This window comes from Pseudoflavonifractor sp. 524-17, assembly GCF_009935845.1.
Taxonomy (GTDB): Bacteria; Bacillota; Clostridia; order Oscillospirales; family Oscillospiraceae; genus Pseudoflavonifractor_A.
The window spans coordinates 1-57,055 of the sequence record NZ_QWEK01000021.1 but is presented as its reverse complement, the minus strand read 5'-3'; the positions used below and the strand labels follow the sequence as shown (position 1 = coordinate 57,055).

48 protein-coding genes, 1 tRNA gene, 1 pseudogene, 1 riboswitch and 1 other annotated feature (1 of these 52 cut by a window edge) are annotated in these 57,055 nt (G+C 61.1%); of the genes and pseudogenes, 20 read left to right on the top strand and 30 right to left on the bottom strand.

Translation table 11 applies throughout. The annotated features are described in order from the left end of the window. Positions 1 to 682, top strand: the 3' end of a protein-coding gene (locus tag D1159_RS09395; RefSeq protein ID WP_161845416.1) for a prolyl oligopeptidase family serine peptidase. It extends 1,340 nt beyond the left edge of the window; only the last 682 of its 2,022 coding nucleotides appear in the window; its start codon lies off the left edge, out of view; it ends in the stop codon at positions 680 to 682. Between the two features lie 155 nt (positions 683 to 837). Further along, complete coding sequence (locus tag D1159_RS09390; RefSeq protein WP_161845415.1) at positions 838 to 1,290, top strand: helix-turn-helix transcriptional regulator; 453 nt, start codon at positions 838 to 840, stop codon at positions 1,288 to 1,290. On the opposite strand, the gene D1159_RS09385 is transcribed toward D1159_RS09390, so the two are convergent. The 6 genes from D1159_RS09385 to D1159_RS09360 form a co-directional block, all read right to left on the bottom strand. Next, positions 1,287 to 1,934, bottom strand: coding sequence for an ECF transporter S component (locus D1159_RS09385; protein ID WP_161845414.1), 648 nt, complete (start codon positions 1,932 to 1,934; stop codon positions 1,287 to 1,289). The two genes, D1159_RS09390 and D1159_RS09385, sit on opposite strands and share 4 nt — an antisense overlap. Positions 1,935 to 2,087: 153 nt before the next feature. Continuing rightward, positions 2,088 to 2,204, bottom strand: a riboswitch (FMN riboswitch). 554 nt (positions 2,205 to 2,758) lie between these two features. After that, entirely contained in the window at positions 2,759 to 4,582 is a 1,824-nt protein-coding gene (recQ, locus tag D1159_RS09380; RefSeq protein ID WP_161845413.1) for a DNA helicase RecQ, read from the bottom strand. Positions 4,583 to 4,933: 351 nt separating this feature from the next. After that, a complete protein-coding gene (locus D1159_RS09375; RefSeq protein WP_161845412.1) occupies positions 4,934 to 5,524 on the bottom strand; it encodes a hypothetical protein in 591 nt (196 codons plus the stop codon). 32 nt (positions 5,525 to 5,556) lie between these two features. Next, positions 5,557 to 7,671, bottom strand: coding sequence for a hypothetical protein (locus D1159_RS09370; protein ID WP_161845411.1), 2,115 nt, complete (start codon positions 7,669 to 7,671; stop codon positions 5,557 to 5,559). A gap of 80 nt (positions 7,672 to 7,751) precedes the next feature. After that, entirely contained in the window at positions 7,752 to 8,684 is a 933-nt protein-coding gene (locus D1159_RS09365; RefSeq protein WP_161845410.1) for an SPFH domain-containing protein, read from the bottom strand. A gap of 26 nt (positions 8,685 to 8,710) precedes the next feature. Beyond that, entirely contained in the window at positions 8,711 to 9,172 is a 462-nt protein-coding gene (locus D1159_RS09360) for an NfeD family protein (protein WP_161845409.1), read from the bottom strand. A gap of 272 nt (positions 9,173 to 9,444) precedes the next feature. On the opposite strand from D1159_RS09360, the gene D1159_RS09355 reads away from it, so the two are divergent. The 8 genes from D1159_RS09355 to D1159_RS09320 all read left to right on the top strand — a co-directional run bounded on the left by D1159_RS09355 (position 9,445) and on the right by D1159_RS09320 (position 16,660). Then, the gene (locus D1159_RS09355; RefSeq protein WP_161845408.1) at positions 9,445 to 10,590 is read left to right on the top strand and encodes a class I SAM-dependent RNA methyltransferase; all 1,146 of its coding nucleotides are present in this window, start codon (positions 9,445 to 9,447) and stop codon (positions 10,588 to 10,590) included. Positions 10,591 to 10,619: 29 nt separating this feature from the next. Continuing rightward, a complete protein-coding gene (locus D1159_RS09350; protein WP_161845407.1) occupies positions 10,620 to 11,762 on the top strand; it encodes an S-layer homology domain-containing protein in 1,143 nt (380 codons plus the stop codon). A 116-nt stretch (positions 11,763 to 11,878) separates the two neighbouring features. Beyond that, a complete protein-coding gene (locus D1159_RS09345; protein WP_161845406.1) occupies positions 11,879 to 12,820 on the top strand; it encodes a diacylglycerol kinase family protein in 942 nt (313 codons plus the stop codon). 119 nt (positions 12,821 to 12,939) lie between these two features. Beyond that, on the top strand, positions 12,940 to 13,224 hold the full coding sequence (locus tag D1159_RS09340; protein ID WP_161845405.1) for a co-chaperone GroES: 285 nt from the start codon (positions 12,940 to 12,942) through the stop codon (positions 13,222 to 13,224). A 72-nt stretch (positions 13,225 to 13,296) separates the two neighbouring features. Next, positions 13,297 to 14,928, top strand: a complete 1,632-nt coding sequence (gene groL, locus D1159_RS09335; protein WP_161845404.1) for a chaperonin GroEL — start codon at positions 13,297 to 13,299, stop codon at positions 14,926 to 14,928. 201 nt (positions 14,929 to 15,129) lie between these two features. Beyond that, complete coding sequence (locus tag D1159_RS09330) at positions 15,130 to 15,777, top strand: 3'-5' exonuclease (RefSeq protein WP_161845403.1); 648 nt, start codon at positions 15,130 to 15,132, stop codon at positions 15,775 to 15,777. A 70-nt stretch (positions 15,778 to 15,847) separates the two neighbouring features. Then, positions 15,848 to 16,465 carry a uridine kinase gene (gene udk / locus D1159_RS09325; protein WP_161845402.1) on the top strand — a complete coding sequence of 206 codons (618 nt, stop codon included), beginning with the start codon at positions 15,848 to 15,850 and terminating at the stop codon, positions 16,463 to 16,465. Positions 16,466 to 16,576: 111 nt separating this feature from the next. Continuing rightward, positions 16,577 to 16,660 (top strand) — tRNA-Leu (locus D1159_RS09320). Between the two features lie 199 nt (positions 16,661 to 16,859). Here D1159_RS09320 and D1159_RS09315 read toward each other — a convergent pair. Beyond that, positions 16,860 to 17,864 (bottom strand): Stealth CR1 domain-containing protein, encoded by a 1,005-nt coding sequence (locus D1159_RS09315; protein WP_161845439.1) that lies wholly within the window; start codon positions 17,862 to 17,864, stop codon positions 16,860 to 16,862. A 115-nt stretch (positions 17,865 to 17,979) separates the two neighbouring features. Here D1159_RS09315 and D1159_RS09310 point away from each other — a divergent pair. Further along, positions 17,980 to 18,300 (top strand): annotated as a pseudogene (locus D1159_RS09310) (IS110 family transposase); the annotation flags it as partial. 542 nt (positions 18,301 to 18,842) lie between these two features. On the opposite strand, the gene D1159_RS09305 reads toward D1159_RS09310, so the two are convergent. The 5 genes from D1159_RS09305 to D1159_RS09285 all read right to left on the bottom strand — a co-directional run bounded on the left by D1159_RS09305 (position 18,843) and on the right by D1159_RS09285 (position 26,953). Continuing rightward, positions 18,843 to 20,015 (bottom strand): VWA domain-containing protein, encoded by a 1,173-nt coding sequence (locus tag D1159_RS09305; protein ID WP_161845401.1) that lies wholly within the window; start codon positions 20,013 to 20,015, stop codon positions 18,843 to 18,845. 13 nt (positions 20,016 to 20,028) lie between these two features. Then, positions 20,029 to 22,326 carry a DUF5682 family protein gene (locus tag D1159_RS09300; protein ID WP_161845400.1) on the bottom strand — a complete coding sequence of 766 codons (2,298 nt, stop codon included), beginning with the start codon at positions 22,324 to 22,326 and terminating at the stop codon, positions 20,029 to 20,031. Continuing rightward, a complete protein-coding gene (locus D1159_RS09295; RefSeq protein WP_161845399.1) occupies positions 22,326 to 23,417 on the bottom strand; it encodes an AAA family ATPase in 1,092 nt (363 codons plus the stop codon). The genes D1159_RS09300 and D1159_RS09295 overlap by 1 nt, the downstream gene beginning before the upstream one ends. A gap of 99 nt (positions 23,418 to 23,516) precedes the next feature. Continuing rightward, positions 23,517 to 25,475, bottom strand: a complete 1,959-nt coding sequence (locus D1159_RS09290; protein WP_161845398.1) for a HEAT repeat domain-containing protein — start codon at positions 25,473 to 25,475, stop codon at positions 23,517 to 23,519. 26 nt (positions 25,476 to 25,501) lie between these two features. Next, the gene (locus tag D1159_RS09285; RefSeq protein WP_161845397.1) at positions 25,502 to 26,953 is read right to left on the bottom strand and encodes an SWIM zinc finger family protein; all 1,452 of its coding nucleotides are present in this window, start codon (positions 26,951 to 26,953) and stop codon (positions 25,502 to 25,504) included. 349 nt (positions 26,954 to 27,302) lie between these two features. Further along, positions 27,303 to 27,541, top strand: a binding site (T-box leader). A 61-nt stretch (positions 27,542 to 27,602) separates the two neighbouring features. Here D1159_RS09285 and leuA point away from each other — a divergent pair. Next, positions 27,603 to 29,300: a 2-isopropylmalate synthase gene (gene leuA, locus D1159_RS09280; RefSeq protein WP_161845396.1), complete on the top strand. Its 1,698-nt coding sequence runs from the start codon at positions 27,603 to 27,605 to the stop codon at positions 29,298 to 29,300. Between the two features lie 230 nt (positions 29,301 to 29,530). On the opposite strand, the gene D1159_RS09275 is transcribed toward leuA, so the two are convergent. From D1159_RS09275 to D1159_RS09255, 5 genes are all read right to left on the bottom strand, one after another. Then, positions 29,531 to 30,325: an ABC transporter ATP-binding protein gene (locus D1159_RS09275; protein WP_161845395.1), complete on the bottom strand. Its 795-nt coding sequence runs from the start codon at positions 30,323 to 30,325 to the stop codon at positions 29,531 to 29,533. Continuing rightward, on the bottom strand, positions 30,318 to 31,268 hold the full coding sequence (locus D1159_RS09270) for an ABC transporter permease (protein ID WP_161845394.1): 951 nt from the start codon (positions 31,266 to 31,268) through the stop codon (positions 30,318 to 30,320). Before D1159_RS09270 ends, D1159_RS09275 begins: the two co-directional genes overlap by 8 nt. 177 nt (positions 31,269 to 31,445) lie before the next feature. After that, a complete protein-coding gene (locus D1159_RS09265) occupies positions 31,446 to 32,459 on the bottom strand; it encodes an ABC transporter substrate-binding protein (RefSeq protein ID WP_161845393.1) in 1,014 nt (337 codons plus the stop codon). A 427-nt stretch (positions 32,460 to 32,886) separates the two neighbouring features. Then, a complete protein-coding gene (locus D1159_RS09260) occupies positions 32,887 to 33,342 on the bottom strand; it encodes a hypothetical protein (RefSeq protein WP_161845392.1) in 456 nt (151 codons plus the stop codon). Between the two features lie 42 nt (positions 33,343 to 33,384). Further along, a complete protein-coding gene (locus tag D1159_RS09255) occupies positions 33,385 to 33,651 on the bottom strand; it encodes a hypothetical protein (RefSeq protein WP_161845391.1) in 267 nt (88 codons plus the stop codon). Between the two features lie 294 nt (positions 33,652 to 33,945). Between D1159_RS09255 and D1159_RS09250 the strand changes: the two genes are divergently transcribed. The 3 genes from D1159_RS09250 (at position 33,946) to D1159_RS09240 (ending at position 35,606) form a co-directional block, all read left to right on the top strand. Then, positions 33,946 to 34,374 carry a GNAT family N-acetyltransferase gene (locus tag D1159_RS09250; protein ID WP_161845390.1) on the top strand — a complete coding sequence of 143 codons (429 nt, stop codon included), beginning with the start codon at positions 33,946 to 33,948 and terminating at the stop codon, positions 34,372 to 34,374. 177 nt (positions 34,375 to 34,551) lie between these two features. Next, complete coding sequence (gene udp, locus D1159_RS09245; protein WP_161845389.1) at positions 34,552 to 35,316, top strand: uridine phosphorylase; 765 nt, start codon at positions 34,552 to 34,554, stop codon at positions 35,314 to 35,316. 17 nt (positions 35,317 to 35,333) lie between these two features. Beyond that, complete coding sequence (locus D1159_RS09240; RefSeq protein WP_161845388.1) at positions 35,334 to 35,606, top strand: hypothetical protein; 273 nt, start codon at positions 35,334 to 35,336, stop codon at positions 35,604 to 35,606. A gap of 54 nt (positions 35,607 to 35,660) precedes the next feature. Here D1159_RS09240 and secG read toward each other — a convergent pair whose 3' ends face one another. Together secG and thrS are read right to left on the bottom strand one after the other, a co-directional pair. Beyond that, positions 35,661 to 35,891 carry a preprotein translocase subunit SecG gene (gene secG / locus D1159_RS09235; RefSeq protein WP_161845387.1) on the bottom strand — a complete coding sequence of 77 codons (231 nt, stop codon included), beginning with the start codon at positions 35,889 to 35,891 and terminating at the stop codon, positions 35,661 to 35,663. 139 nt (positions 35,892 to 36,030) lie between these two features. Then, positions 36,031 to 37,791 (bottom strand): threonine--tRNA ligase, encoded by a 1,761-nt coding sequence (gene thrS / locus D1159_RS09230; RefSeq protein ID WP_161845386.1) that lies wholly within the window; start codon positions 37,789 to 37,791, stop codon positions 36,031 to 36,033. A 604-nt stretch (positions 37,792 to 38,395) separates the two neighbouring features. On the opposite strand from thrS, the gene raiA reads away from it, so the two are divergent. After that, positions 38,396 to 38,938 (top strand): ribosome-associated translation inhibitor RaiA, encoded by a 543-nt coding sequence (gene raiA, locus D1159_RS09225; protein WP_161845385.1) that lies wholly within the window; start codon positions 38,396 to 38,398, stop codon positions 38,936 to 38,938. Between the two features lie 52 nt (positions 38,939 to 38,990). Here the strand turns inward: raiA and D1159_RS09220 are convergent, their stop codons facing one another. The 4 genes from D1159_RS09220 to D1159_RS09205 form a co-directional block, all read right to left on the bottom strand. After that, positions 38,991 to 39,887, bottom strand: a complete 897-nt coding sequence (locus D1159_RS09220; RefSeq protein WP_161845384.1) for a hypothetical protein — start codon at positions 39,885 to 39,887, stop codon at positions 38,991 to 38,993. A gap of 11 nt (positions 39,888 to 39,898) precedes the next feature. Then, positions 39,899 to 40,366 (bottom strand): RNA polymerase sigma factor, encoded by a 468-nt coding sequence (locus D1159_RS09215; protein WP_161845383.1) that lies wholly within the window; start codon positions 40,364 to 40,366, stop codon positions 39,899 to 39,901. A gap of 67 nt (positions 40,367 to 40,433) precedes the next feature. After that, on the bottom strand, positions 40,434 to 41,648 hold the full coding sequence (locus D1159_RS09210) for a HAMP domain-containing sensor histidine kinase (RefSeq protein ID WP_161845382.1): 1,215 nt from the start codon (positions 41,646 to 41,648) through the stop codon (positions 40,434 to 40,436). Beyond that, positions 41,645 to 42,319 carry a response regulator transcription factor gene (locus tag D1159_RS09205; RefSeq protein WP_161845438.1) on the bottom strand — a complete coding sequence of 225 codons (675 nt, stop codon included), beginning with the start codon at positions 42,317 to 42,319 and terminating at the stop codon, positions 41,645 to 41,647. Before D1159_RS09205 ends, D1159_RS09210 begins: the two co-directional genes overlap by 4 nt. Positions 42,320 to 42,672: 353 nt before the next feature. Between D1159_RS09205 and D1159_RS09200 the strand changes: the two genes are divergently transcribed. Both D1159_RS09200 and D1159_RS09195 read left to right on the top strand, forming a co-directional pair. After that, a complete protein-coding gene (locus D1159_RS09200) occupies positions 42,673 to 43,872 on the top strand; it encodes an ATP-binding protein (protein ID WP_161845381.1) in 1,200 nt (399 codons plus the stop codon). 48 nt (positions 43,873 to 43,920) lie between these two features. After that, entirely contained in the window at positions 43,921 to 46,296 is a 2,376-nt protein-coding gene (locus D1159_RS09195; RefSeq protein ID WP_161845380.1) for a clostripain-related cysteine peptidase, read from the top strand. Between the two features lie 73 nt (positions 46,297 to 46,369). Here the strand turns inward: D1159_RS09195 and uvrA are convergent, their stop codons facing one another. Further along, positions 46,370 to 49,198 (bottom strand): excinuclease ABC subunit UvrA, encoded by a 2,829-nt coding sequence (uvrA, locus tag D1159_RS09190; RefSeq protein WP_161845379.1) that lies wholly within the window; start codon positions 49,196 to 49,198, stop codon positions 46,370 to 46,372. Positions 49,199 to 49,316: 118 nt separating this feature from the next. Further along, complete coding sequence (locus D1159_RS09185; protein ID WP_243152207.1) at positions 49,317 to 49,574, bottom strand: helix-turn-helix transcriptional regulator; 258 nt, start codon at positions 49,572 to 49,574, stop codon at positions 49,317 to 49,319. 80 nt (positions 49,575 to 49,654) lie between these two features. Here D1159_RS09185 and D1159_RS09180 point away from each other — a divergent pair, with 80 nt between their 5' ends. Next, positions 49,655 to 49,966 carry a hypothetical protein gene (locus D1159_RS09180; protein ID WP_161845378.1) on the top strand — a complete coding sequence of 104 codons (312 nt, stop codon included), beginning with the start codon at positions 49,655 to 49,657 and terminating at the stop codon, positions 49,964 to 49,966. Here D1159_RS09180 and D1159_RS09175 read toward each other — a convergent pair. The 5 genes from D1159_RS09175 to pyrE all read right to left on the bottom strand — a co-directional run bounded on the left by D1159_RS09175 (position 49,923) and on the right by pyrE (position 56,210). Beyond that, entirely contained in the window at positions 49,923 to 50,249 is a 327-nt protein-coding gene (locus D1159_RS09175; RefSeq protein ID WP_161845377.1) for a TfoX/Sxy family protein, read from the bottom strand. The genes D1159_RS09180 and D1159_RS09175 overlap by 44 nt on opposite strands. Positions 50,250 to 50,363: 114 nt before the next feature. Beyond that, complete coding sequence (uvrB, locus tag D1159_RS09170) at positions 50,364 to 52,328, bottom strand: excinuclease ABC subunit UvrB (protein ID WP_161845376.1); 1,965 nt, start codon at positions 52,326 to 52,328, stop codon at positions 50,364 to 50,366. A gap of 133 nt (positions 52,329 to 52,461) precedes the next feature. Further along, positions 52,462 to 54,708 carry an AAA family ATPase gene (locus tag D1159_RS09165; RefSeq protein ID WP_161845375.1) on the bottom strand — a complete coding sequence of 749 codons (2,247 nt, stop codon included), beginning with the start codon at positions 54,706 to 54,708 and terminating at the stop codon, positions 52,462 to 52,464. 98 nt (positions 54,709 to 54,806) lie between these two features. Then, positions 54,807 to 55,484, bottom strand: a complete 678-nt coding sequence (locus D1159_RS09160; RefSeq protein ID WP_161845374.1) for a JAB domain-containing protein — start codon at positions 55,482 to 55,484, stop codon at positions 54,807 to 54,809. Between the two features lie 51 nt (positions 55,485 to 55,535). Continuing rightward, positions 55,536 to 56,210, bottom strand: a complete 675-nt coding sequence (pyrE, locus tag D1159_RS09155) for an orotate phosphoribosyltransferase (RefSeq protein ID WP_161845373.1) — start codon at positions 56,208 to 56,210, stop codon at positions 55,536 to 55,538. A gap of 410 nt (positions 56,211 to 56,620) precedes the next feature. On the opposite strand from pyrE, the gene D1159_RS09150 reads away from it, so the two are divergent. Further along, positions 56,621 to 57,016 (top strand): adenylate kinase, encoded by a 396-nt coding sequence (locus D1159_RS09150; RefSeq protein ID WP_161845372.1) that lies wholly within the window; start codon positions 56,621 to 56,623, stop codon positions 57,014 to 57,016. Positions 57,017 to 57,055 lie beyond the last annotated feature (39 nt).

Sequence of the window (57,055 nt, the reverse complement as noted above, 5' to 3'; positions counted from 1 at the left end):
CGACAAGACCTATACCTACTGCCCCCGGCCCGCCCGCAGCGATGACGAGGCCGTCATGACCGTCCACGAGCTGAAGAGCGGGGACGGCAATGTCTACACCATCCTCACCTCCGTGTCCGAGATGGGCCACAGCGCCTATCCCGACTCCGCCCAGCGCATGTGGGCCTTCTTCCGGCAGTTCAGCCGGAACAGCGACGGCTCCCTCAATGTCAATCCCCTGCCCCTGGCCGCTGACGTGCCCTCCGATAGTTGGTATGCCGGGGCGGTCCGCCACGTGCTGGACAACGGCATGATGAACGCCAACGGCGCCTTCTCCCCCAGCGCCCCCCTGACCGCCGGGGATCTGGCTCAGGCCCTGTATGTCCGGGCCGGCTCCCCCGCAGAGGGCTTTGACGCCTGGACCCAGGCCAACGGCATCCCCACCGGCTCCGCCGCTGTCACCCGGGAAGAGCTGGCCAAGGCCATCCGCGCCTGCGCCGCCTGCAAGGGCAAGACTGGGGCGGCCCCGGCGGCGCCAGGCGGCTTCCAGGACGGAGCCAGTGCCTCTCAGGACGCGCTGTGGGCCGTTTCCAACGGGATCTTCTCCGGCAAGAACGGCGGCCGGCTGGACACCTCCGCCCAGGCCACCCGTGCCGAGGGCGCCCAGGCCCTGACTCAGCTCAGCCTCTTCCTGGCCCGATAACCGAGCAGACAGCGGTCCCCGCCGGGGACCGCTGTCTGCTGCTGTGTTAACATTGGGCGCGAAACTGCAAGGAAGCGTAGGTGGATTTTCTCCCCGCCATGCCTTATGATTAGACAGTCCGAAGAAACGCCGCGGGCAGGAAAGGAGAAGACGCTATGAATTTAGGAAGCAGTTTGTTTCAAGCCAGGAAGAAGTGCGGGCTCTCCCAGGAGGCGGTGGCCGAAAAGCTGGGCGTAAGCCGGCAGACCATCTCCAAGTGGGAGACGGGCGAAACCCTCCCCGACATCCGCCAGTCCAAAAGGCTGGCGCTGCTCTACCACCTGTCCCTGGACGAGCTTATCCGCTTCGATCTGGATGTAAAAGAGGTGGAGGAGGCCATCCAGCGCACCAGCGGGGAGTTGGAGCGGAAAATTGACTGGAACCAGGCCTGGGGAAAGAAATACCCTATCTTGCTCACCTACCAAAACCAGGTGGATACCCAGCCCTACGCCGACCAGCTGGACGCCATGCTGGAGCGGTTAAAGACAGAATACGCCTATTCGGAGCTGGACGCCTTTCTGGTACTCAAGGACATTCTGGCCCAGCTGTGGCGGGCGCGAGCCCGTTAGCGCACGCCCAAAAGGGTGAGCGCAAGCAGTACGCACGCCGTAAGGATCAGCAGCGATACCAGCAAAATGCCGGTTGTCTGCCGGGACGTCCCGTCCGCTGGCTTCGCCTGTATTAAATGGGAGCGCCTCAGCGCGGTGACGGCGGGCCGGTACAGCAGCGCGGTGAACGCCGCGTTCAGCCCCCCTTTGACCAGGTTAAAGGGAAGGAATACCGGCAGCAGCAGCTCCGCGACGGCCTGCCTTGGATAACCCATGTAGATAGGCGTAATCAGATAGTTCCACAGCAGCATTACCGCAACCATGCACCCCCATCCACACAGCAGGCCAAGGGCGGCGCCCGGCAGCGTCCGCCGTCTCTGATAGAACAGCGAGGCGGTACACGCGAAGGAACAGCTTGAGATGACGTTCATCAGAAGCCCCCAGACGCCGGTCTCACTGACGGTGATGAATTCCGCGAAGGAAGCTGCCAGCGCGACGGTGAGGGCGGTAAGCGGCCCCAGCAGGAAACCGCTCAGGGCGATTACGATGTCCTTGGGGTCGTACTTCAAAAAGAGGACCAGCGGGACCCGTCCCACTGTGGCCGCCGCATAGGCAAGGGCGCAGAGCATACCTGTGGTTGTCATCTTTCTCACATTGCTGTTCATAAAAAAACCTCCCAAAAAAGAGCCCCTGAACGCGCAAAAACGCCGTTCAGGGGCTGCTGATTTCGGTATCGGTGTATTGAACATGTCAACAGAGCGGCTTGGAGAATTGACAGAAAAAAGTGCAAAAAACCAGGGAGATTCCCGACTGTTTCAACACACCTTCTTCTAATCCAGACTATACTGTCGGTTTTGGAGTTGCACCAAATCAGTGCTTTCGCACGCGCGGACTTTACCGCCGATCGGGAATTTCACCCTGCCCTGAAGACATTTTACGATTCAGTTGTGTGAGACAGTATATCAAATAGATGGGGCACTGTCAACCGCCCGATTACAGCGCCTGCCGCTTCACCGCTTCCAGACTGTGTTGGTGATTTCGAACAAAAAGAGGTGATTCAGTCTGCAAAGCCAGTTCCTTTTGACGGAAAGATGGGAGCCGCCTGGAAAGCAGGGGAAAGAAGTCAGAATTATGTATACAAAAACCAGGGAGGCGCGATAGGGTAAACTGCCGTTCAGCGCCTGTGGAAAAACAGGTGGATAAGTTGAAAAACCGCTGTACAGATTGGGAAAAGTGGGTGTGGAAAAAGTGGTGGAGAATGTTGATAACGCTTTGTAGATAAAGCGCAGCATAAAAATTATGTAAATTAAACGCGAATTTTCGCGGGTTTCGCACAGCCCAACCGCAAGACAGAAAAAAGCAAAAAATCCGGGAAAAGCTGGGGAAATGGCGACGGAATATTGGAACATAGAAATGGATAAAAATGGGGAACAACATGCGGCGCTCTGTCAAAACAGAAGATAATACAGCGGGTTATAGGACTGGGTGATCAGCTGGGACGGGAAGACAGTTGGATGATTTGGAGGAAGTCCTGGCCGTACTGGTCCAGCTTCCGGCTGCCTACGCCGGAGATATGGGCCATCTCTGCCAAGGTAGCGGGCTTTTGAGCGGCCATCTCCCGCAGGGTGCGGTCGGTGAAGATAACATAGGCGGGCAGGCTCTTCTGCCTGGCCAGCTGGGCGCGCAGCTCCCGCAGCCGCTGGAAGAGGGCCTCGTCCAACGGCGCGCCGGAGGGGACCTGTCTGCCTGCGGCGGCGGGGCGGGACGGGGCAATCCGGCGGCGCATGGTCACCTGTCCGCCGGAGACCGCCTCTTTGGCCCGGGGGCCGAGGGAGAGGACCGGGTAGTCCCCCTGGCTGGAGACAAGGTACCGCTCCTCCACCAAAAGGCGAATCTGCTCGCGCACCTCCCGGACGGGCTGGCCGGAAAGACAGCCGAAGGTCCGCTTCCGATCCAGGCTCCAGCGGAGCACCCGGTCGCTCTCCTTGCCGCAGAGGAGGTCGGCGATGGTACTGGCGCCGAAGCGGCCGCTGCACTCGTCCACAGCGTCCAAAATGGCCCGGGCCGCCCGGGTGATGTCCACCTCCTCCCAGCCCGCCTTGCAGTTGGAGCAGCTGCCGCAGTCGGCGGGGAGATCTTCGCCGAAATAGTGGAGAATAAAACGGCGCAGGCAGCCGGTGGTGGTGGAATAGGCGGCCATGATTTTAAGACGCTCAAACTGGCGCTGGCGCAGGGCGGCAACGGTCTTCTCATCCACTCCCTCAGGGCTCTCCCCCTGTTCGATGAGGAAGCGGCCGGTGATCACGTCCTTGCCGCTGTAGAGGAGGATACAGTCGGCGCTGCCGCCGTCCCGCCCGCCCCGGCCCGCCTCCTGGTAGTAGCCCTCCAGGTCCAGGGGCATGTTGTAGTGGACCACATAGCGCACGTTGGACTTGTCAATCCCCATGCCGAAAGCGTTGGTGGCCACCATGACGAGAGCGGTATCCTGGGCAAATGCCTCCTGATTGCACTGCCGTTCCTCTGCGGACAGGCCGGCGTGATAGCGGGTGGCGGAGATATCTTGGGCCTGAAGATAGGCGCACACCTCCTCCACCGCCTTCCGGGTGGAGCAGTAGACGATGCCGCTGTCTGTGGGACGGCGGCGGAGGATAGAGAGCAGCTCCGCCTTTTTGCTCTGGGGGTGGCGGACCTCAAAGTAGAGGTTTTTCCGGTCAAAGCCGGTGGTGGTAAGCACCGGCTGGTCCAACTGGAGCTTTTGGAGGATATCCTCCCGCACCTCCGGCGTGGCGGTGGCGGTAAAGGCCCCCAGCGGGGGCCGCTGGGGGAGGGTGTCCAGAAAGGCTGGAATTTTGAGGTAGCTGGGGCGGAAGTCGGTCCCCCACTGGGAGACGCAGTGCGCCTCGTCCACCGCCACCAGAGAGAGCTGTGTGTGACGGGCGAAGCGGAGAAAGCGGGGACTCTCCAGCCGTTCCGGGGCCACGTAGATAATCTTGTACCGGCCCTGCCAGGCCCGCTCCAGAGCCAGGTCAAACTGCCGCTCCGTAAGGGAGCGGTTGAGATAGGCCGCGGGAACCCCCGCCTGGATCAGGCTGCGCACCTGGTCCTTCATCAGTGAGATAAGAGGGGAGATGACCAGCGCCACGCCAGGCAGCATCAGCGCGGGGAGCTGGAAGCACAGGGATTTTCCCGCCCCGGTGGGCATGATGGACAGCACATCCCGCCCATCCAGAAGGGCGTCCACAGCCCGCTCCTGCCCGGGAAGAAAGCCGTCGTAGCCGAAATAAGCGTTCAGAAGGTCCATTTTGTAGGACATGGAACTCTCTCCTTTCACCGTTCATCAGCGGCGGTGAAACCGCGTGTGCAAGGTGCGGCTGGCCCTGTCCGGGAGCCGGCCGGCGAAGCAGACCGCCAACCGGGCATGGATGATGCTCCGCTCAGGGAAGGGCCGCCCAGACGGGATCGCCCTTCCCTGTACGGCGATTGGACCCAGAGGCCGTGAATAGACGTTTTGAGGTCCCGCCGTGGAACGAATCGCCGTCACTGGCATATGCACCCTCTTCAGATTCCGTTATCATTCAGGTACACTGGAAGCAGGACACGAAAGGCCACCTCACCCGGCGCTCTCTCCACGTGGTCCAAGGTTCCCGCTGGATGGACCATTTCCTTATTTTCCAGTAAATATGCCAGTCATCAATTTTTCCCGCAGTCCTCTGGTTGACTGGACCTCAAAGCTGCCATGCGCCAAATCAAAGCACGCCAGCTTTCTGTCGGCGTCAATGTAGACGTAGTGGTACGAGATCGGCGCTCTGTTTTCATCGCATAAGGCCTCCAGCAGCGGCTCCATTTCGTAGTCCGCCAGCGTGTGCCGGTCAGAGTAGAGGAACAGATCATAGCGCCCCAGAAAGGCATATCCGGCGTTCAGCTTCTGTAATTTTTTGCGGAAGGGTTCGGTAAAACCGGCGGCGGGGAGGGGGTGAATTACAAAGGTCTGCCACAAATGATATTCAATGCCGCACTTCGCGCACAGGTCAAGAACGCGGTCCGACGGCGCCTGATAGGGCTTGCTCATGGCAATCTCTGTCACAAGGCGCTCAAAGATCTCGCCATTCACAGACGTGACCTCAATGCCGGATGCCCCGTCCGCTGTCTGGAGGTCCGGCCTGTCCCGCAGAAGCAGCGTCCCATACCGGCCGCCATACAGCGCTTCCAGAATACATTTTGCATATACCTCATACGGACTGATATGTTTGGACACGGTGCATCCCCTCCTGTCGCGTCACGTTTCTTTCATGATACCCCAATCCCATTTCCTGGCGTCTCCGGCCAGGTAGGCACCACCATGTCCGGGTGGGTCTGGTGAATGAGGTCCGCCAGGGCGGACATCTCCCCATGGGTGGGCTGGCGCACCTTCTCGAAAAAATAGACCGTGATGCCATCGTGCTCCAGCGGGAAGGTCTCGTCCAGCCGCCGGTAGGCCCCGGCGATGGCCTCTCCCTCCAGCAGGCAGCGGGCGGGGGCCCACACCACCTGCTGGTTTTCCTCCCCAAGGTGGAGCTGGATGGGATCGGCCACCGCCAGAATATCGCAGGCATACAGCGCGCTGCCAAAGCCATCCCGCTGGTCCACCGCAGGCAGGTTAATCAGATAATCCCGATCCACCTCAGACACCCGGTCCAGGTTCAGGGAGTCCTCCGCATTGACCAGGGCGCTGAGATTGAGCCGGAAGGAGGAGGACAGCAGGCCCACCCGCTTTCCCTGCGCCCCAAACTGGTCCAGCCGCCGCACCAGAGCCACCAGATCCATAGCGCCCGGCTGCCGGGGCGGGGCGTAGGAAAAGGTGGGGAAGGGACTGAGGGGGGAGTAGTCCAAAATATTCCCCGACTGCACCCGGGGCAGGGCGGGGCTTAAAACCACCGGCAGCACCATCGCGGCCGCCGCGCCCCGGCCCAGCTTCCCCCGATCCGCCAGCCGGTCAAAGCCGGTGATCAGCAGGCAGGCCAGGGCGGGGACGTAGAGGAGCAGATGCTGCTGTCCGTGGGTCTGCACCCTTGTGAAGAGCCAGAAGCACACCAGGGGCTCCAGCAGGAGGAAGACCCCCTTGGCCCGGTCCCCGGGGCGCAGGCACAGCCAGATTCCTATGGTACAGGCGGCCAGCAGCAGCACAATCCCATAATAGCGGGCCAGCAGGCGCAGGTCGATGTCCACCCCCAGGTCATAGGCGGCGTACATGGCCCCATAGTTGGCCAGAAGGCGTTTTGACACAAAGGTCTGGAGGAAAAAGAGCAGAGGAAAGGCAAAGCCGCACAGATAGCCCAGCACCGGGGCCGGGGAGCGGCGGAAGGCGGCGCAGTCCACCGCCAGACACAGCAGGAAAGCCAGGGCGTAAAAGGCATACCACCGCCGCAGCACCACCGCCAGCGCCGCCAGCAGCCCCACCAGCAAAAAGCGGGAGAAACGGCCCTTCCCCGGCTCTTTCAGCCACAGCAGCAGCGCCGCCAGGGCCACCCCCGCCCCGGCGACGTCCACAAATCCGGTGACTGAGGTGTAAAAGAGGGAGGGCAGGGCCAGCATCCCGGCCAGCGCCAGCCACACCCTTCGGGGGCGCAGGCTCCTGGCGTACCCCCACATCAGAACCAGCAGTGGGAAGAGGCAGAAATTCCCAATTGACATGAGGTACACCAGCCGGGAGGGGCCGGAGAGCAGGGCGAAGGGGACGCACAAAAGGCCGATGGTGTAGTTGTAGTCGCTGGTAAAGATGGACTGGTACACTGAGGCCAGCGCCGCCGCCGGGCCCTGATCCCGGAAGGTCTCCGCCAGGGTGTAGGTGCTGCGCCAGTAGATGGCGGCGTCCCAGCTGTACACCGTGCGGCTCCCTTTGGCATAGGCAAAGACCAGCAGGTTTATTCCAAGCCATAGAAGCAGCACCGTCAGCCCGTCCCTTGGGGTGAGCCCCCGCAGCCAGCCGGCCGCCCCCCGGCGGCACTCCCACAGAGCGCAGGCGGCGTGGAGGACAAACACCCCCAGCAGAATGCCGCCCCCTGTGACCGCCGCCCAGGCCATCACAGGCTTGACCGCCACCCCGCCCCCCTCCAGGGCCCAGTCCAGGGTCAGCCCCCGCAGCCGCAGGGAGGACAAAACGCACAAAGCGTACACCGCCCAGGTCCACCGGGAGCCCCCAAAGGCGTACCGGGCCAGATGCTTCTGCACCGCCGGGGCCAGCGCCGCCCCCGCCAGGGCCAGCAGGGGGATCAGACAGAGCAGCACGCCCAAAGGCACGGCCAGTCCCCGGGCCTGGAACAGAAAGGCTTTCAGCCGCAGGGCCGCAAACAGCCCCATCAGTCCCCCGGCCCCGGCGCACCACAGCCGGTATAGCCAGCTCCCGGTCCTTCTCCCCTGTCTCATCCAGCCTCCACCTCTTCTGTCTGACTTGTTACACAACAAGCCGCGCCCCGAAACCCGCGGCGCGGCTTGCAGATATACGCTTACGAACGTTTTGCCGTTTTGGAAGGCTCCTCGGGACGGACGCTGTCAAAGACGCCTTTGGCACTGGCGCACAGGCCCGCCAGCCCCTGAATCTCGCTGGGGATGATAATCTTGGTTGCTTTTCCGTCGGCGGCGGCCTGGAATGCCTCCAGCGCCTTGATCTTCACTACCTGGTCGTTGGGATTGGCCTCGTTGAGCAGCTTGATGGCGTCCGCCAGGGCCTGCTGTACCTTAAGAATGGCCTCCGCCTGACCCTCGGCCTCCAGAATGGCGGCCTGCTTGGCGGCGTCCGCCCGGAGAATGGCGGCCTGCTTCTCACCCTCGGCCACCAGGATCTGAGACTCCTTCTGGCCCTGGGCCTGGAGGATGGCCTCCCGCCGCTCCCGCTCGGCCCGCATCTGCTTCTCCATGGACTCCTGGATGTCCCGGGGCGGGATGATGTTTTTCAGCTCCACCCGGTTGACCTTGATGCCCCAGGGGTCGGTGGCCTCGTCCAGGATGGCACGCATCTGGGTGTTGATGTGGTCCCGGCTGGTGAGCGACTGATCCAGCTCCAGATCGCCGATCATATTGCGCAGGGTGGTGGCGGTCAGGTTCTCAATGGCGCTCATGGGGTGCTCTACCCCGTAGGTGTACAGCTTGGGATCGGTGATCTGGAAATAGATGACCGTGTCAATCTGCATGGTTACGTTGTCCTTGGTGATCACCGGCTGGGGGGCGAAATCCACCACCTGCTCCTTCAGAGAGACCACCTTGACCACCCGCTCAATAAACGGGATTTTAAAGTGGGGCCCCTCATTCCATACGGTGTGGAATACGCCCAGACGGACAATCACATAGGCTTTGGACTGCTGGACAAATTTTACATTCAATACCAGAATCAGCAGGATCAGAACGCCTAAGGCGCTGAACACAATGGGCATGACTGGCATGATTGACTCCCCCTTTTCTCAAATTTTTAAAATGGTGATTTTGCCGCCGGCACCTGAACCGGCGCGACAAACAGCTTGACGCCCTCAATGCGCAGGACCTTCACCCGCTCCCCCGCGGGGATGGGGGCGCCGTCCTCGCTGCGGGCGGTCCAGGTCATCCCTTTCACCTGCACCGCCCCCTGGGCCGCCAGATTGTCAACGGCCTGGGTAACCACCGCCTCCATTCCAATGACCTGATCGGCGTTGGTGGGCTGCCGGCCCCGCCGGCCCAGCATCCGCTGGCACAGGGGCCGCAGCGCGGCCAGGCACAGGGCAGATACCGCCAGAAATACCGCCATCTGCGTCCAGAAATTATCCGTCGCCAGCGCGGTGAGCATGGCGCACAGGGCACCGGCGGCAAACCAGATGGACACCAGTCCCGCGGTAGCGGCTTCCACCGCCACAAAGACCACAATCCCGGCAAACCAGACAATACTCCACGGCAGCATGGCACGTTCCCTCCTAAAATTTTATATTTGCGGCAAGCGGAAAAAGAACCGCCTTTGGTGCGTTTGGATCTGTTTCCAACAGACTCTGGTGTTATTGTAGCATAGTCGTCCCAAAAAATCCAGTGCATTCCCTGGGAAAGCGCCAATTTCATCTAAAGAATCCGTTTTTTATGGCGGCGTCCACAAAATATGGTTTGCCTATTTCTACAAAATCCGATATACTAAAACGGATCTCGCAAATAATAATTGAAGAGCGATTGGAGTATCAGTATATGTCAAATCTGCTCCTTGCCATTCCTGTTTTGTTCGGCCTGGAGGGGTTGGCGGCGGAGGAACTGCGCCGCCTCGCCCTGAACGACGTCCGGGCGGAGAATGGCCGGGTTTTCTGCGCCGCCGCCCCCGCCGATCTTCCCCGGGTCAACCTGAACCTGCGCACGGGGGAACGGGTGCTGCTGGTGCTGGGTCAATTTTACGCCCACACCTTTGACGCCCTGTTTGAACAGGTCCGCGCCCTGCCCTGGGAGGATTTTGTCCCCCAAAACGGCGCCTTTCCCGTAAAGGGCTATTCCCTCAACTCCGCCCTTCACTCGGTTCCCGCCTGCCAGTCCATCATCAAAAAGGCGGCCGCCGCCCGGCTGGGACAGAAGTACGGGCTGCAGCGGCTGCCGGAGGACGGCGCGCTCTATCAGATTCAGTTCTCCATTCTCAAGGACCAGGTGACGGTGACGCTGGATACCTCCGGTCCCGGCCTGCACAAGCGGGGATACCGGGCCGTAGGGGTGGCCGCCCCCCTGCGGGAGACCCTGGCCGCCGCCATGGTGCTCCTGTCCCGCTACCAGGGTCGGGACCCCTTCTGCGACCCCTTCTGCGGCTCCGGCACCATTGCCATTGAGGCCGCCCTCATCGCCAAAAACCGCGCCCCGGGGCTGAACCGCTCTTTTGCCGCGCAGCGGTGGGAGTGGCTCCCCGCCGATCTGTGGATGGCGGCGGCGGACGAAGCCATGGACGGGGAGTTTGACGGCCAATATGAGATCTGGGGCGGGGACATCGATCCCGCCGCTGTGGAAATCGCCCAAAACAACGCAGTCAAGGCCGATGTGGAGGATTTAATCCGCTTTGAGACGGCGGATGCCGCCCGCTTCTGCCACAGCGAGCCCTATGGCCGTCTGGTCACCAATCCCCCCTATGGGGAGCGTATTTTGGAAAAGCAGCAGGCCGAGACCCTCTACCGCTCTTTTGGCCAGGCGGCGCGCCGCCTGCCGGAGGGGTGGCGGGTGTCTGTGCTCTCCTCCCACACGGAGTTTGAGCGTGCCTTCGGCCGCACCGCCGTCAAGCGCCGCAAGCTGTACAACGGCATGATCAAGTGCGACCTCTTTCAGTACGGCGGCCCGCGCCGCAAGCAGGCCGGCCCCATTTGAGAAACAGAAAACAGCGGAAAGGAGTCACTATGGCTGGTGTCAGGAAATATTTTGTCCGAATTGGTACCGCCGCCCTGCTGTTGGCGGCCCTGCTGGCCGTCTCCGCCGCCGCAGCGCCCCCAGGCGTGACCATCTGGGGCTATCAGGAGGGGCTGGCCAAGGCCCAGGGGCCCGACGGCTCCTTCGGCTACGCCAATGTAAACGGCGACATTGTCATCCCCATCCAGTACACCGACGTGCTGGACTTTACCCTGGGGCTGGGGCAGGTGCGCCTGGGGGGAAAGCTGGGGGTCATCCGCCAGGACGGCAAGTATCTCCTCCAGCCCGAATATGACACCCTGATCCACATCAACGCCGGGCTGTATATCGCCCAGAAGGGCACCAGGTATGGCGTGGTCAGCCTCCTCCCCTTCTCCAAAAACGGGCAGTCCACCCAGATTTTTTATGACTTTATCTACGACTCCGCCTCCCTGGTCCAGCTGGGGGGTGTGGACACCCTGGTGCTGGCCCAGGGCCAGAGCCGCACCGTGGTCCCTCTGTACCAGATCACTCAGCTCATGCTGGAGCGGCAGGTGCCCTCCGCCCGCTTTCCCCTGCGCCGGGGGCTGCTTCCTGATTTCTCCGACGTCACCGCCCGGGACTGGTTCGACCTGTGGGTGGATCTGGCCTACAATCTGGAGCTGATGGAGGGCACGGGAAACAACCGCTTTCAGCCCCACAACACCCTCACTGTGGCCGAGGCACTGCGTCTGGCCGCCTGTATGGAGAGCCGCCACCGGGGGGACTCCTTCCACAACCAGCCGGTCACCGGCAGTGTATGGTACCGCTCCTCTGTGGATTACTGTATCGCCAGCGGCATCATCCGAAACGGCGAGTTTACCCGGTATGACCGGCCTGTCACCCGGGCGGAGATGGCCAAAATCTTCTCCGCCACCTCTCTGGGCCGCTCCATCCCCGTCATCAACGACATGGGGCGGGTGAAAGCCGCCGTCCCCGATGTGAAGGCCGGAGACTATGCCGCCGACGCCATCTACGCCCTATACGCCAAGGGCATCATCGCCGGCAGCGACGCCAGCTACACCTTCCGCCCTAAGGCCACCCTCACCCGGGCGGAGGCAGCCGCCATGGCGGCCCGTATGGCCCGGGCGGAGCAGCGTCTGTCCCTATGGTAGCAGACACAGCCCTTACACTGCCAAAAATAAGGCCGCTTCTGGCGGCTGGGCGTGTGCATCCCCAATTTTTTAGAGTGCCGCGCCCTGGCCGCGGGACTCAGAGAGGATGGAGCACTGTGAGGCATCTCTTCCTTGTCAACCCCACCGCCGGCTCCTACGACCGCAGCCATGAGCTGGTACAGAAGATCTCCGACCAGCTGTCCGGCCTGGGCCTGCACTGGGAAGCCCAGGTCACCCACCACCCCGGCCATGCCGCCCAGCTGGCCCAGGAGGCCGCCTGCACCGGGGACGACGTGCGCATCTACGCCTGCGGCGGCGACGGCACTCTGAATGAGGCGGTCAACGGCGCCGCCGGCTATGAAAACGCCGCCGTGACCCAGTATCCCTGCGGCTCCGGCAACGACTTTCTCCGCCTCTTCGGGCCGGACGCCCCCCGCTTTTACAGCCTGAGCGAGCTGCTGGACGCCCGGCAGGCCCCCGCCGACCTCATCGACTGCAGCGGCCGTCTGGCCCTGAACATCTGCTCTGTGGGCTTTGATGCCCGGATCGGCCTGGGTATGGCGGAGTTTAAGCGCCACCCCATGGTCAGCGGCTCTATGGCCTATCAGCTCTCGCTGGTGAAAAACCTCATCGCCGGCATCCACCGGCCCTATGAGATTACAATCGGAACGGAACGGTTTTCGGGCCGTTTTACGCTGCTGTGCGCCTGCAACGGGCGGTACTACGGCGGCGGCTTCAACCCCTCTCCCACCGCCGTTCCCGACGACGGCGAGCTGGAATTTCTGCTGGTGAAGGGGGTCTCACGCCTCACTGTGGCCCGGCTGGTGAAGCGCTACGCCGCCGGGGCGTCCAGCCAGATGCCGGATCTGGTCACCATCCGCCGGGGCAGGTCCATGGTGGTGGAATGCGGCGAGATCTCCCCGGTAAACGTGGACGGAGAGCGGCTGGACGGCAGAACGCTGACCATCGCCCTGTCTGAGAAAAAGGTGAACTTCTTCTTTCCCAAGGGCGCCTCCTGGAACAGTTCTGCGACAATTCACAGAAATTTAAAAAATTAGGGCTTGCATATTTCCCCAACTGCGGTTATTATAATAAGCGTGTTAGCACTCAGGCAAAACGAGTGCTAACACGCTTAACTGGTTTTAGAAGAAACTCAACATATAAGGAGGAACTCGTTATGAAACTCAAACCCCTGGCCGACCATGTGGTCCTGAAGATGGTAGAGGTGGAGGAGACCACCAAGAGCGGCCTGATCCTCACCGGCTCCGCCAAGGAGAAGCCCGAGGTGGCCGAGGTCATCGAAGTGGGCCCCGGCGGCATGGTGGACGGCAAGGAAGTGGTCATGACCGTGAAGCCCGGCCAGAAGGTCATTACCAGCCGCTTCTCCGGCAAGCAGGTCACCCTGGACGGCGAGGAGTACACCATCGTCCGCCAGAACGACATTATGGCGATTGTGGAGTAAGAATCTGACCGCCGGTACGGCACACCCATCTGACTTTTATTTTTAACCGATTCATTATGGAGGTAATTCATCATGGCCAAGATCATCTGCTATGGCGAGGAAGCCCGTCACGCGCTGGAGCGGGGCGTGAACCAGCTCGCCGATACCGTTAAAATCACCATCGGCCCCAAGGGCCGCAACGTGGTGCTGGGCAAGAAGTTCGGCGCCCCCCTTATCACCAACGACGGCGTGACCATCGCCAAGGAGATCGAACTGGACGACCCCTTTGAGAACATGGGCGCCCAGCTGGTGAAGGAGGTCTCCACCAAGACCAACGACGTGGCCGGCGACGGCACCACCACCGCCACCCTGCTGGCCCAGGCCATTATCCGGGAGGGTCTGAAGAATCTGGCCGCCGGCGCCAACCCCATGGTTATGAAGAAGGGCATCGCCAAGGCCACCGCCGCCGCCATTGAGGCCATCAAGGGCAACAGCCAGAAGGTCAACGGCAGCGACGACATCGCCCGGGTGGGCGCGGTCTCCTCCAGCGACGAGAGCATCGGCAAGCTCATCGCCGAGGCCATGGAGAAGGTCTCCGCCGACGGCGTCATCACCGTGGAGGAGTCCAAGACCGCCGAGACCTACAGCGAGGTAGTGGAGGGTATGCAGTTCGACCGGGGCTACATCACCCCCTATATGGTCACTGACACCGAGAAGATGGAGGCCGTTCTGGACGACGCCCTGATTCTCGTCACCGACAAGAAGATCTCCAACGTGCAGGAGTTGCTGCCCGTGCTGGAGCAGGTGGTCCAGTCCGGCAAGAAGCTGCTGATTGTGGCCGACGATGTGGAGGGCGAGGCCCTGTCCACCCTGATCGTCAATAAGCTGCGGGGCACCCTGAACGTGGTGTGCGTCAAGGCCCCCGGCTTCGGCGACCGCCGTAAGGAGATGCTCAAGGATATCTGCGTCCTCACCGGCGGCACTCTGATCTCCGCCGACCTGGGCTATGAGCTGAAGGACGCTACTCTGGAGATGCTGGGCAAGGCCCGCCAGGTCAAAGTCCAGAAGGAGAACACCATCATTGTGGACGGCGCCGGCGCCAGCGAGGATATCAAGGGCCGGGTAGCCCAGATCCGCAACGAGATCGCCATCAGCACCTCTGACTACGACCGTGAGAAGCTCCAGGAGCGTCTGGCCAAGATGGCCGGCGGCGTGGCGATCATCCGCGTGGGCGCCGCCACCGAGGTGGAGATGAAGGAGAAGAAGCTGCGCATTGAGGACGCCCTGAACGCCACCCGCGCCGCGGTGGAAGAGGGTATTGTGGCCGGCGGCGGCACCGCCTATATCAACGCCGTGCCTGCGGTGGAGAAGCTGCTGGATCAGGTGGACGGCGACGAGAAGACCGGCGTGCGCATCATCGCCAAGGCCCTCACCGAGCCCGCCAAGCAGATCGCCGCCAACGCCGGCATCGACGGCTCTGTGGTGCTGGAGAAGCTCCGTGAGGCCGGCAAGGTCGGCTACGGCTTCGACGCCTACAACGAGACCTATGTGGACATGATCGCCGCCGGCATTGTGGACCCCACCAAGGTCACCCGCTCCGCCCTGGAGAACGCGGCCTCCATTGCCGCCACTCTGCTGACCACCGAGTCCCTGGTGGCCGACAAGAAAGAGCCCCCCGCTCCCGCTCCCGCCCCCGACATGGGCGGCATGGGCGGTATGTACTAAGAGTCATACTTTCAGCCCAGGCGCAAAGGACCGGCACTCACTTGGTGGGTGCCGGTCCTTTTCTGTCCGCGCCGGCTGCGAAAAAAGGGGCTTGTCAAAAAATTTTTCTGTTATATGATAAGGAAGGAATATTGCTTCAGAGACATCAAAGAGAGGGAGTGGCCCGCTATTTACGACACACATATTTTTTTGGATTTTGAGATGAACCCCATCCCAAGAGAATTCACCCAGGCCCGCCAGCTGGCCCGCAGCGAGATTGTAGAGGTCGGCGCGGTAAAGCTGGACCAGGACTACCATCTGGTTGACCGTTACTCCCAGTTTGTCAGGCCGGAGTACGGCCCCATTCACAGCAGGATTACCCAGCTTACCGGCATAACTGACGCCGATGTGGCCCAGGCCCCTTCTTTTGCCCAGGCCATGGAGGACTTTGCCCGGTGGATCGGCCCAGGGCGCATCCGGCTCTACTCCTGGAGCCGCAGCGACCAGTACCAGCTCTACGATGAGAGCTGGCTCAAGGAGGCGGAACTGCCGTCCCAGCTCAACCAGCGCTGGATCGATTTCCAGGCGGTGTACACCCGGCTCATCGGACTGTCCCGGAGCAATCCCCTCTCTCTGCAAAACGCCCTGGGGGCGGCAGAGTACCGCTTTGTGGGGGAGGCCCACCGAGCCGTTCAGGACGCGGAAAACTCCGCCTCCCTGCTCATTCTGGTCAAGGAGGGACGGCTGGAGCAGCAGGCCAAAATTGTTATGGACGCCATGCGCCCTAGCCAGGAGCACGGCTTCACCCTGGGGGGAGAGGCAGTGGCCCAGCTGCAAAAATTCCTGACCCGGCAGAAACAGGAGGAGTGACAGATTCCAGTTGCAGCTTTGTCCGCCGTGTGCTATACTGACAAAAAGAGACAGAAAAGGGGCGGCTGATATGGACATTATGATCATCGGCATTGCAGGCGGAACTGGTTCTGGCAAGACCACCCTCACCCTCCGGCTCAAAGAGCAGTTCGGCGAGCATGTGAGCGTCCTCTACCACGACAACTACTACAAGCAGCACGATGATATGCCTTATGAGCAGCGGTGCCGTCTCAATTACGACCACCCGGACGCCTTTGACACCGATCTGCTGATTCGGGATATTCAGGCCCTCCGGCAGGGGGAGACCATCCAGTCCCCTACCTATGACTACACCATCCATAACCGGGGAACGGCCACCGTAGAGGTCCACCCCACAAAAGTAGTCCTTATTGAGGGAATTCTGATCTTTGAAAATCAGACCCTGCGGGATCTGATGGACATTAAAATCTTTGTGGATACCGACGCCGACGTGCGCATTCTCCGCCGCATTCTCCGGGATGTAAAAGAGCGGGGCCGCTCCCTAGACTCGGTAGTCTCCCAATACCTGACCACCGTAAAGCCGATGCACGAGCAGTTTGTAGAGCCCTCCAAACGCCGGGCCGATATTATTGTGCCGGAAGGCGGGCACAATGTGGTGGCCCTGGATATGATTATCCAGCGCATCAAGAGCCATGTGGACGGGTTGTGAGCATCGCTCCCCTCTCCATTTTTACATAAATTTTTGCAAAAATAGTTGACAAATTCCCTGAGGGCAGCTATACTATGTAAAGTAGCTTTCAGGTCAAGCCTGGGGATGTATGCGGATGTGCTGGAACTGGTAGACAGGCACGTTTGAGGTGCGTGTGTCCATGACGTACGGGTTCAAGTCCCGTCATCCGCACCATAGCGAATGGTCTTGCAGCATTTTTCAAATGTTGCAAGACCATTCGCTTTTTTATTTTTAGATTTATGTCTCTTAGCACAGCTCTCCGCCGTCCTCCCAAAATTTAACATTTCTTAGAGTCTGTTTGAAAACCAGCAAAACGCCCGCTCGTCTTTCACCATTTTTATGAAAATATCTCTAAATTATGTATGTAGATTTCTTATTTCTCGTAAATCGACTTCTCCGAAAGAATTGACTCAAACCCATGATAGAGCTCTATTTTCAGACGTTCCACATCCGTGCTGTCACTCAAAACATCATTCAGACACAGGATTTTTTTCTTTGGATGCCTGATTGCCTGAAGCAGCGCGGTGCTGTCCCTTCCAATTTCATAATAGCCACAGAGCTTTTTGATATTGCGCGGGCAGAAATTTCCTGCAAGTTTTTGCCATTCCCGAAAGAGATACTGTGTAACATCTGTCTCACTGCGAAACCGGTTAGCGGAGCACCGCTCCAAAACAGGCCGCTCCAGGCGCCAGAGTTCCTCAAATGTCGCCTTGCAGAACGGCGAGGGGCCATGGACTGTATACAGTCCGGTGTAGTGGGGGAACGCCAGCTCAATCAGGTTGTAGAAGAAATATAACGGCGGCATTCCAATATGGAAATAGTTTCGAAGATGCCGCCGCACATTCTCTCTCTTATTAAAATACTTACATAAAACAAGAATATTGTTCAAATACAGATGGGACATGACAGGGGCTTTGGGATTTGCAATAACTGGCTGGAACGCAAGCATATCGCAGGGCTTCCCATGATAGAAAAAATCCTCCGGCCTGGTTGGACGCATCAGGAACATATCGTCATTAAAATAGACAAAATGTTCGGAAAGACCCTCAATCTTATGAAGCCACATTTCAATGGCATTGGAATTGAAGATAGGCAGATACTGCTCGGGGATGATATCCTCATGGGTTACAATACGAAGCTTCTCACAGGAGGTGTCCAGCCAATCAGGGAGATGGCCCTCAGTGACAAGATGGACTGTGCGCACCCAGGGAGCAAACCGCTCCACGCCCCGAAACCAGTAGTAGAATAGCTCCCACTCCCGATAACGGCATATGTTGTCGTCCATATCAGTGCCGGGAGAATAGTTCGCTTTTTGTCTCTGCCACTTTGGATCCTGTCCGTTCACCCATGTTACTACAAAATCAATCTGACAGTCCATCTTTCCCACACCCTAATCCCATGATGTCTAACTGCATCAGCAAAATTTTATGAATTATTTTATCATCATCATTGGGGTATTGTCAAATTGACTTCAACGCAGGTGCTGCGGTATGGTACCTCAGTACCCTGTTGTCATGGAAATGCGCGGGGCGGGAGATTCCCTTGGTCCCCAACTCATGGCGGACATTAGGGATGTGACCCGGTTTGTCCACAGAGGGTCTATCACTTCCTTCGCTGGTGTGGATCCGGGCTCCAATCAGTCCGGCACCCACGAAGCCCAAAGCGTTCGTACTTCCAAGAGTGGTCCGCCGGAACTGCGTAAGGTGTTGTTCCTGGTGATGGACTGTTTGTTGAAAACCATGCCCCAGGACAACCCGGTCTGCCGGTTCATGGATAAGAAACGCGCAGAAAGCAAGCCCTACCTGGTTTACATGGCCGAGGTTTGACCAGAAAGCACCCCATCTGGTGCGGGTCTGCGACTTTACCTGTGTAAAGGCTGGCGGAAGATTCCGCTGCGTCTGTGCTATTCTGGACCTCTATGCCAGAAAGGTCATCGCCTGCCTGGTTGGGAGCAGGAGCGACCGTTTTCTGGCCATTGACACCCTGCGGGATACGCTCAGACCCCACTCCCATAATCACGGCCTGACCCCAAACCAAGCTGAATTTGATTTCTTCCACAACTCTGCTTGTCCACTTCATTGACTATTGTCCATCTCTGCTTACCGCCGTTTTGGGCGGCTTAACAGTACTCATTTGGGGCAATTTCATCTGTTTCATCAGCCAATACACCCGACCTTCGCTGATGGCAATGCAATACTCCCTCAAGTATTTCCTACAAACTTCAAAATGTGAAAACAGCCGTCTATAGCTGTTGGAGGATATCCAACAGCCGCAGACGGCTGTTTCTTTTCCTATTCGTTCAGATGTACATTACAATCAACCAGTTTCAGCCGCCCCCCCCCTTTGGAACCCTCCGCTATTTTTTCCGCTGGAACTCCTTGGCCAGAGACATCAACTCCTGGCCTTTCAACGCCCGTTCCAGCAAAAGGGGCAGCTTTTCCGGTGTGCAGGCGAAGCAGGGGATGCCCATGGCGGCGATGCGCTGGGCAGTGGTTTCATCGTAGCAGGGCCGTCCGCCGTCGGCGATGGCCAGCAAAGTGATGACGGTGACGCCGGCGTCCTTCAGCTCCTCCAGCCGCCGGAGCAGGCCCGCCCGGTTGCCCCCCTCCTCCAGGTCGGAGATGAGGAAGAAGAGGGTTTTGGACGGGGTCTCTACGAACTCCTGGCAGTAGGCGATGGATTTGGCGATGTCGGTGCCGCCCCCCATCTGAAAGCCGAAGAGGAGATCCACCGGGTCCTGGCACAGCTGGGTGAGATCCATAATCTGGGTGTCAAAGGCCACCACGTTGGTGCGCACCGCGCTCATGCTGGCCAAAATACAGGCCATGATGGAGGAGTAAATGATGGACTCCCCCATGGAGCCGCTCTGGTCGATATCCAGAATCACGTGCCACCGGTTGGTGCGGCTGGAGCGGTCGTAAAAGTACACCCGCTCCGGCACGATGGCCTTGAGCTGGGGGCTGTAGTGCTTCAGATTGCGGGAGATGGTCCACTTGTAGTCAATGGCCGCGGCGCTGGGCAGCGGGGAGTGGGCCCGCTTGTTGAGGGCGGCGGTCACCGCCCGGCGGATGTCGCTGTCCAGCAGCTTGTTGATGTCGGCCACGATTTTGGCGATAAAGGCCCGGGCGGACTCTTTGGAGTGCTTGGGAATCTGGTCCTTGAGGGCCAGTAGGGTGGAGGCCAGATTTAAATCCGGCTCCAGATTTTCCAGCAGCTCCGGCTCCAGCAGCAGCTGCTTCAGCCCCCGGCGCTCCACCGCGTCGTTCTGCACCACCGCTACAATCTCCTGGTCGAAGAGGCGGCGCAGATCCCCCAGCCACTTGGCCAGCTTGGGGGAGGAGGGGCCGCGGCCCGCGCCCCGGCCGCCGCTCCCCAGGTCGCCGTCCCCGCCGTAGATGGCGGCAAGGGCGCTGTCCATAGCCAGCTCGTCCGGGGAGAGGGCGAGACCGCCGCCCATCTGGGAGAACCGGTCCTCGCTCTCCTGCCCCAGGATGAGCCGCCAGCGCTTGATGCGTGCTTCCTCTGTCATGATGTCCTCCCCCCTAAATGCCGTCAAAGTCGAATTCGTCCAGATCCGCCAGCAGCGCCTGCTCCTCCTGCGTGGTCTTGCGGAGGAGGGCGTCGGCGGTCTGCTGGGCGTTAAGCCCCCAGATCTCCCCCAGATTCTCCGCGATGTCCGCTTTCTCGCCGGCGGTGAACTCGCAGAAGGCCCGGCGGAGAAAGACCAGCGCCCGCTTGAAGGCATCGTCGTCCAGCTGGTCCAGATAGCCGCTGAGCTCCCGCCACAGGGACAGGCGGGTGATGAGGGCGGGACGGTTTTTCCGGGCCAGTCCCTCAAACCACCCGCACCCCAGGTCCGCCGGGATGCCGGGGGAGAGCCGCCGGGCCACCTCCCGCTCCAGCAGGGCGTCCTCCGCCTTGCCCCGCTCCAGCAGCGTGGCCATGGCAAAGCCGGAGCAGCAGGTGTTCAGATCATCCCGGTCAGAGATGCGGCTGAGCAGCGACAGCCACAAGGTCTCGTCCAGAAAGTCGTGGTTGAGCTGGACGGCGTTGAGGCTGTCCATGGTCTTCATGACGCCGTCAGCGGCGCTGTTGTCGCAGATACAGGCGTCCTCTAACGTAAGGCAGGCCCGGAGATAGAGCTGGCTGAGCAGGGGGATGAGGGGAGCGGCGTCAAACCGGCGGAGGTCCCCGTACCGGATCACCAAAGACAGCTGCGCGGCGGTGCCTGCAATGTCGCTGACTGCCGCCGCATCCACGCTCAGGCGCTGGAGGATGGAGAGAATATAGCCGGCGGCCGCGGGCATACCGCACAAAAAGGCGTCCCCAAAGAGGGAAGCGGCCTGTTCCATGGAGGTGCTGGCCTCCGCCCGCTCCCGCAGGGCGAAGGAAGCGGCCCCCTCCACTGTGTCTCCCAGCAGGGCGGACTCCACGATCTCGATCTCCGCCTCCGGGGTCCACTGAAGGGTCCAGTACTCTCCCCAGCTGGCCTTCTCCTGCCGCCGCTGGACCGGCACGGCGAAGCGCACCCCCAGCACCCGCAGCCGGTGGAGAAAGAGGGAGCGGTTGAGATCCAGAAAGGCGGCGGCCTCCGATTTGACGGTGAGCTTTTCTCTCAGGTCCAGATCCAAGGGTTTGGCCTGGGCCGTGCGGTAGGGCTCCAGCTTTAAATCCTTCAGCTGGCGGTAGAAGTCAGCCTGGATGGAGGTGCGGCTCACCCCGTCAGGGAGGGCGCCGATCTTCGTGCCGATCTCCACCTGCGCGGCGGCGGCGGCCAGCTCGGAAAAGTGCCCGTGGCCCATACAGGCCACCGCCGCGTCCCGCAGATCCGCCCGGCAGGGGTACTTGCTCCCCCGCAGGCCGGCCAGGGTGTGGGCCAGCCGCACCGCCTCAATCACCTCCGCAGAGGAGGTGAGGTTGCCCGCTCCCCGGTGGGCCGCGGCCAGGGCGGTGAGGTAGAGATAGGCCGCCTCCCCCGGCCCGCTCCGGTGCAGGGCCTCCCACAGCAGCTCAAAATAGGCTGGGGCCTGGTTTCCCGCGCCGTAGCCCGCCCGGGTGGACAGGCGGTAGTAGGAGTAGGGCATCAGCGTGGCGTGGCTCACCGCCCGGGGAAGGGCGTTCTGCTCCTCGTCGGTCATGGGGGCAATCTGCTCCAATCCCTCCACGTGGAACGCGCCGCAGACGCAGAAGATCCGCTCCGCCGGAACGCCGGTCTCCACCGCCTTTTGAATGGTACGTTTCATGTACGCCTCCCGCACCTGGTTTTCCGCGGTGCGGCGGGGGGAATCCTGGGCCAGGCGGCGCAGCTCCCGACCGAAGGTGTTGGCTGCGTCCCGGTAGGCCCCGGGGGTGTCCAGCTGCTCAAACCGCCGCTCCCAGAAGGCGTCGTGGTCCTCCCCGGTGACGGTCTCCAGCCGGCGGTAGACCCACTCGGTGGTGGGAATATCCGGGCTGGGTGCCTCCTCCGGCGGGGCGTCTTTGTCTTCGCCGTCCTCTTTGGGCGCGGCCCAGTCCGGCCCCAAGGCCAGGAAGACGGAGGAGGGCAGATCCATAAACCGGCAGGGCACCCCGTGCTCGTGGGCCCAGAGGATGGCCTGATATTCTGGGGAGTACTCCGCGAAGGGGTAGAGAATGGTGCGCACAGGACTGTCCTGCGTGTAGGCCAGAATGGCGGCGGGGAGCTTGGTCTGTGGGTGGCAGAACCAGTGCAGCTCCTCGGAGAGATCGCTGGGGCCCTCCACCAGCACCAGGGCCGGATTGGCCTCATCCAGCGCCCGCCGCAGGTGGTACGCCGCCGCCGGGGACAGGTGGCGCACCCCGAACAGCACCGGCCCGCCCATCAGGAATTCAGCTCCCGGCAGGCCCGGTAGAGGGGGAGCCAGGCGCTGCCCCGCTTCTTCATCACGTTTTCCAGGTACTCCTTCCAGACAATCTTGTCTTTGTCCTCCTCCTTGACCACCGCGCCCTGGAGGCCGGCGGCCAGGTCCTGGGGGGAGACCGCGCCGTCTCCGAAGCTGCCGGCCAGGGCCATGGAGTTGGCCAGCAGGGAGATGGCCTCGGCGGTGGACAGCACGCCGGTGGTGGTCTTCAGCTTCTGCTTGCCGTCCAAAGTGGCGCCGCTGCGCAGCTCCCGGAAGATGGTGACCACCTGCTCCACGGTGCCGGCGTCTGGCTGGCGGGCGTTGAGGTCCAGCCCGGCGGAGAGCTGCTCCACCCGGGTTTTTACAATGTCCAGCTCGGTCTGAATGTCCGGCGGGGTGGGGAGTACGACAATATTGAACCGGCGCTTGAGGGCGGCGGACATCTCGTTGACCCCCTTGTCCCGGCTGTTGGCGGTTGCGATGACGGAAAAGCCCTTCCGGGCGGGGAGCTCAATGCCCAGCTCCGGCACGGAGATGCGCTTTTCCGACAGGATGGAGATCAGGGCGTCCTGTACCTCGCTGGCGCAGCGTGAGATCTCCTCCACCCGGGCCACGGTGCCGCTCTCCATGGCCCGGTAGATGGGGCTTTTCACCATAGCCTCGGGACAGGGGCCCTTGGCGATGAGCATGGCATAGTTCCAGGAGTAGCGGATCTGCTCCTCGGTGGTGCCGGCGGTGCCCTGGACCACCTTGGTGGAGTCGGCGTTGACGGCGGCGGACAGGTGCTCGGACAGCCAGCTCTTGGCGGTGCCTGGCTCCCCGATGAGCAGCAGCGCCCGGTCCGTGACCAATGTGGCAATGGCAATCTCCACCAGCCGGCGGCTGCCCATGTACTTGGGGGTGATGGGAACCCCCTTGACGGTGGTATTTCCGGTGACGTAGGTGAGCACCGAGCGGGGGGACATCTTCCAACCGGTGGGGACGGGATCCGTCTCCGCGGCGATCAGCGCGTCCAGTTCCTTTTGATAGAGCTCCTCCGCCGGGAGGCGCTGTACGTTTTTATCAGACATATTAAGTTCCTCCATTTCAGACTGCCAGAGATTGCATGTTGTCCGCCCCTGCGGGCGCGAACGCTGCGGGGCTTTTTCCACAGGCTGATTTACCGCGATCTACCGCATACTCCACCACTCGGCCCACACCGGGAAGGGCTTGCCCTCCCGGAGCTGTTGGATGGTCCAGGGGATGACCTTTTCCGCCAGGGGCAGGTCGTTCTTACGGAAAGCCAGGGCGGGGTCGATCTCCTCCATCAGCTCCGCCACCTCCTGGGCGGGGAAGCGGGCGGCGGCCGCAAAGAGCAGCTCCCACATCCGGTAGAGATAGTGCCGCCCGGATTTCTTGCGCAGGGATCTTCCCAGCACACCTCTGGGGCTCTCCCCCAGGTCCACCAAAAAGCGGCCGTAGACATAGGCGTTTCCGGAGGACAGCATGGCCCCTCTGAGATAGGTCCCGGCGGCAGAGCGCATTTCCTCATTCTCGTGGTCAATCAGGCTCGCCAGTGCCAGGTCGAAGCGGCCCACGGGGTCCCCGCTGCCGAAGGGCATATACTGGCCGGGGATCTCCTTCCAGACAGCCTGAATCAGCCGGGGGATCCACCGGGGGTCCAGGGGCTCGGCGGTGGGCTGGCCGGTGATGTAATCCCAGACGTTGTCCCAGTTGTAGAAGGGGCGGTCGTCCTCCTTCACCCAGTAGCTCTTTTGGTCCTTGCGCCAGGTCACCCAGGTAAAGGCCCGCAGGAGGACGTCGTGGATGGCCCGCTTGGGGCCGGCGTCCAAAAGGGGCTTTTTGGTGAGCAGATAGGGGGAGAAGCGGTCGTACACCTCCGCCGCCGGGCGGGAGAGCAGGGCGGCCAGGAAGGAAAGGATCAGATAGCGGGTCATAGCGGGACGGTTCTCCCAGAGGGTTTGGCAGAAGTCCCGCAGGGGGCCCGGTCCGGTTTTGAGCAAAATGTCCCGCAGGTGGTCCGTCAGCCTCACCCCCAGGAAGGGGGAGCGGCCCTTTTCGTCCTCAATGCGGTCGATGGCCTCGATATGCTCATCCACCCACCGCCAAAAGTCCAGCATCACGGGGGAGTCTTTTTGGCCGATGGCCCAGCACCAGGCGGTAATGTCCTGGCTCTCCGCCAGACTGGCGGGCCCCTCCCTGGTGAGGAGCGTCTCCAGCCGCTGGCGCAGTCCGGCGGTGATCAGGTCGACAGACCAGTCCGAGCGGGCGGGCTGAAGGAACTTCACCGACTGGCTGTTCTTGGCCAGCTCCTCCTCCCAGAAGGAGCGGACCTCCGCCCCCTCCTGAAGGGCCAGGGCCTGGAGGGCGGCGTCCCGGTTGGCCCCCCGCTCCGTCTTGGCCAGCTCCAGCAGCAGGGCGGCGTTGTCCTGGTCGTCCCCCAGGGCGGTGATCACCGCCCCGCGGACCTCCTTCTTGGCCTGGGGGAGAATCTCCCGCAGCCAGGGGGTGGCCTGCGGGCCCTGGACGGCGGCGATGACCTCCACCCGGCGGGCCATCTCCTTTTTCCCGGCGGGATCAAAGTCCCGCTTTAACAGCGGCAGGGGGGCGCCGCCCAGCTTTTTGAGGATTTCCCCGTTCAGCGCGGCCAGCTCCCCATAGCTGTCTCCCAGCCCGGCCACCAGGGCGGGGAGCACCCGGAAGTCCTCAAAATACTCCGGGTGATTCTCCCAGGCGGACTGGACGATCTCCATCCGCCCGCTGCCGGTGGTGGTGAGGGCGGTGAGCAAGGGGGAGAGGGCCCCCCGGCTCAGGGGGCGGTACACCCCGCTTCCCCCACAGTCCAGGGGGAGCAGATCGCCGGCCTTCCCAACCGTCCCCTGGGTGTAGGCCACCGCGTCCACCAGGGCCAGCAGGGCCAGCAACTTCCCCGGACGCTCCTCTCTGGGGGCGGCCAGCAGGCTTTCCGCCCCGGCTTTGATCTTACCAAAGACCGGACTGGCCTTGGCCAGGGGCTCCAGCCCCTCCGCCGCCCGCTTGAGGCGGAAATCCTCGTCCAGCAGGCCGGCGCCCGCCACGGCGGCGCGCTCCAGCCGTTCCTTTAGCTCATACAGGCTTTGCAGTTCCATAATGGCGTCTTCCTCCGTTTCCGTGGTCAATACTGAAGCCGGACGATCTGAGTTCCGGTGATAAGACTGTAGGGGTGCAGGCACAGGGTCCGTTGGACCGCGTCGTAAAACATCACGCCGAAGACCACGCCGTCCTCCAGCATTCCGCCGTCGGGCAGGAGGGCCAGGCGGTGTACGCACCGGTGGTCCTCTCCCGCCTCGGGCTGGTCCATCAGGACAATGCGCTGGCCAGCGGGGTCCTCCAGCACGGCTTCCCCGTCCACCGCGCCGATGCGGGCGTAGGGGATCAGCACGCCGGCGTATTTGGGGGACAGGGTGTTCTTAATCTGGTTCTTCACCGCCTTCACCGCCGCGGCCACCCCGGGCTGGGCTTTCTCCCGCAGCTGGGCCAGATGGCCGGGGGTGAGGTCGTGGGGCATGGCGCTCTCCCACCTCGCCCGGCGGTTGAGCTCCCCGGGATAGCGGTAGAGCTGGGGAACGGTGAGGACGGAGAAATTACTGTCCTCCTCCTTCACGTATTTCAGGGCCTTGACAGGCCGGTAATTCAACGTCTGATAGACCTCGCCGCTGTCCAGGTCGGCCCAGAAGCCCCGGTCGATGTACTCCCGCCGGGCGGGATCGTAGGACACGTCAAAGGACAGCTGCACCACGCTGGCCGCCTCCTTACAGGCGCCGGCGGCGCCCAGCTCCTCCAGCTTCCACACGCCGCCTAGGGCCTCGAAGAGCACATTGTCCTCCTGGGAGAACTGACCCTGCTCCAGCTTTTCGCTCAAAAAGACCCGGCCCTTTTGAATGGTGGAGTGGAGGGCAATGAGCTCCCGCAGCGCCTGTTCATAGCACTGCTCCGCCTTGTCCGGCTCCTTCTGAATGGCGCTCACTGCCAGGGCGATGCGGGAGAAGGACAGCTGGGGCCCGTTGAGGTAAAAGCTGCCCAGATCCTTCGCCAGCTTTTCATAGGACTTTGCCGACACGCCCGCCAGCGTGCCCAGCCCGCCGGTCAGAAGGTCGTTTACCATCCGCTCTGCCATATCCAGGCCCTCCAGCTGCTTTTTCAGCTTCTTGGTGCGGGCGGCGGCGTTGACCTTCTTGGGCTTGGCGGGGGCGGCGGGATCGGCTCCGGCGGCCTTTTTCGCGGCCTTGGCCGCCTGCTTGGCCCGCTTGTCCGCCAGGGACTGGGGCAGCTCCCCTACGGGGAACTCTTTCCCTGCCTCCAGCTCGAACATCAGGCCCAGCGCGTGCTTGCAGGGGAACTGCCGGCTGGGGCAGGAGCACCGGCACACCGGCGACTGGGGGTCTGTCAGGTCGATGGACACCTGATAGGGGTTCTTGCCGCTGCCGGCGCAGTCGGCCCAGAAGCAGTCCCCCTGCTCACTCTGGCAGTGGTTGAAAAAGCTCCCCTTTCGGGACAGCTTGCGGCCGTTCTCCACCGCAGAGGCGTTGGGCGCCAGTGCGCGGATAACATCTTCCTTCCATTCCATAACAAATTGCCCTCCTTGGTGCTTTTTAGACCTTGTCTGATAAACGGCACAATCCCCGGCGGAAAAAGCGCCGCCCCCTGGGCGTTTGGACACATTTCAAACAAGATATCAGTAGTATAGCGAAGAAGCAGTCCCATAAACCGGACTGATTTCTGCGTGGCTGCGTTCTCCCAAATTGTAGCACAACAGAAGGACGTTGAACATTCCCTTTCAAAAAAAAGTGGGGCGGCAGGCCGGGCCGCTCCCCTGCGGGAGAAGACGCAATACTCCGCAGAAAAACGGCGCGTCCGCCTGTTCCGGGGGAAAATGGACTTGACAAAGGACCTGGGTTTTCTGTATAATCATCGCAATAACAGCGATGATGGGAAGAAGACAGGGCTGCTCCGCTCAGAGAACCGGTGGTTTGGTGCGAACCGGCGCGTGGGTCCCCTGTGGATACTGGTCCCGGAGCCGCCTGCCTGAACGGGAATTTAGGGCAGGCCGGATGGCCTCGTTATTGGCCAGGGCCTTGTTGGAGGCCGTGAGCGTCCCCCGGCGACGGCGGACGGAACCAGGGTGGTACCGCGTATTTGTAATTACGCCCCTGACCTAATTTTGGATAGGTCAGGGGCTTTTTCCGTGGCCTAAAACCGACAGGAGGAACTGATTTATGAGCAAATCCTTTGAAAAGTACATTCCCTTTGTCCCCCTCAAGCGCCCCAGCCGGCGGTGGCCGGACCAGGAGATCAAGGCCGCTCCCATCTGGTGCTCCGTGGACCTGCGCGACGGCAACCAGGCGCTGGTGGACCCCATGAATCTGCGGGAAAAGCTGGAGTATTTCCACACTCTGGTGGATATCGGGGTGAAGGAAATTGAGATTGGCTTCCCTTCCGCCTCGGAGACCGAGTTTGAGATCTGCCGTGAGCTCATCGACGGGGGGCATATCCCAGATGACGTGACCATCCAGGTGCTGGTCCAGGCCCGGCCCCACCTGATTCAGCGCACCTTTGAGGCCATTCAGGGGGCCAAGCACGTTATCCTTCACTTCTACAACTCCACCTCCGCCCTCCAGCGCAAGGTGGTCTTCCACATGGATCGGGAGGGCATCACCAAGATCGCCGTGGACGCGGCCAAGCTCATCTATGAGCTGTCCCAGCCCGTCATCGCTGGCGGCATGGACCTGCGCTTTGAGTACTCCCCCGAATCCTTTATGGGCACGGAAATGGACTACGCGGTGGAGATCTGCCAGGCGGTGCTGGACAACCTCCACGCCACGCCGGAGAAAAAAGTCATCCTCAATCTCCCCACCACGGTGGAAAACTGTATGCCCAACTACTTCGCCGACGAGATCGAGTATTTTATTGAAAAGCTGCCTGGCCGGGACTGCGCCATCATCTCCCTGCACCCCCACAATGACCGGGGCTGCGGCGTGGCCACTGCGGAAATGGGCCTGCTGGCCGGGGCGGAGCGGATTGAGGCCACCCTTTTCGGCAACGGCGAGCGCACCGGCAATGTAGACATCGTCACTTTGGCCCTGAACATGCACACCCAAGGGGTGGACCCCCAGCTGGACCTCTCCCACATCAACGACATCCGGGAGATGTACGAGCGGTGTACCAAGATGAAGGTGGGAGAGCGGCAGCCCTATGCCGGCTCTCTGGTGTTCACCGCCTTCTCCGGCTCCCACCAGGACGCCATCAACAAGGGGACCCAGTACATGGCTGACAGCGGCTCGGACAAGTGGGAGATCCCCTACCTCCCCATTGACCCTGCCGACGTGGGCCGCCAGTACGAGCCCATTATCCGCATCAACAGCCAGTCCGGCAAGGGGGGCGCCGCCTTCGTCATGCAGCACTCCTTCGGCTTCGAGCTGCCCAAGTCCATGCACCCGGAATTCGGCCACATCGTCCAGGTGGAGACCGACCGGGTGGGCACCGAGCTTCAGCCGCAGCGGGTCTATGAGCTTTTTCACGACAACTACATCGACGCCACCGCCCCCTATCAGCTGGTGCGCCACTCCTTTGCCGAGTTCACCGACGAGGGGGGGCACTCCCACGTCACCTTCGCCGGCACCCTGCGGCATAAGGATACCGTCTTCCAGGTCCAGGGGTCCGGCAACGGCCCCATCGACGCCTTCTTCAACGCCATCCACGGCCAGAAAATGGACCGCTTCACCTTTGTGGACTACAAAGAGCACGCCATTAAGCGGGGCTCTGACTCCCAGGCGGTGGCCTATATCCACCTTCAGGACCAGAACCGCCGGGATTGGTTCGGCGTGGGAATGAGCCACAACATCAACCTGGCCCCCCTGAAGGGAATCCTCTCTGCGGTGAACCGCTGGTATAACGCCACCCACAGCGGGGAGTAATGGGGCGTAGCTTGAGGCGCTCAAAATTTCTGACAGACGGCACAATTCGCCCTCCCTCCGCCTGTGGCGGAGGGAGGGCGAATTGCCAGGGAAGGATAGTTGAATTTGAAGGTCTGAACACCGCGCTCGGTCTGGTCAAAACAGGTTTTCAAGAGGCTGTTCTGAGATGTTCTGCCTGCCAGCTCCGGCATACGGCTCTGCAGCCCTCCCCGGTTGGCACAGGCGATCACTCACGACAGCAGCGCCCGGTCGCTGGCGAATTCGGCGCCGCTGGCCCTGGAGAACTGCTCCAGCAGGTGCTCCACAGTGAGCGCTTTTTTCTCCTGCCCGGAGATATCCAGCACAATGCGGCCGTCATACATCATGATCAGCCGGTTGCCGTGGGCAATGGCGTCCTTCATATTGTGGGTGATCATCAGGGTGGTCAGGCTGTCCCGGGTGACAATCTTCTCGGTGGTGTCCAGCACCTTGGCGGCGGTCTTGGGATCCAGGGCGGCGGTGTGCTCGTCCAGCAGGAGGAGCTTGGGCTTGCGCAGGGTGGCCATAAGCAGGGTGAGTGCCTGCCGCTGTCCGCCGGAGAGCAGGCCCACCTTGCTGGTAAGCCGGTCCTCCAGCCCCAGGTCCAGCGTCTTCAAAATCTCCCGGTAGCGCTCCCGCTCCGCCTTGGCGATACCGCTTTTCAGCCCCCGGCGCTGTCCCCGGCGGGCGGCCAGGGCCAGGTTTTCCTCAATCTGCATGGTGGCGGCGGTACCCATCATGGGGTCCTGAAAAACCCGGCCAATGTATTTGGCCCGCTTGTGCTCCGCCAGACGGGCCACGTTGGCCCCGTCGATGAGGATGCTGCCCTCATCCACCGGCCACACCCCCGCCACGGCGTTGAGCAGCGTGGACTTTCCCGCGCCGTTGCCGCCGATAACGGTGACAAAGTCCCCGTCGTTCAGGTTGAGGGACAGGCCGTTCAGGGCCCGCTTCTCGTTGACTGTTCCGGGGTTGAAGGTTTTGTAGATTCCCTTAATCTCAAGCATGTTTTGCGCCCTCCCTTTTCACGGGCTTGGAGAAGTACTTGCCCTTCCAGTAGGGCACGGACAGGAAGACGGCCACTACCAACGCGGAGAGCAGCTTCAGATAATTGGGGTTGAGCCCCATCGCCAGCACCGCCTGGATGACGATATAGTAGAGAATGGCGCCCAGCACCACGGATAAAAGCTTCAGGGCAAAGTTGCGGAATATTTTTCCAAAAATTACCTGTCCAATGATGACGGCGGCCAGGCCGATGACAATGGCCCCCCGGCCCATTTGGATCTCACAGGCGCTGTTGTACTGCACCAGCAGCCCCCCGGACAGGGCCACCAGGCCGTTGGAGATCATCAGGCCCAGCACCTTGCAGAAATCGGTGTTGATTCCCTGGGCCCGGGCCATGTTGGGGTTGGCCCCGGTGGCCCGGAGCGCGGCGCCCAGCTCCCGGCCGAAGAACCAGTAGAGCAGGGCGATGATAGCGGCGGTAAAGAGGCCCACCACAAAGATGGGGTGCCGCCAGAGAGGGCGGGCGCCCTTGGCCACATCCTGGACAAAGCGCAGGGAGACCAGCAGCTGGTCCAGCACGTCGGGGTTCGTGACGTTAATGGCCACCGTGGCCTTCATGCCCATAATGGCCATATTCACAGAGTACAGGCCAAGCTGGGTGAGGATCCCCGCCAGAATGGCGGGGATCCCGCAGACAGTGTGGAGGATGCCGGTGGCAAATCCCGCCGCCATGCCTGCCAGCGCGGCGGCCAGCAGCGCTGCCCACAGGTTGGCGCCCCCGGCGAAGAGCACCACAAAGGCCGCCCCGCCGGTGCAGAACGAGCCGTCCACCGTCAGATCGGCGATATCCAGTATTTTATAGGTGATATACACACCGGCGGCCAGAATGCCCCAGATCAGTCCCTGGGAGACGGCCCCCGGCAGGGCATTGATGAAATCTACCATAAAACGCCTCAGCTCCTTTAAATACAGGTTCTCAGGCCTTGTCTGACACATGGCACAATACCCGGCGGCCAGAAATCCTGTGCCAGGACAAAGCCTAATTAAACTGCCAGAAAACAGCGGGAAAAGGAAGGCCTTCTCCCGCTGTTTTCTGACAGTTTTGATGGAACAACCTATGGTTTATTCCACGACAATGGCCTCATAGCCATCGGGCGGGGTCAGGCCCAGGGCGGTACAGGTGGCCTCGTTGTACTTCTTGGTAAACTGGGGGGCGTACTCAATAGGCATCTCGGCCACGTTGGCCTCGCCGGTGAGAATTTTTACCGCCATCTGGCCGGTGGTGTAGCCCAGGTCATAGTAACTGATAGACAGGGTGGCCACACCGCAGCCGGCGCAGATGCCCTCCTCCCCGGCGAAGACGGGAACCTTGCCCCGGCAGATGTTGTCCACGATGCCGGCGTTGGTGGCCACGGTGTTGTCTGTGGGGACATAGATCACGTCATTGTTATCGGCGGCGTTCTGGACAATGGAGGCCATGTCGTTGGTATCCGTGAAGGGGTACTGGGTGCAGGTGTAGCCCAGGGCCTGCAGGCTGGCCTGGACTGTGTCCACCTGATACTGGCTGTTGGCCTCGGCGGAGCAGTAGATCAGCCCCACAGTCTTGGCCTCGGGGCACCACTCCTGAATCATGGCGGCCTGCTGGTCCAGGGGGGCCAGGTCGGAGGTGCCGGACACGTTGGTGCCCACAGTGCCCCCGAAGTTGTCAATGCCCAGGGCCACGCCGTACTCGGTGACTGCGGTGCCCAGCACCGGAATGTCGCCGGTGGCGGAAGCGGCGGCCTGGAGGGCGGAGGTGGCGTTGGCCAGAATCAGATCCACATCGGCGGACACAAATCCGTTAACAATCGTGGCGCAGGTAGGGGAGTCCCCGGCGGCATTTTTCTCGTCAATGGTGACCCGATCCCCAAACGCGTCTGTAAGGGCGGCCTTAAAGCCCTCCGTAGCGGCGTCCAGCGCGGGGTGGGGGGCCAGCTGGCAGATGCCTACCGTGTAGGAGGCGTCCTCAGAGGGGGCCTGACTGGGGGCGTCCCCGCCGCCGCTGGGCGGGGCAGCCTGACCGCCGGAGCAGGCGGACAGAGACAGGAACATGGCCGCGCTGAGACAGCCGGCGGCAAACTTGGACAGCTTTTTCATTTCCATTCCTCCAAAGTGAAGTACATTTGGGACGGCACTTTATCACTTTTAGGCGTTAAAGTATCCCGCCATAAAAAAAGTGCCTTTTCATAGACAGAGCATTACTGCCCTTTAGACGCCCTTTATCATACCCCCTATGCCGCCCGATGTCAAGCCCTTTGTTTCCGCATCCCTGCTCCTCCTGAGCGGTGCTGCTGGATAAAGGTCCGGCGGCCTTACAGCAACAAGGCGTTGAACAATACATATACCTATGATATCATTTAACACGGAAATCTGGACCTGTGAAAGCAGGCAGCGTCCAGTTGATTGGGCAGTTATCCAGTACAGATAACTGCCCGGCTGTATATTTTTGCAAAGGGAGACGAAACAAGCCGCGTTGGACCCGTCAATTTTTTGGCGGCAGGCCGTATGGAATCCACCCGCCGTGTCAGTGTGCGCAGTTTAAGCCGCTCAGGCGGGCGATGATTTTTTCCCGGTACTCTGTGTGGTGCGGCATACCGCCCCCCAGGCCGCCCCGCTTCGGCAGCTGGAGCTTGAGAAAGCTGCCGTCTTTCAGGGTGATCGAGCAGTTGACCGCACCCATAAAAGCGTTTTTAATCACGCAGCTCTGAATTTCCTCCAGAGGGAAGCAGGTACCGATGTCCTGAGCCACGGTCTTTCTCAGATCTGGGACGCGGTAGAACTCATTTAAGTATTTGCGCTCCTCACACTCGGCAACGATGAGGTAGTGCTCCGTAACGCTTATATACACGTCAAAATAGGACGTCTTTTTCTTGTTCACCTGAAGGGTGATTCCGTGTATCCCTGCGCAGAGCGTCTCTCCCTCTGGAAGACAGCGCCCAAGAACCTGCCTCATGTTGCCTTCGTCAAAAATACCGGCCATCGTCAAGCCACCTCCATAAAATAAAAATGGACGGTTTTGATTCTACCATATGGACTGTCCCAATGCAAGGCGCGCCAACGAAAGACCCTTTCCCCTCTCGTGTCGATCGCTTTGACCACCGGCAATTTCACCAAAAGCCAGGCTGAGGCTAGGGCCTGTTTGAAAATTGTCAACACGCCCAAACGGCAGCTCTTTTTCCGCCATACTTTGCCGATTTTCCTTGAAATACATCCAGTATTCCTGCGTCAAATCGGCTTTGTCTGACGAAAAAATATCCCGCCGCTGAGCATATTGCCATTTTTCAAACAAGGCCTAAACAGCCAGTCCGGCAAATCAAAATCTATAAGGAGAACACATATGAAGTGTCCTTATTGTCACAAGGATATGCAGCCAGGCACAATTCAAAGCTCTCACGTGCTGAACTGGCGGAAAAGAAAGCCCTTGATAAACTGCTCTGATGTACCTGAACGTGCAGTACGTTTATCGAAAGGGTCATTGGTGAAAGGCACATCTGTTGAAGCATGGCTATGCAGAGATTGCCGCAAAGTAATTATTGACTATTCTTCCGGTATCGGATAATTGCAGTTTACAGGAGATCATACAATGATAAGAGCGATGAAAGAACAGGATTTAACCGCAGTGATGCAGATATGGTATGACACCAATGTGAAGGCCCACTGTTTTATTCCAGAGGAATATTGGGCCGGTCATTTCCCGGCCGTTAAAGACCAGCTGCCCCAGGCGGAAATTTATGTATTTGAAAATGACAATTCCGATGAAATTGATGGTTTTATCGGATTAACAGGCAGCTATATTGCAGGAATTTTTGTAAAAGAGGCCGCTCAATCAAGGGGGATCGGAGCGCAATTATTAAATTATGCAAAGCAGTTCAAGACCGGCATGGAGCTGAGCGTTTATCAGAAGAACACGCAGGCGGTGCGGTTTTATCAAAGAGAGCAGTTTATGATTCAGTCTGAACAGATTGATGACAGCACCGGTGAAAGAGAGTTTATTATGGCCTGGACAAAATAGGAGCGTTCCGGCTTGGGAACCCTTCGAGAAGCGGCCTCTGCATTTTGTACAAATATACTTGCCTATGGGAGAGAAAACGTTTATACTATGGATAAATCCGGCCCGGTTTTCCACGGCGGCATAACTGGCCCGGACGGCCCGTTTTCGGGCCATATCAGAAGATGAGGTGAGTTATCCATGCATGAACATGAACTCCAATTTCATATCAAGTGCGGCCAGGGAGATGTGGGCCGTTACTGCATTCTGCCTGGGGACCCGGGGCGGTGTGAGAAGATTGCCGCCTATTTTGACAATCCGGTAAAGGTGCAGTCCAACCGGGAGTACACCACCTACACCGGAACGCTGCTGGGAGAGAAGGTAAGCGTCTGCTCCACCGGAATCGGCGGGCCGTCGGCGGTCATCGCCATGGAGGAGCTGCACAAAATCGGCGCGGACACCTTTGTGCGGGTAGGTACCTGCGGCGGTATCAACTTAAAGGTAAAGAGCGACGACGTTGTGATCGCCACCGGCGCCATCCGCATGGAGGGGGCCAGCCGGGAGTATGCCCCCATTGAGTTCCCCGCTGTCTCCGACTACCAGGTGCAGGAGGCGCTGGTGGCCGCGGCCAAACATCTGGGCAAGCCTTGGCACGCCGGCGTGGTGCAGTGCAAAGACTCCTTCTACGGCCAGCACGACCCGGCCCGGATGCCGGTGTCCTATGAGCTGCTCCACAAGTGGGAGGCGTGGAAGCGCCTGGGAGTGCTGGCCTCGGAGATGGAATCCGCCGCTCTGTTCTGCTGTGCCGCCGCCCTGGGGGTACGCTGCGGCTCCTGCTTCCACGTCATCTGGAATCAGGAACGGGAGGCCGCCGGCCTGGACCAGGACGAAAGCCATGACCTGTCCGCCGCCATTGAGGTGGGCGTTGAGGCCCTCAAGCTGCTCATCCAGGCCGACCGGGCGTAGTGGGGGGCGAAGATTTTATGGATGCACCACCGGTTATCTACCTGGAGGCGTGGAAGCTCACCCAGCCGGAGACGGCCTGGCCCCGCCTGTGCCAGACCTTTGGTCTGGCGGAGGGGGAGGAGCCCCGGCTGGAGGCGCTGCGGGAGCGGCTGGCCCAGGGGGAAGCGCTTGGCGTTGTCCTCATCGGAGGCGACCTGCTGCGGCGGGAGAGCTGGGGCAAACGCCTGCTGGGCGCCCTGACCCAGGCAGCCAACGAAAACTCAAAGCTCCACCTGGTCTTTCGGGACTGAATGGATCGAAAAAACGGCGCTGCGTTTTATCGCAGCGCCGTTTTTTGGCGTTTGCTATACCAGACAGAGGACCAGCGCCAGCAGCATGAAGCCGATGGCCACCCACTTGGTCCAGCGGGCCAGCTTGGCGTCCCAGCCCTTGGCCTTGTTCTTGGCCATAAAGGTATCGGCCATGCCGGCGATGGATCCGGACAGACCGGCGCTCTTGCCGGACTGGAGCATGACCACTGCAATGAGCGCCAGCGCAAGCACAACAAGGATGACACTCAGGATTATCTTCACCACAGTTGCATCTTTCCTTTCCGCCCAGAGGGGCCATAATCAATTCCGTTTGGGCGCAAAAAAGCCGCCCATTTCAAAATGTGTCTTTCATGATACCACAGGCAGCGCCCTTTTTCAAGCCATTTTTCCCGGCAGAACGGGGTTATTTAATGGTCTTCTTTTCCACCTCACCGGCCAGCAGGGCGGCAAAGGCATCCAGGGACATGGCGCCCATATCCTCGCCGGTGCGGTGGCGGACGGAGACGGTGTTGTTCTCCACATCCCGGTCGCCGAGAACCAGCATATAGGGCGTCTTGGCCAGCTGGGCCTCCCGGATCTTTTTGCGGATGGTCTCGTTCCGGTGGTCCACCTCCACACGGAAGCCCTGCGCGTCCAGAGCCTCGGCCACGGTATCGGCGTAAGAGGCGGCACGGTCGGTAACGGTGAGGATCTTCACCTGTATCGGGGAGAGCCAGGCGGGGAAGGCGCCGGCAAAGTGCTCGGTAATCACGCCGATGAACCGCTCAATAGAGCCCAGCAGGGCCCGGTGGATCATAACGGGGCGGTGCTTGCCGCCGTCCTCGCCCACGTACTCCAGCTCGAAACGCTCCGGCATCTGGAAGTCCAGCTGGATGGTGCCGCACTGCCAGGTGCGGCCCAGGCTGTCGGAGAGGTGGAAGTCCAGCTTGGGGCCGTAGAACGCGCCGTCGCCGGGGTTGACGACGAAATCCTTGCCCATTTCCTCCATGGCGGCCTGGAGCGTACTCTCGGCAAAGTGCCACACCTCCTCGCCGCCCATGTGGTCCTCCGGCATGGTGGACAGCTCAATCTGGTAGGTCAGGCCGAAGGTGGAGTACATCTCGTCAAAGAGCTTCACCACGTTTTTGATCTCGTCCTTCATCTGCTCCCGGGTCATGAAGATGTGGGCGTCATCCTGCGTAAAGCAGCGCACCCGGAACAGGCCGTGGAGGGCGCCCGACATCTCATGCCGGTGGACCAGGCCCAGCTCCGCCATGCGCAGGGGGAGATCCCGATAGGAGTGGGGCTCGTTTTTGTAGACCAGCATACCGCCGGGGCAGTTCATGGGCTTGACGGCATAGTCTTCCTCGTCGATGACGGTGGTATACATGTTGTCCTTGTAGTGGTCCCAGTGGCCGGAGCGGTGCCAGAGCTGCTGGTTGAGGATGATGGGGGTGGCAATCTCCACATAGCCGTACCGCTTGTGGCATTCACGCCAGTACTCCAGCAGGGTGTTCTTCAGCACCATGCCCTTGGGGAGGAAGAAGGGGAAGCCGGGGCCCTCCTCGGTCATCATGAACAGGCCCAGCTCCTTGCCCAGCTTGCGGTGGTCCCGCTTTTTTGCCTCCTCAATGCGCTGGAGGTAGGCGTCCAGCTCGTCCTTCTTGGGGAAGGCAATGCCATAAATACGCTGCAAGGTCTCCCGGTTGGAGTCCCCCCGCCAATAGGCGGCGTTGCAGGCGGTGAGCTTGATGGCGTTGCCCTTGATCCGCCCGGTGGAGTCCACATGGGGGCCGGCGCACAGGTCGGTAAACTCCCCCTGCTTATAGAAGGAGATATGGGCGTCCTCCGGCAGGTCGTGGATGAGCTCCACCTTGAAGGGCTCCCCCTTCTCCTCCATGAACTTGACGGCCTCCTCCCGGGGGAGCTCGAACCGCTCCAGGGGCAGCTTCTCTTTGCAGATTTTCCGCATCTCCCCCTCAATTTCCTCCATCATCTCCGGGGTGAAGGGGACCGGGGAATCCAGGTCATAGTAGAAGCCCTCGTCAATGGAGGGGCCGATGGCCAGCTTGACCTCGGGGTAAAGGCGCTTCACCGCCTGGGCCAGAATATGGGAGCAGGTGTGCCAGTAGGTTTTGCGGTACTCCGGGTTTTCAAAGGTATACTTGTTCTCTTCAGAAGACATGACGCTTCCTCCTTTTGATTTGGGGCGGAGGATGTTTCTGCCAAAGGCAAAAAGCGCCTCACCCCTGATGTGTGTTCAGGGGTGAGGCGCAGACGCGTCCCACGGTTCCACCCTGCTTACGGCATGGCCGTCGCTCGTGACCGCTGTAACGGGCGGACCCCGTCCCGGTTATGTCCCGGGCGGCTCAGGGGTGGTGGCGCGCTGTCCCGGCCCTGGAAGCGCTCACAGCCTGGACGCTTCCTCTCTGAAGGGCGGATTGCACAGGGCGTCTTCCCCGTCACTGCCTCAATTTCGGGGCTACTATACCACGTTCCGGCGGGGTTGTCAAGAGCGCCGGGACTGCCGGGGCTACAGATTCAAAACAGAAGATTTTAAACGATATGGGAGCGATACGGATTGGAAACCTGCGGCGCACCCCGCCATTTGTCAAACAAGGCCCAGAGGCTGATTTCCGCCGGGAGCAAAAATAGATAAATTAGCATTGGAAATTTACCAGAGATGTGGTATAATTCTAACAGGAACCTTACGCAGGTTCCCAGTGCGGGCTGTGCGTCCCGCGGCAACCACAAATGCCCCCGCGCGGGGGCGGAAGGAGCTGAAATCAATGAAGTTCATATTTACAGACAAAAAGGTTGACCTCCCCAATAAAGTCCACACCTACGCGGAGAAAAAGGTGGGCAAGCTGGACCGGTATTTCAAGTCGGACGCGGAGGCCGCGATTGTCTTTAGTGTGGAAAAGGGGCGCAATAACGTGGAGCTGACGGTCCGCTCCGGCAGCACGATCATCCGTGTGGCCGAGAGCACGTCGGACATGTTCGCCACCATCGACGCGGCGGTGGCCTCTGTGGAGCGGCAGATCCGCAAGAACAAGGCCCGGCTGGAAAAGCGCCTGCGTCAGGACGCGTTCAGCCGCACTGTGGATGAGGAGGTATCCTCCTTCGTCCCCGACGGGGAGGAAGAGGAGTTCCGGGTGGTGCGCACCAAGAAATTCCCCATCAAGCCCATGACGGTGGAAGAGGCCATCCTCCAGATGAATCTGGTGGACCACGCCTTCTTCGCCTTCAAGAATGTGGACAGCGACGGGGCTTTCTCCGTGGTCTACCGCCGGGAGAACGGCGGCTACGGCCTGATTGAAGACGAAGGATAATTGACGCCGAAGGCCCCCGGGGAGTTTGAACCGCCCCGGGGGCCTTCGCTGTTCAGCGGGCGGACAGGTGCTGGAAGGAGAGGCTGCCGGTCTGGGTGAGCTGGTTGAGCAGGGCAAAGGACAGGCGCTCCGCCGTCTGGGCGTCGGGAGCGGAGACGGTGAAGCGGACGCCGGCCTCCTCCGTCTGGAACCAGACACGGGCGGTGTACCCGCACTCCCCGTCGGGATCCAGCGTGTATCCACTGACCTGGACGCCGTTGAAGTCAAAGAGGGCGGCATTGTCATAGAAATAGTCAATGAGCGGCTCTCTGTCCGGATAGAGAGCCAGAGAGAAGGCGCACACGCCGCTGCTGTCCTCTCTGCGGCCCAGCACCTGTGCCAGCAGGACCTCTCCCTCATAGGAGCTCCTGCTGCCCCGGAGGGAGAAATTCTCCCAGCACAGCCGGGTGAGATCGGCTGGGTCCTCCCAGCCGAACAGGGAGAGCATGTCTGAGGCGGAGAGGGGGGCTTCGGCGGTCTCCGGGGGAAAGCCGTAGCACTGGACTATGCAGGACTCACCGGCCACGTTGGGCAGCTCCAGGGGGTTATGGTCGTAGAGGTAGACCGGGGAGCTGGGTACCTTCAAGGTGAGGGCGGCGGGGTCAAAGGGTTCCGGCTGGTAGATGGGATGGACCCGCTGGGACGGGGTGGCCTGGGGGGAGGCGGAGGTGAAGTCGGCGGCCTGGTGGGCGGTGCTCCCGGGGAGGAGGGCGGCGCCGGAGTGCTGGCGCTGCCACGTCCCCCAGCCCAGGGCCAGGGCGCAGCAGGCCAGGACGGCCACCCCCGCCGCGGGGAGGGCCCGCCGCCGTCTGGCGGCCGGTCTTTTCCCCTCGGCCAGGGCGGAGCGCAGCTCCGCCTGGGCCTGGGCAGGGAGGGTGAGGCGGTCCATATAGTGACGGTAGTAGTTCATATTAACTCCTTTCACGGTGTATCATCCAGAATATCCCGCAGCTTTTTCCGGCAGCGGGACAGCCGGGAGCGGACGGTGCCCTCCCGCTCCCCCAAAATGGCGGCGATCTCGGCGGTCTGATACCCCTCATAGTAGAACAGGTGGACGGTGGCCCGCTCCTTAGGGGGCAGGGCCAGTACCGCGTCCAGGGCGGCGTACTCCTGGGGTTCGGCGGCGGGGTAGGTGTCCAGCAGAGGGGCGGTCCGCCGCCGCCAGGGGGCGCGCAGCCGGCTCTTGCAGTTGTTCACCGTCACCCGCAGCAGCCAGGCCCGCTCCTGGGCGCCGGTGGGACAGAAGGGCGCCTTCTCCAGCCAGGCCAGGAAGGCGTCCTGAACCGCGTCCTCCGCCTCATGGGCGTCCCCAAGTACGGCGCAGGCGGCCCGGTAGAGGGTGTGCTGATGGGCTTTGACCAGGGCTTCCAACCGGTTGGGTTCTGTCATGGAATTCCCCCTTTCACCCTAATAAACGCAGCGGCGGCCCAAATTGCTGCACACGGCGGGAAAAAATTCAGCCCCGAAGGGGCAGGCGGGGCGGCTCGCCCAGGGGGAGCTGGATAAAAAAGGAGTTCTCGCCGCAGGCGCTCTCCGCCCAGATCTTCCCGCCGTGGGCCTGGACAATCTCCCGGGCGATGGCCAGCCCCAGACCGTAGCCGCCGTCCCCGCCCCGGGCCTTGTCCGCCCGGTAGAAGCGGTCAAAGAGGCGGGGCAGCTCCCCGGGCGGGATGGGGGGACCGGGGTTGGACACCTGAAGACGGCAGTGCTGCCCCGCGCGAAACAGCCGCAGGGACACCGCCGCACCCGGCGGGGCGTATTTCTGCCCGTTGTCCAATAGGATATCCGCCGCCTGCCGCAAATGGGTCTCGCTGCCCCGCACCCACAGGCCGGGTTTTATCTCCGCGTCAATGGACAGCCCCTTTTCAAAATAGAGGGGCTCAAAGGGGAGCACCGCCCGGGACACCAGGGCGCTGAGATCCACCGGGGCAAACAGGTCTTTGGAAATTCCACCGCCCACCCGGGCCAGATCCAGCAGAGATTCCACCAGCCGGCGCATTTGTTGGGCGGTGGTGAGGATATTATCCACAAAGGGGTCCCGATCCGCCCCCTGGGCCTGGAGGAGTTCGGCATTGGTGAGGATGACAGTGAGGGGGGTCTTCAGCTCGTGGGAGGCGTCGGAGACAAACTGCCGCTGCTGCTCCCAGGCCCGCGCCACCGGCGCTACCGCCCACCGGGCCAGCAGAGCGCTCAGGAGCAGGAAGACGAAAAATCCCGCCCCGCCGATGAGCAGGCAGGTACGCAGCAGGCTGTCCATGGTCCGCAGCTCGCCGGAGATATTGACAAAAACAATCCGCTCTCCCTCGGGGACCGTTGCCCTCCAATAGCGCAGGGCGTCCTCTCTTAGCTCCCCCGCCGACGCGTTTTGGCGGTTTACTTCGGACAGCAGCCGGCGGAGAAGGTCCTGGTCTGTGAGATCATAGCCGGCGCTGCCAACGGCAGACCACCGGCCGTCCGGCCCGGCCTGCAAAATAAGATAGGGCAGATGGCTCCCGGCGGCGGGCCCGCCGGGGCGGATGGGCTGCGTGGTCAAGGTGTGCATCAGTCTGAAGCTGTCCTGGCGGAAGCCCTCCTGCGTGAAACGGAAGACAGTGAGGAGGATAGCCGTCATCATCGCGGTGGCGATGACCAGATTGATGCACACAAATTTAAGGCGAAGCCGCCGGATCATGGTTCCCCCACCTCCAGATGGTAGCCCAGCCGCCGGATGGCCTCAATGCGCACATTGGAGCCAATGGCGGCCAGCTTTTTCCGCAGAAAGCCCACATAGACCTCCACATGGTTCTCCGTGGCATTGGAGTCATAGCCCCATACCTTGGTGAGCAGCGCCTCCTTGGAGCGGTTGCGGCCCCCCGACTGCATGAGAAAACGCATCACGTCGAACTCCCGGGCCGACAGGCGGATGTGCTCCTCTCCCCGGCAGAGCATCCCGGTGGAAAGGTCAAGGGCGGTGTTGCCGAAGGTCAGGGCGTCCACCTGATCCCCCTGGCGGCGGAGCAGGGCATTGACACAGGCCAGCAGCTCCCCGGTGTCAAAGGGTTTTGTGAGATAGTAGTCCGCCCCGGCGTTGAGCCCCGCGATCCGGTCCGTCACGTCGGATTTGGCGGTGAGCATTAAAATTTTTACTCCGCAGTGCCTGGCCCGCACCGCCTGGGCCAGCTGGAAGCCGTCCAGCTTGGGCAGCATCACGTCCAGAATCAGCAGATCGTAGATGTCCAGCGCCGCATAGTCCGCCCCGGCCTCTCCGTCAAAGACCACGTCCACCTCAAAGCCCCTGGACTCCAGCAGAACCCGCAGGGTGCCGGCCAGACGCCGTTCGTCCTCTACCACCAGAATTTTCACCGTCTTCACCTCGGTTATCACAAGATCCGCCGGCAGGATGCGGGCGGATTTGAACCCCGCTTTAAGGCCGTCCTGCCAGAATATTATAATAGATTATAGCGGAAAGGACGCTGAAAGAAAACAGGCCTTGTTTGATCAATGGTGCCGCGCCCGGCGGCGAGCGGCTTTTCGCCCGGCTGGGCGCAGCTTTCCCGGACGCAAAAGGGAACCCTGACGGCTCCCCTTCCCGCCGCCCTTTCCTCCGAACCCTTCCCATTTTACGTTTTTTGACGCGCCGCCTTTTCCATGGCTGCTGTATTGACAGAAAAAAGACAATCTTTTAAAATAAGCCCCGTAAAGGAGCTGATTGGTCAATGGAACTGGACGTGCTGCGGGGCTGTCTGCTGGGGATTTCCGCCTACAGACATCTGATGGATGACCCGGTGATAAAGGAGGCGTCGTCTCTGCTGGCTGCGGTAGTCCGCCGCCAGGGGGAAGAGGCGGTGGCGTGCTATACCCGGCTGTTTTACGCCCTGTGCGCGGCGGAAAAACGGGGGCTGGGGGAATGGCTCCACGACGCGCTGCGCTATCAGGAGTCTCCCTACGCCCGGCTGGTGGAGCGGGGCGGGGAGAATCCCGCGCTGGTCCAGGCCGCCCGGCGGGACATTGAGGTACTGGCCGCCCTGGCGGACACGGACTGCCAGACGCTGATTGGGGCGATGGCCGGCTGCCTCCCCCCGGCGTTTGGGCCGGCGCTGGCGGGACTGCCCCAGCTGGAGCGGGGGGCGCCCTTCTCGTTCGATTCCCTCACGGCGTTTTACCAGGCCAACGGATCGGGCCGCTTTGCCCGGTACCGCGCCTTTTTGTGGGAGGGAGGCACGCTGTGGCCCGTGGAGCAGCCGGACTGCCACGCCCCAGAGGAGATGATCGGCTACCGCCGCCAGCGGGACCAGGTGGAGGCCAACACCCGGGCTTTGCTGGAGGGCAAGGCGGTGAACAACGTCCTGCTCTACGGGGACAGCGGCACAGGCAAATCCGCCGCGGTAAAGTCCCTGCTCCGCCTGCCTGGCTTTGAAGACCTGCGGCTTATTGAGGTGCGGAAGGAGGAGCTGGGCTCTTTGCCGGCGCTCATCCGCTCCCTGGCGGGCCGGCGGCGGAAGTTTATCCTTTTTATTGACGATCTGGCCTTTGACCAGGACGACCGGACCTATTCGGTGCTCAAGACCATTCTGGAGGGCGGGCTGGAGCGCCGCCCCGCCAACGTGGCCATCTACGCCACCTCCAACCGCCGCCGCCTGGTCCGCCAGACCTTCAGCGACCGGGCGGGGGACGAGGTGGACGCCTCTGAGACCATCCAGGAAAAGACCTCCCTGTCCGAGCGGTTCGGCCTGCGCATTCCCTACCTGGCCATGAGCAAGGGAGAATACCTGGACATGGTGGACGCCCTGGCCCGGCGGCATGGGATCACGCTGGAGGCCCAGGATCTCCGCGCCCAGGCCCTGGCCTGGGAGATGCGCCACCCAGGCCGCACCCCCCGCACCGCCCAGCAGTTTATCGCCAGCCTGCGCCTGTAGCGCGGGACGAGACCGCTCAAAACATACCACACAGAGAGGATGTCACCTATGGAGAACAAGCGGCCCAGGAGCCGGGAGAAGCATGTCACCGGTCCGGGAAAGAGTGTATCTAAACGGGGAGAGGGCCTTCACACCGGCCCGGTAGGGGAGGCCGGGGGCTATCAGGACCGCCGGAGCGGCGCCGTCCGGTCCGGGTCCGGCGCCCGGAGCAGCGGGAAGGGCGGCGGCGGAATCCGGCTGCTGGCGCTGCTGGCCGTCCTGCTGCTGGGGGGCGGCGGCGGAATCACCGCTCTGCTGGGGGGACAGCTTCCCGGCGGGGGGCAGACGGGCCAGGGCGGGGGCGCCAACCTGACCGCCCTGCTGGGCGGCCTGGGCGGGGGCAGCGTGTCCAGCGGCTGGCAGGGGGAGGCCAATACCGGCTGGCTGAATACCAGCGTAGACCCCGCCGCCCGGGAGAAGTATACCCGCCTGCTGGGGAACGGCAGAGATACCGCCACCATTATGGTGTACATGTGCGGCACTGACCTGGAGTCCCGCAGCGGCATGGGCACCGCCGATTTGCAGGAGATGCTGTCCGCCCGCTTTGGGGCGCAGATCAATGTGCTGATCTACACCGGCGGCTGCACGGGCTGGCGGAACAGCCAGGTGAGCAGCGCCGTCAACCAGATCTGGCAGGTAAAGGGGGGCTCCCTCCTCTGCCTGGAGGAAAACGCAGGCAGCGTCCCTATGACCGACCCGGCGACTCTGTCCGGCTTTATCCGCTACTGTGCCAAAAACTACCCCGCCAGCCGGTATGAGCTCATCTTCTGGGACCACGGCGGCGGCTCGGTCAGCGGCTACGGGTACGACGAGAAGTTCGCCTCCAGCGCCTCCATGGGCCTGGCGGGGATTGACAAGGCCCTCACCGATGGAGGGGTGCGCTTCGACTTCATCGGCTTCGACGCCTGCCTTATGGCCACGGCAGAAAACGCCCTGATGCTGGCGAAGCATGGGGATTACCTCATCGCCTCGGAGGAGACCGAGCCTGGGGTGGGCTGGTACTATACCGACTGGCTCACCGCTTTCGGGGCGGATCCATCCATGCCCACCCTGGAGCTGGGACGGCAGATCGCGGACAGTTTTGTGGACACCTGCGCCCAGAAATGCCCCGGCCAGCTCACCACTCTGTCGGTGATCGACCTGGCAGAGGCGCAGGCCACCATTCCCGCCCCCCTGACCGCCTTCGCCGGCTCCGCCCGCAGCCTGATCGCCGCCAAGGAGTACCATACTCTCTCCGCCGCCCGGGGGAGCACCCGGGAGTTTGCCCGGGGCAGCAAAATTGACCAGGTGGATCTGGTCCACCTGGCCCAAAATTTGGACAGTCCGGAGGGAAACGCTCTGGTGGAGGCGCTGCTGGGGGCGGTGAAGTACAACCGGACCTCCTCCAATATGACCAATGCCTACGGCCTGTCCATCTACTTCCCCTATCAGAAAGTATCCACTGTGGACCGGGCGGTGGCGGCCTACCGGCAGATCGGCATGGACGAGTCCTACACCCGCTGCATTCAGGAGTTCGCCAGCCTGGAAGCCAGCGGACAGGCGGTCTCCGGCGGAACGGCCTCCCCCCTGCCCGCCCTGCTGGGCGATCTGGGGGGGCTGGTTTCCAGCGGCGGCGGGGACGCCGTGTCCCAGCTGCTCAGCGGCTTTCTGGGGGGCGATTTTGGCCGGATTGGCCTGACCCAATCCAATGCCGGCTTTTTGAGCGGCGCGGCCCTGGAGCCCCAGGAGACCGCCCAATATCTGGCGGAGCACCGCTTTGACCCCCAGGCCCTGGCGTGGAGCACGGGTGAGGACGGGGCGCCGGTCCTCCAGCTGGAGGAGGAACAATGGGCGCTGGTCCAGTCCTTGGAGCTGAATGTGTTTTATGATGACGGGGCGGGCTATATTGACCTGGGCCTGGACAATGTCTTCGCATTTGACGAGACGGGAGGCCTGCTGGGCAGCTATGACAAGACCTGGCTGGCTATTGAGGGACAGCCGGTAGCCTATTACCACACCGCCACCGTGGACGATGGGGCGGCCTACTCCATCACCGGCCGGGTGCCGGTGATGCACAACGGACAGCGGGCGGAGCTGCTGCTCACCTTTGACAACGACACCCCCTACGGCTATGTTTCAGGCGTCCGCGCCGTCTACACTGAGGGGGAGACCGATACCATCGCCAAAAGCGGCGCCGCCCTCCAGCCCGGGGATACCCTGGAGTTCCTGTGCGACTACTACAGCTACGACGGGGGCTATCTGGACAGCTACCTTCTGGGAGAGCCCCTCACGGTTCCTGACACGCCCTTAGCCATCAGCAATGTCCCCTTAGAGGGAACCGTTCAGGCCACTTACCGCTTTACAGACCTCTATCAACAGCATTACTGGACCGCCGTGATTCCTTAGAACCGGCAGGTTTGGGGGAAACTTCCACCGGTGGCGCGGCGTCTGTCAAACGCCGCGCCACCGGTGAAGAACTTTACGACTCCAAAATCCGTTTTAAATACCGCCCCGTATAGGACCCCTCGCACCGGGCCACCCTTTCCGGAGTTCCGGTACATACAACGGTCCCGCCGCCGTCGCCCCCCTCGGGACCCAGGTCAATGACGTAGTCGGCTGTCTTAATTACATCCAGGTTGTGTTCGATGACCACCACGGTATTCCCTATATCCACCAGCTTTTGGAGGACCTCGAGCAGTTTATGCACGTCCGCGGTGTGCAGGCCGGTGGTGGGCTCGTCCAGGATATAGATGGTAGAGCCGGTGGACCGCTTGGCCAGCTCGGTGGCCAGCTTGACCCGCTGGGCCTCGCCTCCAGACAGCGTGGTGGAGGGCTGTCCCAGCTTCACATAGCCCAGGCCCACTTCATATAGGGTCTGAACCTTGTGATACAGCCGGGGCAGATTTTCAAAGAATCCCATGGCCTCCTCCACGGTCATCTCCAGCACGTCGTGGATGTTTTTGTCCTTATAGCGCACCTCCAGGGTCTCCCGGTTGTACCGCTTGCCCTTGCATACCTCGCAGGGGACATAGATGTCCGGGAGGAAGTGCATCTCAATCTTGAGCAGGCCGTCCCCGGCGCAGGCCTCGCACCGGCCTCCCCGGACGTTGAAGGAGAACCGGCCCGGGCCGTAGCCCCGGCTCTTGGCGTCCTGGGTAGAGGCGAACAGGTCCCGAATGTCATTGAACAGCCCGGTATAGGTGGCGGGGTTGGACCGGGGGGTGCGGCCGATGGGGGACTGGTCGATGTTGATGATCTTGTCCAGAAATTCCTGTCCCTCCATGCCGGCGTGGCGGCCGGGGCGGGTTTTGGCCCGGTTGAGCTCGGCAGCCAGCCGCTTATAGAGGATCTCGTTGACCAGGCTGGACTTGCCGGAGCCGGATACCCCGGTGACGCAGGTCAGCGTTCCCATGGGGATGGACACGTCCACCTGCCGCAGGTTGTTCTCCGCCGCCCCCTTTACCGTGAGGACGTGGCCGTTCCCCCTCCGCCGCCGGGCGGGGACAGGGATTTTTTTCCGGCCGGACAGGTAATCTCCAGTGACAGATCCCGGGGTATTCATCACCTCTTCCGCCGTACCGGCGGCCACCACCTCGCCCCCGTGGAGACCGGCTCCGGGGCCGATGTCCACAATATAATCCGCCGCGCGCATGGTATCCTCGTCGTGCTCCACCACCAGCAGGGTGTTGCCCAGATCCCGCAGGTGCTTCATGGTGGCCAGCAGCATGTCGTTGTCCCGCTGGTGCAGGCCGATGGATGGCTCGTCCAGAATGTAGAGCACCCCCATCAGAGAGGAGCCGATCTGGGTGGCCAGGCGGATGCGCTGGCTCTCCCCGCCGGAGAGGCTGGCCGCCGCCCGGGAGAGGGTCAGGTATTGCAGGCCCACGCTCCTCAAAAAGCCCAGCCGGGATTTGATCTCCTTTAAAATCCGCCCGGCGATGCGCAGCTTCTGCTCGCTCAGCTCCAGGTGCTCCACAAAGTCCAGGGCGTCGGTGACGGATTTCTGGCAGAAGTCGTGGATGCTGATGCCCCCCACCGTGACCGCCAGGGCCTCCCTGCGCAGCCGGCGGCCGCCGCAGTCGGGACAGGGCCGCTCGCTCATACACTCTTCCAGCTCCCGCCGGGCGCTGTCCGACTGGGTCTCCCGGTAGCGGCGCTCCAGATTGTTGCAGATGCCCTCAAAGGCCTGCATCAGGGTGCCCTTTCCGTTCTCCCGCTCGTAGCTCAGCTTCAGCTTTTCCCCCTTGGTGCCGTAGAGAATAATGTCCATCACCTCCGGCGGCAGGTCCTTTACCGGGGTGGTCAGCTTGAATTTGTACTGCTTGGCCAGGGCGTCAAAGTACATCTTGGCAATGGAGTCCGTCTTTACGTTGCTCCAGCCGTAGGCGGAGATCGCCCCGTCCACAATGGACAGGTCCCGGTTGGGGATGACCAGATCCGGATCCACCTTCAGCTGAGCCCCCAGGCCGGTGCAGGTGGGACAGGCCCCGAAGGGGTTGTTGAAGGAGAACAGCCGGGGGGCCAGCTCCTCGATAGAGATGCCGCAGTCCTCGCAGGCGTAGTTCTGGGAGAAGAGGATGTCCCGGTCCTCCCCCACGATATTGACGACTACCAGCCCCCCCGCCAGGTTGGAGGCCACCTCCACGCTGTCGGTGAGGCGGCGGACCACATCCGGCTTCACCACCAGCCGATCCACCACAATCTCAACGGAGTGCTTCTTGTTCTTGTCCAGGGAGATCTCCTCCCCCAGGTCGTAGAGGGAGCCGTCCGCCCGGCAGCGGACGTACCCTGACTTCCGGGCGTCCTCCAGCAGCTTTTGATGGGTGCCCTTTTTCCCCCGGACCACCGGGGCCATGACCTGGATGCGGGTGGCCTCCGGCAGGGCCATGACCTGGTCGATGATCTGGTCAATGGTCTGCTGCTTGATCTCCTTGCCGCACTTGGGGCAGTGGGGGGTGCCCACCCGGGCCCACAGCAGGCGGAGATAGTCATAGATCTCCGTCACCGTTCCCACGGTGGAGCGGGGGTTCTTGCTGGTGGTCTTCTGGTCAATGGAGATGGCGGGGCTGAGGCCGTCAATGTAGTCCACATCCGGCTTCTCCATCTGGCCCAGGAACATCCGGGCGTAAGAGCTGAGGGATTCCACATACCGCCGCTGTCCCTCGGCGTAGATGGTGTCAAAGGCCAGAGAGGATTTTCCCGATCCCGACAGGCCGGTGAGCACCACCAGCTTGTCCCGGGGGATTTTTACGTCGATGTTCTTCAGGTTGTTCACCCGCGCGCCCTTGACGGCAATGTGTGTGTGCATGATCTTGCTCTCCTTCTGCCCCGCCGAGGCGGGAAATCGTTGCCTTTATAGGGTAATCAAAGGAATTTTTAATGTCAAGAGAAAGTTCAGGGAATGATTTTCTTCTATAAATCACAATTTACGGCTCTATGGCCTCCTTGCCTTGGCATGGCTGCCGCTTCTCCCCCCGTCCAACCAAATAATCAATGCTGACCTCAAAATGATCCGCCAATTTTATGAGCGTCAACCCGGGAACATTGATTTTTCCCCCTTCCATATCCTGATAGTGCCGCTCGGTCTTTCCCAAAAATTCTGACATCTCTTTCTGGGTCATCCCTCTCTCTTTCCGCAATTCTTTCAGCCGCTGGCCAAACGCCTGCATCTTTATCTCCATCATTCGCACCCCTTGACAGAAATATAATCTCGTGTTACAATGTTCCTATAACGAGATTATATCTCGTAATAGGAGGAATCGCTATGGATAACTGTCTAGACTTGCTCTTTGATTTGATCTATGCGCAACACCCTTACTCTCCCGCTACCGACGCGGAACGGGCAGATTTAAATCAACTGAAACAGGCAGAAGAGTTTTTTAACGCCGCCCCAGGGGTATACCAGGAGATGGCCTTCCTTCTGCTGGACAGCGCCAGCAATCTTGCCGCCTTAAAGCACCGCCACATTTTTAATCTGGGGTTGGATTTTGGACTATCCCTCACCTGGGAGCTGCGACCCTTTCAGGAAGAGTTCAGTCGCTCCCCTTTTTCACCCGCTTTTTCGGCACGGGAGTGACAGTCTCGGCCAGGCGGACCGCCTCCCGGAGGGTTTCCCGGTCGTCCGGATCCAGGACGTAGTGGTCCTTGGCCCCCTGATAGGGGGGCGCGGCGGGGCGGTCCTTCAGCAGGTCCGCCAGACAGGGGAGCATTTTTACCATAGCCCGGTCGCCGCAGATGATAAGCACCGGCTTGTCGTTGAGATAGACCATATACTCCCCGAACATCTTCCTTGACCGGACGGCCCCCAGGCCCTCCAGCTGGTCGCAGATATAGGCTACAAAATCAGCGCTGCTCGCCATAAGTCCTCCTCCTAATTGATTGTAGTCAGCGATATCCGGTAAAATACCCCCGCCATGACGGTTAAGCTGGGCATTTCGCCATTTATCAAACAAGGCCTAAGGCTGCGTACCAGATCACTTTCCCCTCAGCTGGATGATCCGGTCCCGCAGGACGGCGGCGTACTCGAATTCCAGGCGCTTGCTGGCCTCCCGCATTTCCCGCTCCAGCTTCTTGATGGCCTCCTCCCGCTGGGCCTTGGTCATCTTGCCGGCCCGCTTGGCCTCCGCGTCCTCCTGGGCGGACTGGGACAGCTTGAGGGATTCCCGCACGCTCTTGATCACCGTTTTAGGCTGGATGCCGTGGGCCTGGTTGAAGGCGTCCTGCTTTTTGCGGCGGCGCTCGGTCTCGCCGATGGCCCGTTCCATGGAGGGGGTGATCTTGTCGGCGTACATCACCACAAGCCCCTGGGCGTTCCGGGCCGCCCGGCCAATGGTCTGGATGAGGGAGGTCTCGGACCGGAGGAAGCCCTCCTTGTCCGCGTCCAGAATGGCCACCAGCGACACCTCCGGCAGATCCAGCCCCTCCCGCAGCAGGTTGATGCCCACCAGCACGTCGAAGGCGCCCAGGCGCAGGTCCCGGATGATCTCCATGCGCTCAATGGTGTCGATGTCGTGGTGCATATAGCGCACCTTAATGCCGGCGTTGGTGAGATAGGCGGTGAGATCCTCCGCCATTTTCTTGGTCAGGGTGGTGACCAGAATCCGTTCCTCCCGTGCGGTGCGGTCGTTGATCTCCCCGATGAGGTCGTCGATCTGCCCCTCCACCGGTCGGACTTCAATGCGGGGATCCAGCAGGCCGGTGGGCCGGATCACCTGCTCCACCACCTGGCCGGAGCGGCTCCGCTCGTACTCCCCGGGGGTGGCGGAGACGTAGATCACCTGATTCAGATGCTGTTCAAACTCCTCAAATTTTAATGGGCGGTTATCGAAGGCGCAGGGCAGCCGGAAGCCGTAGTCCACCAAAGTGGTCTTCCGGGCCCGGTCCCCGTTGTACATGGCCCGCACCTGGGGGAGGGTAACGTGGCTCTCGTCGATAAAGAGGACGAAATCCTTTGGGAAGTAGTCCAGCAGCGTGTGAGGAGGCGAGCCTACCGGCCGGTTTTCAATCACCCGGGAGTAGTTTTCAATGCCGGAGCAGTAGCCCAGCTCCTGCATCATCTCCACGTCGTAGAGCACCCGCTGCTTCAGCCGCTGGGCCTCCACCAGCTTTTCATTGTCGTTAAAGTACTTCAGCCGCTCCTCCAGCTCGGCGTAGATCGCTCCAATCGCGGCGTCCATCTTCTCCTTGGGGGTGACGTAGTGGGTGGCGGGCCAGATGGGGATATGGGTCAGGTTGCGCACCGGCGTGCCGGTGACCACGTTGATCTCGCTGATGCGGTCGATCTCGTCCCCAAAGAACTCCACCCGGACGGCGGTGTCCTTCCAGTAGGCGGGAAAGACCTCCACCGTATCCCCCCGCACCCGGAACATATTCCGCTCGAAGGCAATGTCGTTGCGCTCATACCGGATCTCCACCAGGCGCTTGAGGAGCTCATCCCGCTCCAGCGTATCCCCCACCCGCAGGGAGATCATCATCTTGGCGAAATCCACCGGCTCCCCCAGGCCGTAGATGCAGGACACGGAGGCCACCACAATCACGTCCCGCCGCTCCAGCAGGGCGCAGGTGGCGGACAGGCGCAGCCGGTCGATCTCCTCGTTGACGGAGGAGTCCTTTTCAATAAAGGTGTCCGTGTGGGGAATATAGGCCTCGGGCTGGTAGTAGTCGTAGTAGGAGACGAAGTATTCCACCGCGTTGTGGGGGAAAAACTCCCGGAACTCAGCGCACAGCTGGGCGGCCAAGGTCTTGTTGTGGGCCAGCACCAGCGTGGGCCGCTGAATGCGCTCAATGGTCTTGGCCATGGTGAAGGTCTTTCCCGAGCCCGTGACCCCCAGCAGCGTCTGTTCCTGCAAGCCCAGCTCAATCCCCCGGGCCAGGGCTTCAATGGCCTCCGGCTGGTCGCCGGCGGGCTGATATTCGGATACTACCTGAAATTCCGGCATTACGCGCTCCCCCTGTCAAGCTGTAGAATTTTATTTTATCAGAACGCACGTTCTATTGCAAGTGGAGAACCACAATTTGCGCTCCAAACTGTCAAGGGCCGCGGCAGATCCGCCGCGGCCCTGCGTTATGTCGCTAAAAGATCCTGTCGAAGTCGCCGCTGTCTACCAGGGCCTGGAGGTCGGAGGGCAGGATCTCGCTCAGCGCCCGCCGGGAAACAGGCCCCGCCCCCGCTCCGTAAAGCCGGTTGCCCATGGCCTTCACCAGCTTTTCGAAAACGTTGCGCACATAGCGGCCGTTGGAGAATTCTTTGCGGAACTGGGGATCCTCCAGTTTCTGCCCCGCCAGCGTCACAAAGAGCTCCCACGTCCCCGCCGGGAGGGTGTAGCCGTTTTGGACGCAGTTGTACTCTAAAATCTGGGCCAGCTCGGACAGGGTGTAGTTGTCAAAATGAATGTGGTTGTTAAACCGGGATTTCAGACCGGGGTTGCTCTCCAGGAAATACTTCATCGGCTCCTGATAGCCCGCCACGATAACCACCAGATCGCTGCGGCCGTCCTCCATGCGCTTGAGCAGGCAGTCCACCGCCCGCTGGCCGAAGTCGTTTCCGCTGTCCCCCTTGGGCGTCAGGGCATAGGCCTCGTCAATGAAGAGGATTCCCCCCTGGGCCTCCTCAATCTTCCGCTTGGTTATTTTCTCCGTGTCGCCGATATGATTGCCCACCAGCTCTGACCGGTCGGTCTCCACCACGTCCGCCTTGGCGGTCACCCCCATACTGGCGCAAATCTTCCCGATGAGCCGGGCCACCGTGGTCTTTCCCGTGCCGGGGTTGCCGGTGAACACCATATGGTAGGACACCGGCGTGACCGGCATATTCTGGGCCTCCCGCGCCTTCTGCATCCGGATGAAATTTACCAGAGAGCGGACATCCCGTTTCACCGCGGCCAGGCCGATCATGCGGTCCAGCTCCGCCAGGTATTGTTCCACATCCCCGCCGGGACTGGGCGCCCCCTTCGCCTGGGGCTGGGGCGGCGGAGTTTTGGCCTGCGCTTTGGCCGCGTGAGGCCTGGCTTTCTGGGTCTGTTGGAGTTGGGGAGAATCTCCCATCCAGTCCTCCGGCGGGATAGTCTGGGGACCTACGGACTTGCCGCCGGCAAAAAAGCCGTCATGGCACAGGGCTCCATTCTCATAATAGCTGCGCCCCTTGCCCTGCCACATATCGTTTACATAGCTGCCCTCGTACATCACTCTGCCGCTGCTGTAAAAATCCTTTCCCATTCCGTGGGCTTTTCCATTTACAAAGCTCCCTGTGTAGATGCGGCTGCCGTCCTCCCGGTATATGGTCCCCTTGCCCTCCCGTTGGCCGTCCACAAAGTCCCCCAGGTATTTCAGCGCGCCGCTCTTGTAGAACTCCTTTCCCTGGCCGTGCCGCTTGCTGTTTACATAATTTCCCTGATACATCACTGCGCCGCTCTCGTAGAACTCCCTTCCCTGGCCTTCCCAGCGGCCGTCTACAACATCCCCCTCGTACTGCAGCGCGCCGCTTTTGTAGAAGCCCTTTCCTTTCCCGTTTGCCTTGCTGCCCGCATAACCGCCGGAATAGATGGGACCGCCGTCCTCCCGGTATTTGATTCCCTGGCCTTCCCAGCAGCCGTCTACAAAATCCCCCTCGTACTGCAGCGCGCCGCTTTCATAGAAGTACTTTCCTTTCCCGTTTGGTTTGCCGTTTGCATAACTGCCGGAATAGATTGGGGTACCGTCCTCCCGGTATTTGGTTCCCTGGCCTTCCCAATGCCCGTCTGCAAAGTCCCCCTCATACAGCAGCGCGCCGCTTTTGTAGAAGACCTTCCCTTTTCCGTTTGGAAGCCCCTTCACATGGTCTCCTGAATAGACAATGGTCCCGTCTTCCCGATATTTTGTGCCTTGACCGTGGGGCTTGCCGTCCGCAAAATCCCCCTCGAACTCCAGCACGCCGCTTGCGTAGAACCTCTTCCCTTTTCCGTTTGGCCTGCCTTTCACATAGTCCCCTGAATAAATGCGGGCGCCATTCTCCAGGTACTTTGTTCCACGGCCATGCCATTTTCCACCCGCGAATTCCCCCAGGTACATCAGCGCGCCGCTCTTGTAGAACTGCTTTCCGTTTCCTTCCCGTTTGCCCTGGGCCATCTCCCCTTCGTACTCCACGGTTCCATCTCCGCGGAACCACTTCCCCGTTCCGCTGGGAAGGCCGTCCGCAAATGTACCCAAGTAACAGGGAATGTCGCCGTTCCAGAGTACGCCCTGGCCATGGGGGTAAAACTTGCCGTCCTTGTCATAGCCCATCCCGGAAAAGCGGAGTCCGCCATCGCTGTCCCTGATCTCTTTTTGATAAATCTGCGGCATGGTTTTATCCGCTCCTCTCTCGTATCCCCCGCCGTTTCTGTATTTCCTATCCCTGTCATTGGTTGATAAGCAGTGCTTTGCAGATTTTCAAACAGACTCTAAAGTCCGTTGAAGAAGCCGCTGTCTCTCAGGGACACAGCGTCGTCATCCGTCAGAATAATGTGATCCACCAGCACAATATCCATCTCACTTAAAAACCGCATCAGGCGCAATGTGGTCGCTTTGTCCTCCGGCGATGGAAAAGCCAGACCGCTGGTGTGGTTGTGGGCCAGAATCAGGTTGGTTGTGTTCAGGGCCAGGGCCTTTTCCGCAATCTGCCGGTTGGTAATGGACACAGAGTTTACGCTGCCCTCGCCCGCAGAGCGGATGCCTAACATCTTTCGTTTGCCGTCCATGCACAGCAGGTACACCCGCTCGTTCCGGGCGCCGAAAAAGTAGGGCCGCAGCTTCCGCACCGCCGTACCGGTGCTGTCAATAATATTATCAAAGCTGCTCCGGTCCACCAGATAGCGCCGGCTGATCTCCTTCACGCATTTCAGCAGCACGGCGGCATGTTCTCCCACGCTCTTTACCTTCTGCACTTCCTCCTCGGGGGCGTCCAGCACTCCGGACAGGCTGCCAAAGCGCTCAATCAGCTCATGGGCCACCGGGTTGGTGTCGCTTCTGGGGTTGGCGTAAAAGAGCAGCAGCTCCAGCGCCTTGTGGTCGGGAAAGGAGTCCGGCCGGGCCAGAAATTCCGCTTTCAGCCGCTGGCGGTGGCCTTCGTGGATTCCCATACCATCCCTCCTCTCCCGCCCGTAAGGGGGCCGCCGGTGTCCCCGCCGGCGCTACGCCTTGGGCCCATATTCCTCCAGATAGGCCTCCATCCGCGCCCGCATTGCGCCGTCCACGTAGACCACGCCGTCTACAGGGCGGTTGTAGAGGAAGGCAATGATCTCCCGGACGGTGACAATGGGGTATACCGCGATGCCGCAGTCCTCCCGCAGCTCGTCCAGGGTAGAGCATTCCCTGGTCCCCCGCTCCATCCGGTCCACGGAGACAATCAGCGCCTTGAGATTCACCTTTGCCACCTGTTCAAAGAGCCGGATGGACTCCCGCACGGCGGTGCCGGCGGTAACCACGTCCTCTACAATCACCACGTTATCCCCGTCCTTGGGCTGATAGCCCACCAGAAAGCCTCCCTCGCCGTGGTCCTTGACCTCCTTGCGGTTGAAGCAGTAAGGCAGATCCCGGCCGTGCTTCCGGTACAGGGCGGAGGCCGCCGACACCGCCAGGGGGATTCCCTTATAGGCCGGCCCGAACAGGCAGGAGATCCCCTCCGGCAGATTTTCCTGGATACAGGCCGCGTAATAATCCCCCAGCCGGTCCGCCTGGGCGCCGGTCCTGTAATTTCCCGTATTGATAAAATAGGGGGTCTTCCGGCCTGATTTCGTGGTAAAATCCCCAAAGGCCAGCACCCCAGATCGCACCATAAAGGTAATAAATTCTTCCTTGTAAGTCATTTTTCCGCCACCCCTCCAAAATTTTAGAACCTGTATGCATAACCGGGAATGCCGGATTACCGGGGGATTCTGCTGTCCCGCAGGGCAAAAAAGCGCAGGAATGCGCTGTGCATTCCAAGTTTTTTACCGCGGCTGGGCGGCAAAAGACCCGGCTGGACCGCGTTCAACGGTTGTAAATACAGGTTCTTGGCCGAAATATTATATCATTTTCCCCCTGTGCTTACAAGTGCCGCCCCCCAAAGTTCCCGCGCCCTTTTGCCGGGTCTTGAACCGGTTTCGCCTGTTATGGTAGAATGGCCGCACAGCGGCTATTCTGCTTTTAATTCGAAAGAAACACACGCTTTGCGCCCCGGCGGACTGACGGTCCGCCGGCTGAAGCATATCATTTGTTTCCTACTACAGGAGGCCCTATGAAAAAGGCAATCGTAATTGGCAGTCCCGGCGCCGGTAAGAGCACCTTCGCCCGGCGTCTGAGCGGCGCGGTCCATCTCCCCCTCTACTATTTGGACATGCTGTGGCACAGGCCGGATCGGACCACCGTGTCCCAGGAGGTATTTGATCGGCAGCTGGATGACATACTCAGACAGGATCGCTGGATCCTCGACGGAACCTATCTGCGCACCCTTGAACGCCGTCTGGGGGCGTGTGATACCGTCTTTCTTTTGGATTTTCCGCCGCAGGTCTGCCTCTCCGGGGCGCAGGCCCGCATCGGGAAAAAGCGGGAGGATCTGCCCTGGGTTGAATCTGAATTTGACGCGGAATTCAAGCAAAAGTTCTGGCAGGCCGCAAAGCATAAAGATACATAAGGGCAGCAAACAGGAGGAAAGAGAGATGAGATAGCCGTT

What these genes read in the sequence shown, in the direction of transcription:
- D1159_RS09390 (WP_161845415.1), top strand. Translation starts at nt 838, where the DNA reads ATGAATTTAGGAAGCAGTTTGTTTCAAGCCAGGAAGAAGTGCGGGCTC.
- D1159_RS09385 (WP_161845414.1), bottom strand. Translation starts at nt 1,934, where the DNA reads ATGAACAGCAATGTGAGAAAGATGACAACCACAGGTATGCTCTGCGCC.
- recQ (WP_161845413.1), bottom strand. Translation starts at nt 4,582, where the DNA reads ATGTCCTACAAAATGGACCTTCTGAACGCTTATTTCGGCTACGACGGC.
- D1159_RS09370 (WP_161845411.1), bottom strand. Translation starts at nt 7,671, where the DNA reads ATGAGACAGGGGAGAAGGACCGGGAGCTGGCTATACCGGCTGTGGTGC.
- D1159_RS09365 (WP_161845410.1), bottom strand. Translation starts at nt 8,684, where the DNA reads ATGCCAGTCATGCCCATTGTGTTCAGCGCCTTAGGCGTTCTGATCCTG.
- D1159_RS09360 (WP_161845409.1), bottom strand. Translation starts at nt 9,172, where the DNA reads ATGCTGCCGTGGAGTATTGTCTGGTTTGCCGGGATTGTGGTCTTTGTG.
- D1159_RS09355 (WP_161845408.1), top strand. Translation starts at nt 9,445, where the DNA reads ATGTCAAATCTGCTCCTTGCCATTCCTGTTTTGTTCGGCCTGGAGGGG.
- D1159_RS09350 (WP_161845407.1), top strand. Translation starts at nt 10,620, where the DNA reads ATGGCTGGTGTCAGGAAATATTTTGTCCGAATTGGTACCGCCGCCCTG.
- D1159_RS09340 (WP_161845405.1), top strand. Translation starts at nt 12,940, where the DNA reads ATGAAACTCAAACCCCTGGCCGACCATGTGGTCCTGAAGATGGTAGAG.
- groL (WP_161845404.1), top strand. Translation starts at nt 13,297, where the DNA reads ATGGCCAAGATCATCTGCTATGGCGAGGAAGCCCGTCACGCGCTGGAG.
- D1159_RS09330 (WP_161845403.1), top strand. Translation starts at nt 15,130, where the DNA reads ATGAACCCCATCCCAAGAGAATTCACCCAGGCCCGCCAGCTGGCCCGC.
- udk (WP_161845402.1), top strand. Translation starts at nt 15,848, where the DNA reads ATGGACATTATGATCATCGGCATTGCAGGCGGAACTGGTTCTGGCAAG.
- D1159_RS09315 (WP_161845439.1), bottom strand. Translation starts at nt 17,864, where the DNA reads ATGGACTGTCAGATTGATTTTGTAGTAACATGGGTGAACGGACAGGAT.
- D1159_RS09305 (WP_161845401.1), bottom strand. Translation starts at nt 20,015, where the DNA reads ATGACAGAGGAAGCACGCATCAAGCGCTGGCGGCTCATCCTGGGGCAG.
- D1159_RS09300 (WP_161845400.1), bottom strand. Translation starts at nt 22,326, where the DNA reads ATGGGCGGGCCGGTGCTGTTCGGGGTGCGCCACCTGTCCCCGGCGGCG.
- D1159_RS09295 (WP_161845399.1), bottom strand. Translation starts at nt 23,417, where the DNA reads ATGTCTGATAAAAACGTACAGCGCCTCCCGGCGGAGGAGCTCTATCAA.
- D1159_RS09290 (WP_161845398.1), bottom strand. Translation starts at nt 25,475, where the DNA reads ATGGAACTGCAAAGCCTGTATGAGCTAAAGGAACGGCTGGAGCGCGCC.
- D1159_RS09285 (WP_161845397.1), bottom strand. Translation starts at nt 26,953, where the DNA reads ATGGAATGGAAGGAAGATGTTATCCGCGCACTGGCGCCCAACGCCTCT.
- leuA (WP_161845396.1), top strand. Translation starts at nt 27,603, where the DNA reads ATGAGCAAATCCTTTGAAAAGTACATTCCCTTTGTCCCCCTCAAGCGC.
- D1159_RS09275 (WP_161845395.1), bottom strand. Translation starts at nt 30,325, where the DNA reads ATGCTTGAGATTAAGGGAATCTACAAAACCTTCAACCCCGGAACAGTC.
- D1159_RS09270 (WP_161845394.1), bottom strand. Translation starts at nt 31,268, where the DNA reads ATGGTAGATTTCATCAATGCCCTGCCGGGGGCCGTCTCCCAGGGACTG.
- D1159_RS09265 (WP_161845393.1), bottom strand. Translation starts at nt 32,459, where the DNA reads ATGAAAAAGCTGTCCAAGTTTGCCGCCGGCTGTCTCAGCGCGGCCATG.
- D1159_RS09260 (WP_161845392.1), bottom strand. Translation starts at nt 33,342, where the DNA reads ATGGCCGGTATTTTTGACGAAGGCAACATGAGGCAGGTTCTTGGGCGC.
- D1159_RS09250 (WP_161845390.1), top strand. Translation starts at nt 33,946, where the DNA reads ATGATAAGAGCGATGAAAGAACAGGATTTAACCGCAGTGATGCAGATA.
- udp (WP_161845389.1), top strand. Translation starts at nt 34,552, where the DNA reads ATGCATGAACATGAACTCCAATTTCATATCAAGTGCGGCCAGGGAGAT.
- D1159_RS09240 (WP_161845388.1), top strand. Translation starts at nt 35,334, where the DNA reads ATGGATGCACCACCGGTTATCTACCTGGAGGCGTGGAAGCTCACCCAG.
- thrS (WP_161845386.1), bottom strand. Translation starts at nt 37,791, where the DNA reads ATGTCTTCTGAAGAGAACAAGTATACCTTTGAAAACCCGGAGTACCGC.
- raiA (WP_161845385.1), top strand. Translation starts at nt 38,396, where the DNA reads ATGAAGTTCATATTTACAGACAAAAAGGTTGACCTCCCCAATAAAGTC.
- D1159_RS09220 (WP_161845384.1), bottom strand. Translation starts at nt 39,887, where the DNA reads ATGAACTACTACCGTCACTATATGGACCGCCTCACCCTCCCTGCCCAG.
- D1159_RS09215 (WP_161845383.1), bottom strand. Translation starts at nt 40,366, where the DNA reads ATGACAGAACCCAACCGGTTGGAAGCCCTGGTCAAAGCCCATCAGCAC.
- D1159_RS09210 (WP_161845382.1), bottom strand. Translation starts at nt 41,648, where the DNA reads ATGATCCGGCGGCTTCGCCTTAAATTTGTGTGCATCAATCTGGTCATC.
- D1159_RS09200 (WP_161845381.1), top strand. Translation starts at nt 42,673, where the DNA reads ATGGAACTGGACGTGCTGCGGGGCTGTCTGCTGGGGATTTCCGCCTAC.
- D1159_RS09195 (WP_161845380.1), top strand. Translation starts at nt 43,921, where the DNA reads ATGGAGAACAAGCGGCCCAGGAGCCGGGAGAAGCATGTCACCGGTCCG.
- uvrA (WP_161845379.1), bottom strand. Translation starts at nt 49,198, where the DNA reads ATGCACACACACATTGCCGTCAAGGGCGCGCGGGTGAACAACCTGAAG.
- D1159_RS09185 (WP_243152207.1), bottom strand. Translation starts at nt 49,574, where the DNA reads ATGATGGAGATAAAGATGCAGGCGTTTGGCCAGCGGCTGAAAGAATTG.
- D1159_RS09180 (WP_161845378.1), top strand. Translation starts at nt 49,655, where the DNA reads ATGGATAACTGTCTAGACTTGCTCTTTGATTTGATCTATGCGCAACAC.
- D1159_RS09175 (WP_161845377.1), bottom strand. Translation starts at nt 50,249, where the DNA reads ATGGCGAGCAGCGCTGATTTTGTAGCCTATATCTGCGACCAGCTGGAG.
- uvrB (WP_161845376.1), bottom strand. Translation starts at nt 52,328, where the DNA reads ATGCCGGAATTTCAGGTAGTATCCGAATATCAGCCCGCCGGCGACCAG.
- D1159_RS09165 (WP_161845375.1), bottom strand. Translation starts at nt 54,708, where the DNA reads ATGCCGCAGATTTATCAAAAAGAGATCAGGGACAGCGATGGCGGACTC.
- D1159_RS09160 (WP_161845374.1), bottom strand. Translation starts at nt 55,484, where the DNA reads ATGGGAATCCACGAAGGCCACCGCCAGCGGCTGAAAGCGGAATTTCTG.
- pyrE (WP_161845373.1), bottom strand. Translation starts at nt 56,210, where the DNA reads ATGACTTACAAGGAAGAATTTATTACCTTTATGGTGCGATCTGGGGTG.
- D1159_RS09150 (WP_161845372.1), top strand. Translation starts at nt 56,621, where the DNA reads ATGAAAAAGGCAATCGTAATTGGCAGTCCCGGCGCCGGTAAGAGCACC.